This window comes from Actinomadura sp. NPDC000600, from assembly GCF_040492135.1.
GTDB lineage: Bacteria > Actinomycetota > Actinomycetes > Streptosporangiales > Streptosporangiaceae > Spirillospora.
Genome location: NZ_JBEUPD010000002.1, coordinates 1 through 54,753, shown reverse-complemented (window position 1 = coordinate 54,753; position 54,753 = coordinate 1). Strand labels below are relative to the sequence as shown.

The following is a 54,753-nucleotide window of genomic DNA, read 5'->3' as shown; positions in this document are numbered from 1 at the left end:
GACCATCCCCAAGGTCGCCATGGCGCCGCTGCTGCTGATGTGGTTCGGCATCGGGATGACGTCCAAGGTCCTGACGATCGCGCTGATCGCCTACTTCCCGCTGCTCGTCAACTCCATCCTCGGACTGCGCTCGGCCGAGCCCGAGCAGATCGAGATGCTGAGGTCGTTCGGCGCGAGCGAGTTCCAGATAATGCGCCGGCTGCGGCTTCCCTCGGCGCTGCCGCACATCTTCGCGGGACTCGACGTGGCGGTGATCCTCTCCGTCACGGGCGCCGTCGTCGCCGAGTTCGTCGGCGCCACCGCGGGCCTCGGCTACACGATCCAGGCCACCAACTTCAACATGGACGTGGCCCGGACGTTCGCCGTGGTGGTGATGCTGTCGGTCATCGGCATGAGCCTGCACGCGGTCGTCGTCACGGCCAACCGGTGGCTGGTGTTCTGGGCGCCGTCCAGGAAGGACCACGCACGTGATCTCTGACCCCCCGGAGCTGTTCGCGGCGGACCGCGGCGTCCCGCTCGGAAGCTGGATCAAGATGACCGGTTCGGAGAGCGTCGAGATCGCCGCCTACGCCGGCTTCGACTTCGTCGTGATCGACCTTGAGCACTCCATGCTGAGCATGTCCGACGCGTACCGGCACATCGTCGTCGCGGCGGGCCACGGGCTGGTCCCGCTCGTCCGCATCCCCTCGCACGACCACGGCATCGTGCAGCGGGTGCTGGACGCCGGCGCAGGCGGCGTCCTCGTCCCCCATGTCGACACGGTCGAGCAGGCCGAGGCGGTCGTGCGCATGGTCAGGTTCCCGGGCGACGGCACGCGCGGCTCCGGCGGGACGAGCCGCGCCGGGGGCTGGGGGCTCCGCCCCCGTCAGGACTACCTGCGCTTCGGCAACGAAAAGGCCCTGTGCGTGCCGCAACTGGAGAGCGAGGAGGCCCTGCGCAACGCGCCCGGCATCCTCGCCGTCGAGGGCGTGGACGCCGTCCTCATCGGCGCGGCCGACCTCGCCCTGTCGATGGGGGTAGGGGCCGGCGACCCCCGGCACACCGACCTGGTGCGATCCGGCCTGAACGCGGCCCGTGCCGCGGGCCGACCGTGCGGGACGGCAGTGGGAAGCGCGACCGCGGCCGCCGAGGCGATCACGCAGGGCTTCGGCTTCGTGGTGGCCGGAAACGACACCACCCTCCTGGCCAGGGCGGCCACGACCCTCGTCCAAGAGGTCCGAGGACTACCCGCCTGAGCAAGACGGCGGAATTCGAGTTCCCCGCCCTGACCCGCTTCGTACGACCCGGAAGGCCGGAACCGATCACGGTTCCGGCCTTCTGACGGCAACCACCTCAGCGGGGCACTTCTCCCATCCGATTCCGGTGCGCCGCGCGTCCGGCCCTTACGGTCGGGACGTGACTCGTGAAAGCGGGCAGCCCCTCGTTCTGCTTAACGCTTCTTCGCCTATGGCCGAGGGTTGCCGTCCTGGGGTTAAATAGCCGTAGTATCCAATAGGCTTGATCAAGTTGCGCCAAGCGAAGGGTTTCCTTTGAAGGGGTCATGGCCTTGGGGCGTTGGTATTGGTCCCCTCGTCGTTGTGCTCTTTCTCGGCCTGGCCTTCCTGTTCGTGCTCACGACGCAGCGACGCTTCCGACGAGCGCGTCGGCAGATGGAGCAAGGGCCCTCGGCGCAGCGGACCGAGGTCTTCACGGCGACCGCTCCGCCGCACCAGTCGCCGGCGCCGACCATGGCAACGGGCGGGTCCGGCGCCGCCACCTTGTCGGCGGGGCGGTTCACGCCGCTGGAAGAACTCGGCCGCGGCGGCATGGGCGTGGTCTGGCGGGCCAGGGACGGCGTGCTGGGACGGCAGGTGGCGATCAAGCAGCTGCTCCCGCCGTCCGGGGGCTCTCCCACCGCCCAGGAGACCATGCGGGCTCGCATGCTGCGCGAGGCCAGGGCCGCCGCGCAGCTCGCGCACCGGAACGCGGTGACCGTCCATGACGTCCTCCTGGACCAGGGTTCGGTTCTCATCGTGATGGAGCTGGTCAAGGCCGTGTCGCTCGACAAGACGGTGGAGGCGGAGGGGCCGCTGCCTCCCGGACGGGTCGCCGCGATGGGTCTTGAAATGCTCGATGTGCTGGCGGAAGCACATGAACTCGGAATCATCCATCGCGACATCAAGCCCGCGAACGTCCTTGTCCAGAAGGACGGATCGATAAAGCTCGCCGATTTCGGGATCGCGCGGTTCGAAGGTGATCCGACGCTTACCGAGGCGGGCGCCGTCATCGGCACCCCGTCCTACATGGCCCCGGAGCAGATCCGGGGGCTCGAGAGTTCACCTGCCACCGATTTGTGGGGGCTCGGTGTCACGCTCTTCTACGCCGTCGAAGGACGGCCCGCTTTTGGTAGGCCGAGCCCGACAGCGGCAATGGCCGCCGTCCTGACCGAGCCGCCGCTCACTCCGCAGCGTGCGGGGTCTCCGCTGGGGCCGCTTCTGATGAGTCTGCTCGCGAAGGATCCCGCCGACAGGCCCGCAGCAACGCAACTACGGTCCGAGTTGTCGCAGCTCACGCGCATCTGACGCGTCGTTGCTCCAGCAACGGTGGCGATGAGCCGTCGGCCCGCAGGTCACGAGCAGGTTTATGGGAGTGGGGCGTAGAGGGAGTTGACGGCGGGTTGGCCGGTGTAGTTGGGGCCGGCTTGGTCGTCGGCTCCCAGGTACCGGTACGGGAGGCGTACCTGTCCGTTTCCTCGGCGGGAGATCCGGTGGCGGGCTGAGTCGTAGGCGAAGCCCTGTGCGCGCAGTTCGGCGGTGAGCCGGCGGCCGGCGGGTGCTCCGTCCGCGCGGCGGATCGAGCGGGCGTCGAAGTTGGCGGCGAAGAGTCCGTCGCCGGTGAGCCAGGACGCGACGCGGCTCAGGGCGTCGAGCTTGTCGCCCACGTAGTGCAGGCCGTGCACGCACGTGATCAGGTCGAAGCGGCCGCCCGGGACCCACTCGGTCACCGACCCGCTGATCAGGCGCACCATCGCGGGCAGGGGGCCCGGGACGAAGTGGTCCACGAGGTCGAGCCCGATGATCTCCACCTGTCCAGCCGGGCCGCGGTCGGTCAGGAGCCTGGCGGCCTCGACCGGTGCCCGTCCGCTGCCGCAGCAGAGGTCCAGCCACCGGACGGGCGTCGACGCCCTGGCGCGGGCGCTCATCTCGGCCATGACGTCGATGCCTAGTTCTCTGCCATAGCCGTTGGAACCGCTGAGCGACCGTTCGCGGTTCATCGTGCAGTTCGCCACGACCGACGATCTCGCCAGCGCGGAGTCATCGAGCAGCCGCGTCACACCGGCATTGTGGCCCATTTCCGCACGAAGAGCGGCATGACGCCGGTCGTGGTCGGGCGCGCGCGTTCCGGCTGGGCCGTTCAGGCTCATGGCCATGCTCGTTCGGCGCGGCGCCATCGCTGCGGGGTGACGCCGTAGCGGTTTCGGAAGCGGCGGACGAGGTAGGTGGCGTCCCGCAGGCCGGTCCGGGCGGCCACGGCGTCGAGCGGCAGGTCGGTCTCGCGCAGCATGCGCCTGACTTCGATCATGCGCCGTTCGGTGATCCATTCCAGGAGCGGGCGGCCCGTGCGCCTGCGGAGCACGGTCGTGAGGTGGCCGGGCGTGTAGCCGAGCGCGCGGGCGACGTCCGCGGCGGAGACCGGTTCGCGGAACGTCGCCTCGATCTCGGCGAAGACCTGCTCGACGAGCGGGTCCGGCGGGGCCGGGGCGGCGGGAGCAAGTCGCGCGGCCGCGACCAGGAGCCGGGTGAGCGTGGCGGCGATGGCCTCACGGGCACCGAGACGGCCCGGGTCGGCGAGTTCCCCGGCCAGGTCCGCCAGCAGCGCCGGCCAGATCGCCCGGTCGGCTTCGGGGACCCGGCCCTGGCCCGCGCCTGGGACGAACAGTGCGAGGAGGGGGTGGTGCGTCCACGCCAGCGGGGAGACCGAGGCCAGGGCGGGGACGGCGTCCGGGGTGAACGCGACCGTCCACGCGCGGCTGCCGGCGAGTTCGGTGATGCTCGTGACGCCGATGACCTGCCCCGGCGACAGGGCGTGGACCTCGCCGGCGCGAAGCGGCCTTTCGGCGCCGTCGATGACGACCGAGCCCACGCCGTCCTCGATGTAGACCAGGACGAGGAAGTCGTGGGCGTGCCGGTGGTCCGGCGGCAGATCGGCGTGGGCGGTCCCGGTGTCGAAGCGGGTCACCGAGACGGGAGGCAGGCCGGGACGCTGCTGGTAGCGGTAGACGGGCGTGCCGTCGAGCCGCACCGTGCGCAGCCGCGACGGGAAGCCCAGCGAGGCACCGTCCGAAGAATGTCCCACGATGCCCAACGTATGTCCTGCTCGGAGACCGCGGAATGTCCAAGACTCGAAGGTGACGGCACCGGGTCTGGCGCGGGCTCGCCGCGGGCAGACCTCTACCGAACGCACAAGGGGCACCCATGGACGTACGCATCCTCGACAAGCGGACCCCCGAGGAGCGGGACCGCCCGTTCCTGCCGGGCGCGGGCAAGACCTGGCTCCTACCGTTCTATGACGTCTTCTCCAGGGTGGCGGGCGTCCGCGCGCTGCACGAGCGCGCGGCCGGCCTCGCCGGCGTCGCGCCCGGCCAGGCGGTGGCCGACGTCGGCTGCGGCACCGGCAACCTGTCGTTCGCCGTGCTCGCGGCCCAGCCGGCCGCGCGGGTGACCGGCCTCGACCCCGACGGAGACGCCCTGCGCAGGGCCGCGCGGAAGGCGCGCCGCCGCGGCGTCGATCTCACCATCGTGCAGGGATACGCCGACCGGATCCCCGCGGAGGACGCGTCGCTCGATCATGTGGTCTCGGCACTGGCCCTGCACCACCTCGATGACGACGGCCGGACGGCGTTCGCGCGTGAGGCGCTGCGTGCCCTTCGTCCGGGAGCAAGGGTCACCATCGCCGACTTCGGCGGCCCCTCGTCCGAGGGTGAGCACGCCGGCCACTCCGCGCACGGCCACGGTCCCCGCCTGGGCCACGTCCTTCGGCACCTGCCCGGCCTCAAGCGTTCCCGGACGGCGCACAGCCCGGTCGTGTCCCGCGACCGTGGCAACGGCGTCGTCGCGCTGCTCGCCGAGGCCGGGTTCGACGACGCCCGGGAGGTCGCGCACGCCGACCTGAGGTTCGGCCGGGTCACCTTCGTGCAGGCGACCCGCCCCTTGGACTGAGAACCTGACGGCAGGGCGGGTTCCGGAACGGTCAGGAATCGAGAAGCGCCGGCCGTGGAGCCGCGCCTAGCGTGACCGGCATGACTTCCATCGACTACGTCACCCTTGAGGTGGCCGACCCCACCGCCGCCAAGTCCTTCTACACCGAAGCCCTCGGACTGGACTCGCAGGTCCGCCTGCAAGCATCGGAGCCGCCGTCCACCGGGTTCCGCGGGTTCACGCTGTCGCTCACCGTGTCCCAGCCGGGCAACGTCGACCTGCTCATCCAGGCCGCCCTGGACGCCGGCGGCTCGGTGCTGAAGCCGGTCGCGAAGTCGCTCTGGGGCTACGGCGGAACCGTCCAGGCCCCGGACGGTTCGATCTGGAAGGTCGCGACGTCCAAGAAGAAGGACAAGGCCCCGGCCACCCGGGAGTTCGACGCCACGGTGCTGCTGCTGGGAGTCGAGGACGTGGCCGCGAGCAAGCGGTTCTACCTCGACCGCGGCCTCACCGTGGGGAAGAGCTTCGGCAGCAAGTACGTCGAGTTCGACTCCGGGTCGAGCCCCATCAAGCTGGCGCTCTACAAGCGCCGTGCCCTCGCCAAGGACGCCGGCGTCCCCGAAGAGGGCACGGGCTCGCACCGCATCGTGATCGGCGGTGACGCCGGCTCCTTCACCGACCCGGACGGGTTCGTGTGGGAGACCCCGTCGCCCTGAGCCGAAGAAGGCCGCGCCCGTCGCGGCCCAGGTACGCGCCGACATCGACGGAAGGAATCCCCCATGTGCTACCCAGGATGGGCGAGCGCGCAGATCGAGGCGCAGCGCCTCAGCGACCTGGCGCGGCTCCGCCGCGTTCGGGACCGGATCGACCGGGAGTACGCGCAACCGCTGGACGTCGAGGCGCTCGCGCGCGGCGTCCACATGTCTGCCGGGCACCTCAGCCGCCAGTTCCGCCGCGCGTACGGCGAGTCGCCGTACTCCTACCTGATGACGCGGCGCATCGAGCGCGCGATGGCGCTGCTGCGTCGCGGCGACCTCAGCGTGACCGACGTGTGCTTCGCGGTCGGCTGCTCGTCCCTGGGCACCTTCAGCACCCGCTTCACCGAGCTGGTCGGTGTGCCGCCCAGCGTCTACCGGCGGCAGGCGGCGAACGGGGCGGAGGGGATGCCGGCGTGCGTCGCGAAAGGGGTGACGCGACCGGTCAGGAATCGAGAAGCGCGGGTCGCGGAGCCGCAACTAGCGTGATCGGCATGGACATCACCGTTCACGCGAGCTTCCTTCCGCACGACGACCCGGAGGCCTCGCTGGCCTTCTACCGCGACGATCTGGACTTCGAGGTCCGCAACGACGTCGGCAAGGGCAAGATGCGCTGGATCACCGTCGGGCCGAAGGGCCAGCCCGACACGTCCATCCTGCTGGCGCCGCCGGCCGTCGGCCCCGAGTTCACCGACGAGGAGCGGCGCCTCATCGCCGAGATGATGGCCAAGGGCACCTACGGCTTTATCCTGCTGGCCACCGGGAATCTCGACGCCGCCTTCGAGAAGGTGCAGGCCGGCGGAGCCGAGGTCGTCCAGGAGCCGACCGATCAGCCGTACGGGATCCGCGACTGCGCCTTCCGCGACCCCGCGGGCAACCTGGTCCGCATCCAGCAGCGGCCCTGAGCCGTCCGGCGCACCACGTCCGTCTGCGGCGAGCAGGCCGTCCCGGTCGAGCGGCCGACGGGCCTCCGCGCGGCGGCGCGGGCGCCCGTCAAAACACCCCGGGGCCTCATGGCCCGGGGCGTTTCGACGACGCCGGAACCCCGCTGGTCCCGCGGGCTCCACGCCTGGCGCTCTGTCGGCCGGGCTAGGCTCCCACGGCCGTGAGCCCGCGCTCGTAGTCGCCGAGCCACCGCTTGATGCTGTCGCCGACGGCGAGCATGTCGAGGCGGTAGTGCTCGACCAGCACGCTGCCCTGGGCCATCAGGTCGCGGTGCGCCTGATCGTCGAGCAGCTCGAATACCTGGGTCACCTCTCCCTTGATGATGACGAAGCCGCTTTCGATCTCGGAGTCGCCGCTGCCGAGCATGAAGGGCTCGAAGTAGGTGAGCTTCCCGTCCTTGACGAGGCCGCTGTAGTGCTCGACGGACTTCTGGAAGAGGGCCATCGCGTCCTTCTCGCGTCCCTGCCGCGGCGCGCCCCACCTGATCAGAATCCCGGTTTCCATGAACGTCTCCCCCCCGGTTCGCTCGCTTTGGCCGCGTGGAGCCGGTTGCCCCGCGACCACGTCTCCTTCCACCAGAACACACCCCCGGGCCCGGCGGGCTAGGGCCGAAGGTCCCCCGTCCGCGCCCCCTCACGGAGCCCGCTCACCGCCCGCGGGCGGACGGCTTCGGGTTCGGGCTCAGGGCGCTTCGGCGCTGAGGGTGCGTGCCACGGAGCGGCGGGCCGCCATGCGCGCGGGCAGGGCGGTGAGCGCCGCCGTGGCCAGGAGCGACACGAGCGCCGCGGCGCACAGCCACCAGGCGGGCGGCGCGCTCAGCTCACCGGCCGCGAGGACGCCCAAGGGGATGCCGATGACGGTGCCGGGCAGGGTCGGCAGGAGTTGCGCGGTGGACAGTCCGGCCGTGACCTGCCCGGGGGTGGCGCCGAGGGCGCGCGCGACGGCCATGGTGCGGCGGGTCTCCAGCGCGGTGGTCCAGGCGATCGTGATGATGTTCACCGCGGCGAGCACGGCCAGCGCGACGGTGACGGCGAGCAGTGCGTGGCGTCCTTGCTCGACCTTCACGTTGCCCAGCTTGGAGGATCCCAGGCCGTAGTCGTAGACGGGCTGGGCGTAGAGCATCAGCATGCCCGTCGCACCGATCATCGTGATCGCGATGCTCCAGGCGTGCAGGACGGCGCGGCCGGGACGGCGGGCGATCAGGCGCAGTCCCAGCAGCAGCGGGGTCGGCAGCAGCGCCGACACCCTGTTCAGCCGGGCCCGGCGCTCGGGCCGGCGGGCGGTGCCGGCGAGCGCGGTGACGGTCTCCGTGCGCAGAGCCCGCACGGTCGGGGCGAGAGTGGTCAGGACCGCCACGGCCAGGGCGACGACGGTCGTGAGCAGGACGGTGTCGGCGCTCGGGCCGGCGGCGGCGGTGAGCAGGCTCCCCGAGGGGTTGACGACGGCGGGCGCGGCCAGCCGGGCGATCACCAGGCCCAGCGCGTCCGCGAGCAGGGCCAGCGTCAGGTACTCGGCGAACAGGACGGCGGCGACCAGGCCGGGAGTGGCGCCGACGGCCTTGAGCAGCCCGACGCGGCGGGTCTGCTCGGCGGCACGTCCTGCGGCCAGCGTGGCCACGCCGGCGATCGCCAGGAGGCTGAGCAGCCAGCTGCCGACGACCAGGACCGGCTGGCTGTCCTTGAGCAGGACCCCGTCCTGCTCGGCCATGAACTGCCAGGTGAAGAAGTTGGTCGGGTACTCGTCGCTGTAGGGGCGGCGGGAGACCACGAACTCCCGGGCGGCGGCGGGGTCCCGCAGCTTCAGGTAGAGCAGGGAGGTCACCGGGAGGTCGGCGGCCGCCAGCACCCGGGCGTCGGTCCGGCTCACCCAGACCAGGCCGTTGGCGTCGCTCGGCCCGCCGCCCGGCCCGTTCATCGCCGCCCACGGGTAGACGGTGTGCGCCGAGGTCACGGCGATCCCGGCGACGGGAAGCGAGCGGCCGGCGACCGTGACGCGGTCGCCGACCCGGACGCCCAGTGCGGCCGCGAAGCCGCGCTCGACCACGACGCCTCCCGGGCGGACCCAGCCGCCCGAGGTCACCAGCGGGCGATCGATCGGGCCCGGGGCCGCGTCGGCGCCCTGCGCCACCGCGCGCGACGTCAGGCCGTGCGCCGTCAGCGCCGTGTAGTACTGGCGGTACGGCCCGCTGTGGCCGGCGACCCCGGGAGCACGCTCCAGCGCCGCCATGGCCGAAGCCGCGGTCCGCCCGGTGCCAGGGGTGAGCGCTACGACGTCCGGTCCGGCCGTGGCCGCGCGGGTCTGGCGGAAGAGCGTGTCGGTCGCCTGTCCCAGTGACAGCCCCAGGGCCAGCGTGGCGGTGGCGGCGGTGATCGAGACGAGGAGCATCGCGGCCTGGACGGGATGCCGGCGTACGTCGGCCGTCACGAGGCGGAACACCAGCACCATCCGGCCCATCGCGCTCAGCCCCCAGCCCGGTTCAGGTCGTCGAGTCCCCCGCCGCCGCGCCCTGCCGACTCGGGAGGCGCCACCGCTAACGGTTAGCCATAGATTGTCGCGATCTTCCGAGATCGTCAATCGGGACCGTCGCACTCGCCCGCGACCGCGCGGACGGAAGCCCTCATGGCACCGGCGCCGATTCCAATTAGTTCGTTGACGAATAATTCGTCAGTGAATTACCTTGATGCCATGCCAGAACCCCTGACCCCCCGCGAGGTCTTTCTGAAGCTCGTGCACGGCGTGTGCGAGGAGCGCTGGGAAGAGGTGCTCGACCTCTACGCCGAGCAGACGCACGTGGAGCACCCGTTCCACCCACTCGAGGCGCCCCCGCTGCGGTCCCGCGAGGAGCTGCGCGAGCACTTCGGCTTCAACGCCCCGCCCGGTGCCCACACGGGGCACACACTGCGCCGCCGGCCGACCGGCATCACCGTCCACGAGACCGCGGATCCCGAGGTCATCGTGGCCGAGTTCCAGTACGAGGGGACCGTGGTGGAGACCGGCGAGCCGTTCGCGTTCCCGGGGGTCTTCGTCCTGCGGGTCCGCGACGGGAAGATCGTCGAGTCCCGCGACTACCTCGACCACCTGCGCTCCGCCCGGGCCCGCGGCCAGCTCGGCGAGGTCCTCGACGCCGTCCGGCAGCACCACACGCCTGACAGCTGAGGCCCTGCCCGGCACCGTCCTGGACGCGCGCGGTCACCACCCACGCCCCGGCGGTGGAGCGGTGCGCGCTCGCCAACTGGCCTGACGGGCGCGACCTCCTGCGGCCCCTGCTCAGGCGCGGCTATGAGGAGAGGGCGCCGTGCACGATCGAGTGCGCGATGCTCCGTACGAATTCCGCGCTCACGTACTCGGGGGGCGCGGTGACGAGGGTGAACAGCGCGCCGCCGTACAGCGCGATCAGAGTGGGGATCTTCTCGGTCGGGATGGCGAGGTCGAGCTCGGCATGATGGCCGGCGGTGAAGCGCACCGACGCGTCCTGCAACCCCGCGAGGGCCGCGGCCAGGGCCGGCCGCCGTGTCGCCTCCAGCTGGAGTTCGAAGATCGCGAGATAGCGGGTGCGGTGCGCGGTGGCCGCCGCGAGCAGTGACTCCGTCAGCAGCTCGGTGATTCCGGCGCCGCTCGCCCTTTCGGGGCGGGCGGCGTCGTCCATGTCGGCGTGGTGCAGCTCGACGACGCGTTCCGCGGTGGCCACGAGGAGCGCTTCGCGGCTGGGGAAGTAGTTCGAGGCCGTTCCCTGGGGCACCCCGGCGGCCTTCTCGACCGCGCGATGGGTCACGCCATGCGCACCGGACGCCGCGAGCAGGTCGATGGCGGCATCGGTGAGGTCTCGGCGCCGTCCGGGGTTGGTCCGCGGCACCCCGTCATCGTATGGCAGTCTTCGTACTAGTACGATCGTAGTGGTAAGGAGCGAGTCCGTGCGCGTAGTCGTGGTGGGAGCCGGTCTGGGCGGCGTCTCGGCCGCCGTCGGCCTGTGTCGGGCCGGGCACGAGGTGGTGCTGTACGAGCGCGGCGCCGAACTCCGGGAGGCGGGCACCGGCGTCGTGATCATGCCGAACGGCGTCCGCGCGCTCGACGCGCTGGGGCTGGGCGACGCCGTCCGCTCCGGCCGCGGCGAGGAGACGCCCGCCGCCACCGGCGGGCTGCGGGACTGGCGGGGGCGGCCGCTGCTGGTCACGGACGCGGGAGAGGCCCGGCGGACGGTCGGAGCCCCGGCCGTCGTGGGCCGCACGGAACTGCACCAGGCGCTGCGGGCCCCGCTGCCACCCGAGTCCGTGCGCACGGGGACCGCGATCGAGCGGCTGGACCCCGCCGAGAGCGGCGTCGCGGTGATCAGCGGCGGCGAGCGGGTGGACGCGGCGGACGCGGTGATCGTGGCCGACGGCATCGGCAGCACGCTGCGCGTCCGGCTCTTCCCCGGCCACCCCGGCCTGCGGCGGGTCGGCCGCCTGGACCTGCGCGGAACGCTGCCCGCACCCGCCGGCCTCGACGTCACCGACCTCCTGGCCGGCATCCTCGTCGACCGGCGCACCGGGTCGATGTTCGGCCTGTTCCCGCTGAGGGACGGCGGCCTGTACTGGTTCACCGACTCCGCATTGCACGGAACCCCGCCCGCCCCAGACGAGGCACGCCGGCAGATGCTGTCCCTGATGGCCGACTGGCATCCGGCGGTCCCGGCCCTGATCGAGGCCACCCCGCCCGCCGACGTCTACGTCGACGCGATCGCCTGCCTCGCCAGACCGCTCCCCACCTACGCCCTCGGCCGGATCGCCCTCCTCGGCGACGCCGCGCACGCCATGACCCCCGACCTCGGTCAGGGCGCCAGCCAGGCCTTCGAGGACGCCGCCGCGATCACCCGCCATCTGGAGGACGCCGGACCGTCGCAGGTCGCCGAGCGCCTGCGCCGCTACGACGCCGAACGCCGCCCCCGCGCCAACCGCCTCATGGCGCAAGCGTCCCGGCAGTCGTGGCTGACCTCGAGGACCGGCGCCACCGCCTGGCTCCGGGACGCCGCCCTCCGCGCGATCCCCGACCGCCTCGCCACCCGCCAACTGGCCGCCCTCTGGCAGGCCTGACGCGAACGCCGTCTCCGCGTCATGCCGCCGGGTCCCGTCTTGCGAGGACGAGGGCGGCAACGGCGGCGGCCAAGCCGATCGTGACGAGTTGGGCGATGGTTCCGGTGGCGAGGTGGGTGGTGCCGGACGGGTCGAACAGGTGCGTCCAGGCCTGCCAGTAGTGCACGGGGAGGACGACCGTCACGGCGTGGAGCGCGGATTGGCCGTCGAGGATGGTCGCCATGACGACGAAGGCGATGGCGGTACCGAGGGCTTCGGCGCCGCGGGGCAGGAGCAGGCCGAGCGCGAGGGCGATCGCGGCGATGCTCAGCATGCAGAGGACGGTGTAGCCGCCGGCGGCCAGGACGCGGGCGATGGCGTCGCCGGTGGTGAGGGCGGGCGCGTCGATGATGTGGAAGGGATGCCAGCCGAAGAGCGCGAGGCCGCTCAGCAGGCCGGCCACCAGCACGCACGCGGTGGCGGCCACGGTGACGATCGCGACGGCGGCGAGCTTTCCGGCGAGCAGCCGTGAGCGGGTGACCGGGGCGACGTAGAGGTAGCGCAGTGTCCCCCAGTCTCGGTCGGCGGATCCGATGGCCGTGGCCAGAAGCGCGACCACGATGGGAAGCAGCAGGGGGGCGATGAACTGGAGGCTCGCCATGGCGTGGTTGAGGGCGGAGTAAGGGGCCGCGCCGAACAGGCCGCCCTGGGTGCCGTTGCGGTGCCCGGCATGGGACGCGGTCGCGAGCGCGGCCATGACGGGGACGGCGGCCAGGCAGGCGAGCGCCACGAGGGTGCGGACGCGGAGCAGTTGGCTGGTCAGTTCAACGCGCAGCATGCCCGTCGCCTCCTTGGGTGATGGTGAGGAACGCCTCTTCCAGGGACCGGCTCGCCCGGTGCACGCCGGCGACGCCGATACCGGCCGTGACCAGGGCGTGGACGAGATCGCGTGAGGGGACCCCAGGGGCGGCGACGGTGACTTCGCCGCCCTGGGCCGTGACGGTGGCGACGCCCGCCATCTCGCCGAGGACGGCGGCCGCCCGCTCGCCGTCGTCGACCTGGACGAGATAGGCGCCGGTATCGTCCAGCAGGTCGGCGAGGGGCCCGGCGGTGACCAGGCGGCCGCGGTCCATGACGACGACGTGGGTCGCCAGTTGCTGCACCTCGGCAAGCTGGTGGCTGGAGAGCAGCACCGCCGCTCCCCGTCCGGCCAGTGCCCGCAGGTGTTCGCGCAGAGCCCGCACCTCGGCGGGGTCCAGCCCGTTGGCGGGCTCGTCGAGGATCAGCACGTCGGGCGCCCGCATGAGCGCCTGCGCCAGCATCAGCCGCTGCTTCATCCCCATCGAGTAGCCCTTGGCCCTGCGGTCGATCGCCGGGCCGAGTCCGGCGAGGTCGAGCGCGGCGTCCAGCGCGGGCGGCGGCCAGGCGCGCCGGGTCGCCGACCACAGCAGCTTCAGGTTGGCGAGGCCGGACAGGTGGGGCACGAACGCCGGGCCGTCGATGAGCACGCCGACGCGTCGGAGCACCGCGGCGCCGAGGCGAACCGGCCGCCCGAGGATCGTCGCGCCGCCGGCGTCCGGGGCGGACAGGCCGACCAGCATCCGCATCACGGAGGTCTTCCCCGCGCCGTTCGGGCCGAGCAGGCCGCAGATCTGGCCGGCCTCCACGGTGAGGCCGAGGCCGCTGACGGCCTGCGTGCGCCCGTACCGTTTGGACAGTCCACGGGCGCAGATCATCGGTGTCGCGGGGGTGGCGGAGGTTCTCATCACGGGCCTTCCAGGTCGGGGACGCGCCGGTCGCCTAGTACGCAGCACGTAGTACGCCACGAGTAGTACGCGGAACATAATACGTAATGCGTAGCATCGTGGCGCGTACTACGATCGGAGCCATGCACGGCAACGACGCGCAGATGCTGGTGCTCACCGTCCTCGCGAACGGTCCGCTGCACGGTTACGCGATCAACACGGCGATCGAGCGGCTCACCGGCCGTCGGCTCGGCCCGGGCAGCCTCTACGGCGCGCTGACCCGGCTGGAGGCGAAGAACCTCATCGAGCCGCTGCCCGAGGAAGGCCGGCAGCGCACGCTCCGCCTGACCCCCGAAGGCCGGACCACGCTGGAGCAGGAGTTGCGGGCGATGGCGCACATCGCCGCGGTCGGCCTGCGCGACCTCGGGGTGGGGACGGCATGAGGCTCGCGCCGCTGCTGCTCAGCCTGTATCCCCGTCCCGTCCGCGCGCGCTGGGGCCCCGATCTGGAGGCCGAGATCCGGGAGGCCCGCTGGCGAAGCCTGCCCGACACCCTGGCCGGCATCGCCGGCCTGTGGCTGCACCCGGTCGTCTGGCCGGGCGCGTCGCCGCGCCGGCGCAGGCTGCGGATGACGACCATGGCCGTGGCGGTCGCCCTCGCCTGCTGGTTCGCCTCGCTGGCCACCGCCGAACTGGGTGGACGGTCCGCGCAGGCCGCGGGGCACTCCCCGCTGATGTCAGCCGGGATGGCCCTGCTCCTCGCGGGCCTGGCACTCCTCGCCCCGTTCCCCGTCTTCCGCGCGCTCACGGCCACGTGCCGGATCGCCGTGTCCCGCCTCGCGGTACCGGCAGCGCTCGGGGCGGGCGCCGTCATCGCCGTCCGCGCCGGGGCCGCGAGCGAGCCGCACATCGTGCGGGCCGTCGTGCTCTCCTGCTGGTGGACGGCCCTGGCCCTGGGCGCCGTCCAGTCCTGCCGGACGATCGCCGCCGCCGGGCCGCACGTCGTCCCGCCGAGTGCCGGTCGTCTTCGCCTGGGCACGGCGTTCCTGACCGCGGGCGCGACGGCCAACGCCACCGCCCTTCTGGGCTTCTCACTGAACGACGGTCCCGACCCGGCGGCGACCGCGACCGGCCTCGGACTGCTCGGCCTGCTGACCACCCTCGTCCTGGTCCTCCGCGACACCCACCACCTGCCCACCCCCAAGTGACCACTCTTGGCCGTATGCACCAAGCGGGCCCGTTTTCCCCACACGCCGCAGCAGAGGCTGGAGTTCGGGGCGATCGGCGGGGCGGGTGGTACGGTGACGCCGTGACCAGTTGATCTTGCCCGGCCTGCTGCTGTCGGGCGGTGGCGGGAGTAGGCCATGCGGACCAAGGGCCGGGGAGCGCCTGACGCGGAGTCGCCCTGGGACGAGATCGTCCCGATGCTCTGGATGGGCGGGCACTACTACCGGGATCCGGCCGGTGTCCGGACGCCGGCCGTGGTCGGTCGCGAGTTCGATCTCGTGATCAGTCTGTACGTGCGCGAAGGGCACGGTCCGGACGCCGGGGTCGAGCACCGCCGTGTCGAGGTTCCGGACGGGCCGCTGACCGCCGAGCAGATCGAGGCGGTCTGCCGTGCGGCGGAGTCGGTCGCGGAGTCGGTCCGGCAAGGAAGGCGCGTGCTGGTCCGCTGCCATTCCGGCTACAACCGTTCCGGCCTTGTCATCGCCCATGCCCTCACGCTTCTGGGCCACAGCACCGACGATGCCGTCTTCCTGCTTCGGTATCGGCGGTCGAAATGGGCGCTGAACAACTCCCTGTTCGTGGACTACCTGAACACCGGACTCGACGTGGCGCGGCTGCTCACAGGCCTCGGCTCGACGTGAGGGCGGGCTGAGGCGCCGCATCGCTCGCAAGCGGGTTTCCTTCGACGGCGGGCGATGATTTCGGGCGGTGGCGGAGGTCCGCACTCGGGCAGGACACGCAGACCAGACCTCACACCAGGATGGCCGACATGACCGAGGTAACGCCGGAGACGGGCAAGCCGACACGCGCGGAGCTGTGGGGGCTCGTTCATGAGGAGCGGGCGGCGCTGGCGGCCGACCTCGCCGATCTGCCCGAGGCACGGTGGGCGACACCGTCGCTGTGCGACGGGTTGTCGGTCCGCGAGGTCCTCGCGCACCTCACCGCGGGGGCGAGCCTGGGGCCGGTGCGATGGATGGCGGGGGTGATCCGCTGCCGCTTCGACTTCGACAAGCAGGTGGCGATGCGGCTGAACGAGCAGTTGGGGGCGTCCGCCGCCGAGACCCTTGAGAGGTTCGGACGCGCCGTCACCAGCACCACCAAGCCGCCGCTGCCGGTCATGGCGATGCTCGGGGAGACGATCGTGCACGGCGAGGACATCCGGCGACCGCTCGGCATCCGCCGGGAGCACCCGATCACGGTGCTCACCCCGCTGGCCGAGTACTACGCCGACTCCGACCAGGTCGTCCTGGCCAAGGGCCGGATCGAGGGGCTGCGGCTCGCCGCGACCGACGGGCCCTTCACCGCCGGCTCCGGGTCCCCGGTGTCCGGCTCCACGCTGGCGCTGATCATGGCGATGACCGGACGCGCGGACTACTGCGACGAGCTCAGCGGGGACGGGGTGGCGACCCTGCGCGAACGCGGCGCCAAGGCGTGAGGGCCTCGGACGGGGCGGGGACGTAGGGTTGGGGGGTGTTTTCGGAGCGAGGGCCGTCCTTGTGGGAGCTCGCGGTTCAGGCGTTGTCGTCGGTGGAGCGCGGATATGACCTGCTCGCTCCCAAGTTCGACCACACGCCCTTCCGCACGCCCGACCACGTCCTGGACGCCACCGCCGACGCCCTGCGGCCGTTCGGTCCGTTCGGTCAGGGGCTGGACGTGTGCTGCGGAACCGGCGCGGGCATGCGGGTCCTCGGGCCCCTGTGCGATGGGCGGGTCACCGGGGTCGACTTCAGCTCGGGGATGCTCGAGCAGGCGCGGCGAGCACATCCGGATGCCGGGTGGGTGCGGGCCGACGTCCGCGACCTGCCCTTCCGGGAGGCCTTCGACCTCGCGGTCACCTTCGGGGCGCTCGGGCACGTGCTCCCGAGCGAGCGGCCGGCGCTCTTCGGCGGGGTGTACCGCGCCCTGCGGCCCGGTGGGCTGTTCGCCTTCCCTGTCGGTGCGCCGCCGCCCATCGCGTCCCTCCAGTATTGGGCGCTGCTCGGGTTCGACGTGGTCATGCGTGTCCGGAACGCCGTCTGGCGTCCCCCGTTCGTCATGTACTACCGGACGTGTCCGTTGCACGCGCTCCGCAGCGACCTGGCGGCCGCCGGGTTCACCGTGACGACCGTCCCCCTGACGGCCTTGGGCACGCGCGAGGACGGCACTCCGCGGGGGCGGCTCGTCCTGGCACGCAAACCCGGCGGCTGAAACCCCACTCAGACGGGGTGGGACGGCAGATCCCTGTGGTGGCGGAGAGGGCCCGTCAGGAGGATCAGGCCCGTGAGGGCCAGGCCGCCCGTGCTGATCCACATGGCGGGGCGGACGCCCAAGGCGGTGCCCAGGGCGCCGCCCAGGAGGGCGCCGAGCGGGATGGTGCCGTAGCTGACCAGTTGCATGGTCACCGTGATCCGGCCGAGCAGGGCGCGCGGGCTGTAGGTCTGGCGGAAGCTGCCCTTGATGACGTTGCCCGCCGCGACTCCAGCCGCGATGACGAACCCGCCGGCGACGGTCAGCAGCAGTCCGGCTCCCGGTGCGGTGAGGGGGATCAGCAGGCCGAACGGCGCCGCGCCGATCTCGGCGGCGAGCAGGGTGCGCGCCGAACCGAAGCGCCGGGACGGGACGGGGGCCGCGGCGGCGCCGGCGACGGCGCCCAGGCTCGCCGCGGCGGCGAGGGCCCCCACCATGCCCGGGGTGACGCCCACCTCGCGGACCAGGAACACGACCAGGATCGACTGGTATCCGAACAGGCAGACGTTGCTGGCGGCCGAGAACAGCGTCAGCACCCGGAGGTAGGGATCGCCGGCCACGAACCGGAGGCCCTCGGCGATCTCCTCGCGCAGCGACCCGCGCCGCACGCGGGCGGGGCGGGGCTCGCGGGTCCGGACGGCCAGGAGGCACAGGGTCGAGACGAGGTAGCTCGCCGCGTCGATGAGCAGCGCGTTCACCGCGCCCGCGAGCTGGGTGACCAGGCCTGCCACGCCAGGGCCGCCCACCTGGGCGGCGGCCTCGGTCGCCTGCACCTTGGCGTTGCCCTCGGCCAGTTCGTCACGCTCCAGCAGGGACGGCAGGTAGACCTGGTAGGCCGTCTGGAAGAACACGCCCGTGCACCCGGCGCCCAGTGCGACGGCCGACAGCTGGGCGATCGTCAGCCGGTCGAGCCAGGCGGCCACCGGGACGCTGAGGAAGAGCAGCAGGGCCGTCACGTCGCACGCCAGCATCACCGGCCGGCGGGGAAGGCGGTCCACCCAGGCGCCCGCCGGGAGGCCGATGAGCAGCCAGGGCAGCCAGGCCGCGGCCGAGAGCAGCGCCACCTGGAAGGTGCCCGCGTCGAGGACGGCGACCGCGACCAGCGGAAGCGCCACGCCGGTGACGCTGCTGCCCAGCTTGCCGGTGGCCTGGCCGGTCCAGAGCAGCCGGAAGTCGCGGCGCCGGCGCAGGCCGCCGGGCGCCGGGGCGAGGACGGTCACGGCTCCGCCGGGACCCCGTGGGCGAACAGGAAGACCGGCTCGCGGTCCTGCCCGTCGTCGGGGACGTCCCGCCGCTCCCACCGGTCGAGCACGGCGAGGATCTCCTGCTCGAGCTCGCCCAGCTCGGCGGGGGTCAGGTGCAGCCACTTGTCGACGGAGAAGGCCGCGCCGTTCCACGCCGCCCGCTGCTCCCGGACGGCGTGCCAGGCGCGGACCAGGCCGATCTGGCGGTCGAGGCCGAGCGAGACCGCCGCGTCGGCCACCGCCTGACGGGACGGGTCGTCGTCGAAGTCGCCCGTCACCCAGCGGAGCTCGGGCGCGGCGAGCCGCCACCAGCGTTCGCGGCGGTCCCGGGCGAGTTCCGGCGCCTCCGCGATCAGGCCCGCGGCGGCGAGCACCTTCACGTGGTGGCTGATGTTGGCCACGGCCTGGTCGGTCCGGTCGGCGAGGACGCTCGCTGTGGACGGCCCGTAGACCTTGAGCACGTCCATGAGGCGCCGGCGGAGCGGATGCGACATCGCGGCCAGCACCCGGGAGTCGGTCACCTTGGGCACGTCGTCCGAATCGATCACGCGCTCATCCTCACATGCACAAAGCATCTTGCACAACAACTCTTGCACAATGACCACTGCACGAATTGGGCCGGTGGTGGCCTCGCCGATGGTGAGCGGAGGAGGCGGACAGGGGAAAACTGTCAGCAGATGGTCGGATTTGGGGGATGTTATGCCGGTTCGCGTGGGCGGAATCGAGTTGTTCGCGGGTCCGACGTCGCTGGGCGGGCCCGACGATCTCGACGCGGTGGTCCGGGAGTTCATCGGCGGGGCGCGGCACACGCTGCGCATAGCGGTCCAGGAGCTGGACTCCCGGGGGATCGCGGAGGCGGTCCTGACGGCTCGGGCGGCCGGGGTGCGGGTGCAGATCATCCTGGAGGGGGACTACCTGCGGGAGGAGCGGCCCCTCGCGGACCCGTGGGCGGCGGCGGGGCCCAACGAGGAGAACCGGCTCATCTACGCGGCGCTGCTGCGGGCGGGGGTCGACCTCGTCACCGACCTGAACCCGGCGATCTTCCACCAGAAGTTCATCGTGCGGGACGAGGGGGAGTCGACGGCGGCGGTGCTGACCGGGTCGGCGAACTTCACGCTCACCGATACCGGCACCAACCCTGCGGGGGCCGGCAGCGGAGGCAAGGCGGGCAACAACCTCAACCACGTGGTGGTGCTGCGGGGGCAGCGGGCCTCCTCCCTCTACCTGGAGGAGTTCCTGCGGATGCGGTCGGGGACGTTCGGGGCCCTGCACGAGCGGGCCGAGGCGCGTCCGGCGGAGTTCCGGCTGGGCGGGGTCCGCGTGAAGCCGCTGTTCGCACCCCGGCACGGGCCCGAGATGGAGATCATGAAGCAGATGCTCAAGGCGTCGGCGAGCGTGGACTTCGCGATGTTCACCTTCGCCCGCTCGTCCGGCATCGACGACACCATGATCCGGCTCGCCCCGTCGCTGCGGATCCGCGGGGTTCTGGACCACGGGCAGGGCGTCCAGGCGTGGGCCGCGACCGAGCCGCTGAAGGCCGCCGGGGTGAAGCTGTTCGCGAACAGGCCGGGCACCGGGGTGCGGAAGGTGCACCACAAGCTGATGGTCGTGGACGAGCGGCTGGTGATCGCCGGAAGCTTCAACTACACCGCGCCCGCGACGACGCTGAACGACGAGAACATCGTCGTCCTGGGCGACCTGGAGGAGACCCGCGAGGACGCCGAGGCGGGTCAGCGGGCCATCGCCGGCTACGCGCTCAGGGAGATCGAGCGCATCGTCGCCGAGCTCGCGCAGCCCGCGTAGGCGGCTTGGTCATCCACGGGCACGCCCATCCCACGTTTGCCTCAAGGGGCGTTCAAATGCCTCGGCGACCCGGTTCCCCATGATCCGACAAAGGGGACTTCACAGCATGAACTCGCAGCTCGATCAGGAGGTCCCATGACGACGAGAATGACCCACGGGGGTCGGGCGACCCCGAGCCGCCAGGACTACCAGATCTCCGGATGGCTCGCCTTCGCGGGGATCCTCTCCCTCGTGGTGGGCGCCTTCAACGTCATCGACGGGGTGGTGGCCCTGTTCAAGGACGACTACTACGTCGCGAACTCCGGCCAGATCCTGGTGTTCGACTTCACCGCGTGGGGGGTGTTCTGGCTCACTCTCGGCGCCCTGCAGATCATCATCGGTTTCGGGGTCCTGGCCGGGCAGATGTGGGCGCGGGTGATCGGCATCGTCTTCGCCTTCCTCGCCGCCCTCGGGCACCTGGCGTTCCTGGCCGCGTTCCCGATCTGGTCGGTGCTGACCATCGCGCTGTGCGTCCTGATGATGTACGCGCTCATCGCCCCCGCCCCCGGCGCGAGAGCGGACTGACGCCCCGGCGGGGCGCCGGGGGCGGAATACGAGGTCATCGAGTCCGCGGCCCGGCCGCACATACCCGGGTCGCGCACGGGCGGTGACGCCGGGTGGCACCGGCGCCGACCCCGCGGCCGTGGAGGCAGATGAGAACCGCGCTGGCGGACCGGCTGGGGGGCCGCGGCAAGGCTCACGTCGTCGTGCTGATGGCCTGCGTCATGGCGCTGAACGCGGCGGACGCCGGGGTGATCGGGGCGATCGTCCACGAACTGCGGCAGTCCCTGCACGTCACCAACACGCAGGTCGGGGTGCTGACGGCCGCGCCGGCGGCGGTCGGCGCGGTCGCGACGGTGCCGGTGGGGCAGCTCACCGACCGGGTGCGGCGGGTGCCGCTGCTGGCGGGAAGCGTGGTGCTGTGGAGCCTCGCGATGGTCGTCGGCGGGCTGGCGGACTCGTTCGAGTCGCTGCTGGCGTCGCGGGTGGCGCTGGGCGCCGTGACGGCGACGGCGGGGCCCACAGTGGCGTCGCTGATCGGGGACCTGTTCCCGCCGGAGGAACGGGCCGCGACGTACGGGCGCGTCCTCGCCGGCGAGCTGGTCGGGGTCGGGTTCGGGCTCCTCGCCGGCGGCAACATCGCCGCGTTCCTGAGCTGGCGGGTGGCGTTCTGGTTCGTCGCGGCGCTGGGGTTCGTCCTCGCCGCGCTGCTGTGGTGGATGCTGGCCGAGCCGGAGCGCGGCGCGCAGGCGCCCTCCGGCGGACGCGGCGGAGAGGAGCTCGCGCAGCGGCAGGTGCAGGCGGCCGGCGTGGAGCCGGACCCGAGGAACGTCCTCACCACCGACCCCGAGCGCCTGACGCTGCTCCAGGCGGCCCGGCACGTGCTCACCATCCGGACGAACGTGATCATCATCCTGGCGTCCGCGGCCGGCTACTTCTTCTTCTCCGGGCTGCGCACGTTCGGGATGGTGTTCGTGCTGGACCGGTACGCGGTCGGGCGGGGCGGCCTGTCGGCGTTCCTGCTGGCCCTCGGCGTGGCCGCGTTCGCCGGGGTGCTCGTCGGCGGACGGCTGTCCGACCGGCTCCTGCGCGGCGGCGCGCTGAACGCACGGGTCGACGTGCCGACCGTGGCGTTCGCCGTGGCGGCGCTGCTCTTCCTGCCCGGCCTGCTCACCGAGCAGGCACTGATCGCGCTGCCGCTGTTCGCGCTCGGCGCCGCCGCGCTGGCCGCGGCCAACCCCCCGCTGGACGCGGTGCGGCTGGACGTCGTCCACTTCCGGCTGTGGGGGCGCGCGGAGGCCATCCGGACGATCGTGCGCATGTCCGGGGAGGCGGCGGCACCGGTGCTGTTCGGCTGGCTGTCGGGTGTGCTCGGGGACGGCGGGGAGGCGGCGGTCGGCCTGGACCGGGTGTTCCTGCTGGCGCTGCTGCCGCTGGCGGCCAACGGCCTGCTGCTGCTCTGGGCGCGGAGCGCCTATCCGCGGGACGTGGCGTCTGCGCTGGAGTCCGAACGCCGCTTCGGAGCGGGCCCCTGACCCGGCCTGCCCTGATTCGCCCGCCTCGCCGCTACTCGTCCTCCGGCGGGTTGTTCAGGATGCGGTAGCGGTCGAGGATGCGTTCGAGCTCGCGGCGGTCGCGCTTGGTGGGGCGGCCCGCGCCGCGATCCCGGCGGCCGACCGGGATGAGCGCCTCGCGCGGCGGCGGGGGCGGGCTCTTGTCGATCAGGCACTCCTGGGCGGCGGGCGCGCCGACCCGCTTGCGGACGATCTTCTGCACGACGACGATCCGCTCCCGCCCGTCATGGCGGAGCCGGACGACGTCGCCGGGCTTGACCGCGGTGGACGGCTTGGCGCGCTCGTCGTTCACGCGGACATGCCCCGCCCGGCACGCGGTCGTCGCCATCGAGCGGGTCTTCAGCAGCCGAACGGACCAGATCCACAGATCGACCCGCACGGACCCCTCATCGCCCATGCGTCCATGATGTCACTGTGTCCATGATGTCACTGCGTCCATGATGTCACTTGGGCGCCGGGGCTCGCTGCGTGCTGATCCACGCGTCGGCGCGCTCCCAGTTCTCGTAGAGCCAGCGGACGCGGGCGTCGCGGTCGCCGGGGATGTCCTCGGCGGGGACGCGCCACCAGCGGGCGCGGACGGGGCCGGTCAGCGGGACGCGCCGCCAGATGTCCCCGGCGGTGGCCATGTGGTCGAGCCCGCAGTGCGCGACGAACACCACGTCGGCGGTGGGGGCGGATTCGAGCGCGGCCAGCACGCCGCCGGGGCGCGGCGGCATGACGTTGCGCATCGCGGCGGCGCGGGTCGCCTCCTCGGCACGCTTCATCCGGCTCAGCCGGCGGATCGCGCGGCGGCGGCGCTCCGGCGAGAAGTTGCCGCCCTCGGGGAAGATCAGCAGCGCCTCGCGTCCGCCGAGGCCCTCGGCGAGTCGGCCGACGGCGTCGGCGGCGCCGCCCGGGGTGACGAACACGTTCGGCACCCGGTTGGCGACGATGTCGATGCAGGGGTCCAGCTGGAGCATCGCCTTCATGACCACGCGGGGGCGGCGCCGGTACTCGCTCAGCAGGTGGTGGACGATCAGGAGCGCGTCGCCCGGTCCCGCGTGCCGGCTGAGCACGATCAGGGGGCGGTCGCCGCCGGAGCCGTCCCACGTGCCGTCCACCTCGACGTCCAGGCCGAGCCGCCGCTGCGCCGACGCGTAGAGGGCGCCGACATAGCGGCCGATGATGTCGTAGTTCCGGTCGTCGCGGGCGCGGCCGCGGACCCACAGCCATCCGCACTCCAGGACGGCCGACGTCTCCCGGGTCCCCCACGTGAGGGTGAAGAACAGCAGGCGCAGGGCCCGCTTCCGCTCGCGTCCGGCCAGATACGCCACCGCATAGGCGACCGGGAACAGCACCACGACCAGGAGGGTCAGGAGGAACAGCAGCGGCGTGCACACCAGGCGGCGCACGATTCGGGGTGGCAGCATCTCACGCTCGTTCTTTCAGATACTCCAACGATGCCTGATAGGCGCGTTCGATGTGACCCCGGATTCCGGACGCGTTCCTGTAGCGGACCTGGGTGAGGTCGACTCCGGCCTTCTGCGACCTGGCCCCGGCGGGCATGACGTGGACGGTCAGGCCCTCCGGGAGGGTCGCCATCTCCTCGAAGAACCGGTGCCGGCGCGCGATCTCGAACGCGACGAGGCCGACCTCCCAGGGCCAGCGCGGGGGCGCGAGGTCGCGTTCGATCCGCCCGACGTGCAGGACGTAGATCTCGGTGGCGCCGAGCATGACGGCCCGGCTCACCGGGATGCTGTGGACGAGCCCGCCGTCGTAGTAGTGCCGCTCCCCGATCCGGACGGGCGGCAGCAGCCCCGGCGCGGCCGACGACGCGAGCACCGCCGGGACCAGCGGGCCCTCGGTGAACCAGTGCGCCATCGCGGTCTCGATCCCCGCGGCGACGCACTGGAACGGGATCTCCAGCTCCTCGAACGACGGGACGGGGAGCAGCTCGTCCAGCATGCGGCGCAGCGGCTCGTTCGAGTGCAGGTGGGTACCGGACCGGGCCAGCCGCCACAGCCGGGAGATGAAGGGTGAGCCGAACACCTCGCGGACGGACTCGTCCGACCACAGGCTGGTGAGCCGCTCGACCGCCGCGTCCGGTCCGGCCGCGACGAGCACGCCGTTGAGCGCGCCGATGGACGTCCCGACGACGAGGTCGGGGCGCACGCCGGTCTCCCGCAGCGCCCGGAGCATGCCGACCTCGTGCGCGCCGAGCACGCCTCCGCCCCCGAGGACGAACGCCACCCGCGGCTTCCGTTCCACCCGCTCTCCCTTCGCGCTCCGCCAGTCGGGCGCTGGAAGCAGCCTCACCCGTGGGAAACGGGATAAACGGGCCGGGGAGCACGGTGGCCGTGACCTGCGGGTCCGTGACCCGCACGGCTGCCCGAGGGGGCCGGCCGCCCTGGGGGTGGGGCGGGCGACCGGCCCCCGGCGGGACGTCCGTCAGCCGCGGACGCGGGTCTTCAGGCCGTAGCCGTAGGGGAACAGCGGCCGGTAGTCCCGGTCGCCGACGTTGATCGGCTCCTGGCCCTCGCCGGTGGGCCAGGTCACCGACAGCCTGCCGGTGAACGGGCGCTTGCCGAACAGGACGTCCGCGACGCCGGCGCCCTCGCTGCCCGGCAGCCAGGACATGACGAACGCGTCCGTCTTCGGCAGCTGGTCGGTGACGATCTGCGGGCGTCCGGCGACGTCCAGGACGACGCAGGTCCTGATCGCCGAGCAGACCTTGTCGATCGCGGCCTTGTCCGCGTCGGACAGGTTCAGCGTGTGGCCGTTGCCGACGTCGCCGACGCCCTCCGCGTAGGGCGTCTCGCCGACCACCACGATGCCGACGTCACTGCCGGCGGTGGGCGCCGAGGCGTCCTCGCTGTAGGTGACGTGGGACGAGTTCTGCTTGATGCCGTCCAGGATCGTCGTGCCCGGGATGATGTCGCCGGACGAGCCCTGCCACGTGACCGTCCAGCCGCCGGCCTGGTTGCCGATGTCGTCGGCGTTTGTCCCGGCCACGTAGATCCGCTGGTTCTTCCTCAGCGGCAGCGCGTTCCCGGAGTTCTTCAGCAGGACCTGCGACTTGGCGACGGCCTCGCGAGCGACCGCGCGGTGCTCGGGCGACCCGATCGTCTTGGCGTTGCTCCGGTCGGTGTAGGGGCGCTCGAACAGGCCGAGCTCGAACTTCGCCTTCAGGATCCGGCCGACCGCGTCGTCGATCCGCGCCATCGGCACGCGGCCCGCCTGCACCTCCGCGAGCAGCGTCTGGACGAACTGCGGCGCGCTGTAGGGCTCCATGAACATGTCCATGCCGGCGTTCACGGACGTGCGGACCTGCGTGGCGTAGTCGCCCGGGATCTGGTGGATGGCCTCCCAGTCGCTGATGAGGAAGCCGTCGAACCCGATCTTCTGCTTGAGGACGTCGGTCAGCAGCTCCTTGCTCGCGCTCATCTTGACCGGGTTGCCGACGCCGTCCTCCTTCCAGTCCACGCTGGAGAACGACGGCATGATGCTGCCGACGCCGTACTTCTTGACCGCCACGACGTAGGGGGCGAGGTCGACCGCGGCGAAGTGCTTGCGGTCGGTGACGGTGACGCCCTGGTCGATCGTGTACGTCCCGCTGGTGGACGACCCGAACTTCGTGTCGCCGTCGCCCGCGTAGTGCTTGGCGGACGCCAGGACGTGCCGGTTCGTGGCCAGGTCGCTCTTGCGCCGTCCCTGGAAGCCCTCCAGGCCGGTCTCCATCTGGATGACGAGCCGCGGGTCCTCGCCGAAGCTCTCGTACGCGCGTCCCCACCGCAGGTCGCGGGTGACGCAGACGCAGGGGGCGAATGCCCACTGGGGTCCGGTCGCCCTCGTCTCCATGGCCGTGATCTGCTCCTCCCGGCGGACGAGGCCGGGGTCGCGGGTCGCGCCCATCGCGATGTTGTGCGGGAAGACGGTGGCGCCGACGAGGTTGTTGTGGCCGTGCACCGAGTCGATCCCGTACAGCAGCGGGATCTTCAGGCGGGTGGCGAGCGCCTTGGACTGGTAGGCGTCGACCATGTCCGCCCAGCCCGCGGGGGTGTTGTCGGCGGGCACCGATCCGCCGCCGGACAGCACCGACCCGAGGGCCAGCTTCGTGATCTGGTCGCGGTCGCCGTCGACGGCGCCGCGCTCGGCCTGCGTCATCTGGCCGACCTTCTCCTGCAGCGTCATGCGGCCGAGCAGGTCCTGCACCCGCTGCGCGACGGGGAGCCGCGGGTTCAGGTAGGGGGCCCGCTGGGGCGCCTCGGCCAGCGCGGGCTGCGCCGCCACGGCCGACGGCAGGGCGGCGACGGTCGCGAGCGCGACCAGTGATCGCCCGATCCGGGTGGCGATGACACGTCTGTGGGAGTGTGGCAACTCGTCCCTCCTGGGTCGCTCCGAAGGACGCCGCGCGGCCCGGCGGACCGCGCGCGGCCGGACGCCGGGGTCATGGCTCGCCCGGACGGCCATGACCCCTGCGCCGGCGACGTCATCTGGAACCTCCCCCGGCGCCCGGCCGGCTGTCAATGGATCTTCACAGCACCGGCCGCCGCCTTGTGGAAATCATGGAAGAGGGCTTGACGGGTACTAAATTCACAAGTTGAATCATGGGCCGAACTAAGCCGCTCGCACGGGTGGCCCGCACATCCCCCGCCCACCCGGCCACCGCGTCCCGAGAAGTGGACGCAGGCATCGAGAAGCGGGCGGACGCCCCTGAAGGCTCCGCCACACCACCCCCGCTGACCACACCCGGCCACCGGCGGCCTCGCGGCACGCGCCGGGACGGGCGCCCCGTCGGCCGGCGGGTGAGAATCGGCCGACGGGGCGCGCCGTCATCCGGGGTGGCTCAGGATCGGGTCACGCGGACGGGCTGCCGCCCTCACCTCGCTCCTCCAGGTGGGGGCCGCGCGCGCCGTCGTCACGCGTGACCTCGATGCGCTCCTTGCGGAGCTCGCCGCGCACCGTCTGCTCGTCCTGCACCTGCTCGGTGCGGAGCCGGACGCGCTCGACCGGCACGGTCTCCTTGGTGATGACCGCGCGCTCCTCGTAAAGGATGATCTCCTGGTCGGCCTCGGAGATGGTCACCTTCGGGTCCGGGCCGCCGCCCGTGATGGGCTCCCGGTCGATCCGGATCTCCTCGTGCGAGACCGGGATCGTCTGCTCGACCATCTCGGTCTCGATCCACTTGCGCACCCGGACGCGGCCGGCCTCGTGCCGCTCGGTGCCGATGCGCATCTGCTCCTCGGAGCGGGTGATCTCGGTCATCGGCGCTTCCGCGCCCTCGCGCGCCGACTGGGGCGGCATGGTCCGCCCGGGGGCCCGCTCGCCGGCCGCACCGCGCTTGCCGCGCTCGGGGTGGACGGCCATACCCGCAGGACCCGTCGGCCCTGGGGGGTTCGCACTGCCGGCGGCCTCGGCACGGCCTCCGGTCTCCGCAGCGCCGGTTCCGGCCGTGCCCGCGGTCTCGGCGGCGCCCTTCGGCGGGGCGGTGCCCGCGGGGCGGGTGGTCTCACTCGTCTCGGTGGTGCCGGCCGTGCGCGCGCTCTCGGTCGTCTCGGACGTGCCCGTCTCCCCGCCGGTGCGGCGGCCGGCCGGGGGACGCACGCCGTAGTGCCTGTACAGGTCCACGATCTGCGCATGCGAAAGGTGCTCGTCGGCATCGACGTTCGGCGCGCCCTTGATGGTCTCCTTGTCGTAGGGGACCTGCAGAGTGTCCTGGCCCTTGCGGCCCCCGGACAGCGGGACGAAGCTCTCACGCATTCCGAACCAGCCAGTGTGCACGGTCACCCACTCCGGGGCCCCGGAGTCGTCGTTGAGGTAGACCTGCTTGACCGTGCCGACCTTCGTCCCATGGGTGTCGGTCACGCTCATGCCCATGAGCTCCCGCACCTGTGTCTGCGTCTGCACGTTGAGCACCTCCGCTTCCGTGAACGCTCCCGGACGGCGGGGGGCAGGGGGGAGGCGGTGCCCGCCACTCGGTAGCAGTGTTCTATTTGATCCCGAGTTGCCGCATTACCTGCTGCTTTTCCGGATAGGGTCGCTATAAACGTGTTTGCAGAGTTATGGGGAACGATTTACCAAGTTCTTGCCGCGCACGCCAGCGTCCCTCGCAGCCCGCTTTCTCCGCATATATCCGGAAGCGCCCAATTCCCGAATGACGCCTTTGTCGATATGGTGATCATTTTATCCGATTGCGGTTTTTATCACCCCGCTCCGCGCGAAGACTCCGAGCAACGCTTCCACACATTCGGAGAACCGATATGCGCGACATTTCACGAGCGGTGCGGCGGCCATGGACGGGGCCCGTCGCGGTTGCGGCCGCGGCGTCCGCCGTCCTGGCGTGCACGTCGTTCACGGAGGCCGGGGCCGCGCCGGTCCGGCGCCCGCCCACCTGGTGCAGGCCCGGCGGGATGCTCACGGCCCGCACGATGCCGCAGAAGATCAAGATCGCCGACTGCGACCTGCGCGGCCGGACGGTGCGCGGCGCGAACGGGCTCGCGGCGGTCGTCCCGTCCGACGGGACGTCCCTGGTGGCGCACACGCTGCGCACCGACGGCGGCGCCGAGCTGCGCATCGAGGTGGACGACCGGGCGGGTGAGATCAGCATCGGCACGCACGCCGGGCGGGAGCCGGCGGGCAGGCCCCGCCGGTTCCGGGCGCCGTCGGACGGATGCAAGGACGACGCGTACCGTCCCGAACCCAGCAAGTGGCCGAAGGGCACCGCCGTCCGGTGGAACTACTACGCGGGCGCGGCCAGGCTGCCGAGGAAGCCCATCGCCGACGGCGTCGCCAACATGGCCGGCGCCCGCACCGACTGCACGGGCGCGGGCCGCTTCACGCCGCCGCCCGCCGTGACCGAGCGTTACGCGGGGGAGACCACCCGCCGGCCGAACGTGACGGGCGGCGCCACCTGCGGGACCCGGGACGGGGTCAACACGTTCGGCTGGCTGGCCATGCCGAACGCGGACACCCCCGTCCTCGCGGCGACCTGCGCGTGGTTCAACGGCCCGACGACGGTCGAGACGGACATGGCGGTCCAGGCGCAGGGCAAGCGGTGGTGGACGAGCGGGAGCTGCCCGGCGGGGAACTACTCCGCCGAGGGGGTCGCGACCCATGAGGCGGGCCACGTCTTCGGCCTCGCCCACGTCGAGGGCACCGAGCACGCCGGGCTCGCGATGACGCCGTTCCTCAGGTCCTGCGACGACGGGCCCACCACCCTCGGCAAAGGCGACTACGAGGGGCTGATCGCGCTCTACGGCAGGCGCTGAGCCGAGCGGCGGCGCGCCGGCCCGGCCTCCGGCCGCGGACGAGCGCGCCGCGGAGGTCAGCGCCCGGAGTCGATCTTGCCGACGACGACGAGGCGGTGCCGGTCGGAGCCCTTCGGCGTGCAGGTGATGAGCGTGACGTACTTGCCGTGGGGCTCGCTGGCCCGCTTGAACGGCACCGCTTCCAGGGCCCGCCGGTCCCTCGGGTCGATGACGCGCTTGGCCCGCACCCTGTACACGTAGGACGCGCGGCCCACGCGCAGGACGATCCGGTCACCGCGCCGCATCCTGTCGAGCCGGTTGAACGGGTGCAGCCAGGTCGTGCGGTGGCCGAGCAGGACGGTGTTGCCCTCCTTCCCGGGCAGCGCCGTCCCCGGATAGTGGCCGACGCCGCGCCGCAGCACCGCCGCGCCGACGCCCTGCCTGACGCTCGTCTTCAGCCGCATCCGCCTGATCCGGATCTGCGCGATCACCGCCCCGGCCCGCGGCCGCGCCGCGGCGACCACCGCCGAACCGGCGACCGCCGCACGGCCGGAGCCCGCCACCGGAGCGGCATGCGCCCCGGGGACGCCGAGGACGGGCACAGCGCAGCCCGCGACGAGAGCCGCCGCGCACAAGGCCCTTCGGTCGAGCATGATTCCCTCTCCATCAATCGAGACCGCCCCCGGCATCAGGCCTGTCCCGCCAGCAGGGCCGCGCCGCCATCGCGGTCACGCCGGCACCGCGTCGGGTCGCACCGGGGCATGTCGGCTGCCGGGGCATGTCGGCTGCCGGGGTCGTGTCGGCTGCCGGGTCGTGTCGGCGTGGGAAGGGGCGACACGTCTGCCGCCCCTTCTCCGCCGTTCATCGGCCGCGGGTCGTCACCCAGGCCGACGCGTGCTCAGTGCGTGAGTTGAGAGCCGAGGGCGGCGGGCGCGTCCTGGCCCACGGGCGCCGTCGATCCGGTCTGGCCGGGCTGCGCCTCCCCGCCGGGCAGCTTCACGGCACCCGTGATCTTGTTCAGGAGCCTCTTCAGTGCGGGCAGAGGGGCCGCGCTGCGCTGGTTCGGCGCAGTGCCGGCACCGCGGTGGTTCGGAGCGGCGTCGGCGATGCGCTGGTTCGGGGCGGCGTTCGCCGTGCGGGAGCCATCCGCGCGCAGTGTCGAGGGCAGCTTCTTGTGCTTGCCCGCCGGACGGTGCTTGTGCTTGCACGGCTTCTTCTTCGGAGCGTGGCAGCAGTGCGGGTGCCCCTTGTGCCCGTGCTCCTCGTGTCCGTGCTCCCTCACGATGCCCGCCCCGCCCTTGCACTCCGCCTCCGCGAAGCCGAACAGGGAGAGGGCGTTGCCGCACGCGTTGATCGGCATGCTGATCGGCGCGAACACCTGGTTGCCGTTCAGCAGCCCGAAGTTGCCGGCGGTGGTCATGTTCACGCTGCGGACGTCGCCGTGCCCATGGCCGTGCTCGTGACCGTGCTTGTCGCAGTGCTTGTGCCCGTGCTCGTGGCAGTGCTTGTGCTCGTGGCAGTGCTTGTACCCGTGCTCGTGCCCGTGCTTGTGGCCGTGCTTGTGGTCGCCCTCCTTGATGAACGCGCCGCCCTTGCACTTGGCGCGGGCGATCCCGCCGATCGCGAGGGCGTTGCCGCACACGTTGATCGGCATGCTGATCGGCGCGAACACCTGGTTGCCGTTCAGCAGCCCGAAATTGCCGGTGCTCGTCATGTTGACGCTGCGGACGTCGTGCGAGCCGCCGTGTGCGCCGCCGTACGCGCCCTCGACGGCGATGGCCGGGACCGAGGTGGTGAAGGCGGCTCCGACGGCGAGGGCGCTCGCGGCCACCAGGGCGGCGCGGCCGGTGTTCCTGGACCAGATGCGCATGATGTATTGCTCCTGTCGGTTCGTTGCGAATCGTTGATCGGTGGTGATCGCTGCGCGGCACCGTGCGGGTGGGCGCAGCCCTGGCAGCGGCCATGCGCGGCCGTGCCGTCCGGGAAAGATCTGCGTTGCGGGAAAGATCTGCGTTCCGGGAAAGATCCCGTTCCGGGAGAGATCTGCGTTCTGGAAAGATCCAGGTGAGGGCGGGCGGCGTGCGTCGCGCACGCGGCCGCCGGGAGCCGGCCGTTCACGGCCGGGCGGGGTCCCTAGTCGGGGACGATGGACGGGCCGCCGGGCGCGGCCACGTCGCTCAGCGCCGTGCGGCGGAAGGTCCCCGTGTCCGCGGCGGACGGCGCCGCCGGGTACCGGTTGTTCAGCAGGTCGGCGACCGGGGCGAACTGGTGCCCGCCCGGCGAGCCGCCGCCGCGTGAACCGTCCGGACCGGACGGCAGCGCCGGGTCGGGCGACGGGGAGCGGTGATCGCCCCCGCAGTCGGGGCAGAGGTCGGCGCGCTCTTGCGCCGGCACGCCCGCGGTCTCCGTGAGCGGGACGCGGGCGTACCGGGCGTGCGCCTTCGCGGCGTGCGCCGCCTTGTCCCGCGCCTGCTCGGCATCGGGCTGGGCAGCCTCGGGCCCCGGCTGCGCTTCGGGCGCCTGCTGGGCGTCGGACGGGAGACCGCCGTGCAGAAGGGGCTGCCGCTCCGTCGCCGGGTGGACGATGCCCGCGAGGACGGGATGGCCCTGAAGAAGACCGCCCACCTGCGGTGCACCCGCCTCGTCGACCACGTTCACCACATGGCGTACGGCCCGGTCCTTACCGTCGAGCACGTCCTGCTGCCGCGCCCGGAGGTACCGGACGGGGTGGCCGCCGATCTCCCCCACACCGCCGGAGACGGCGCCGGGAACGGCACCACGGACGGCGCCGGAGACGGCACCGATCGGACTCTCGACCTTCCGGACCCGCCCGGGAGTGACGCCCGGGGTGCTATGACCCGTGGCGCCATGACCCGGAGCGTCGGGGCCGGCGGCGGGTCGATCGGTCTGCTCGGCACGCTCGGCGGCGAACGCGGAATGGGTCAGCGCGGAGAGCACGAGCCAGCCGGCGAACGCGAAGCCCGCGATGGCCGCCAGCCGCGCCAGAAAGGGAAGGAGGGCGTGCCGCGGCCGACCCTGCGGGCGATTGACCCCGCGGTGGATCGGCACTGAATGCACAGCCGTTTCCCCTCGTCGCCGCGACCTGTTAAGGCCTGTTTTCTGGGCCCGGTCGTCCCGGACGGCATGAACGTAGCACCGCGATGGAGGCGATCAAGGAGCCATTGCTTCGGCTTCCGCCGTGTCTCCCCATCATTTACCCTGACATTGATCCGCCTTTTGTCGCGGCCGGTTTCCGGGGCCCTGTCGTTCGTTTTGCCAGGCTCTTTCTTTTTGTGGGGACGCAGGCGCTCACCTCGGGGATCCGGTGCCCTGGCGGCACCGCCAGGCCCCGCCCGCTCGCCGGACGTCCGGGAGAAGCATGGTGGACGGTATCCGTGCGCTACATTCAGTGAACGGACGGTCACTCCCGCACCATCCCCACCGAGGAGCCTGCGATGATCGATCCCTCGTCCGCGATGGCGCGCCTGCTGCCCGCGCGGTCCCACCGCCCCCGCCGCGAGACCCGCCGGTTCGTCACCCGCGCCGACGCCGACCTCATCCTGCTCTCCGGCGTTTCCACCGGTCAGAGCGCGCCGCCGAGGCGCGGCCGGTCGGGCGCGTGGACGCTGTACTCGCGCCTGGAGTGGTCCGTGGCCGTCGCCAAGGCCGAGCGCGCCCGCCGCCGGGCGCGCCCGCCGTGGACGTAGGGCGCCCGGCCGTTTCCGGAAGACCGAAAGCCGGCGGGCGCCCTGGGCGCGCCCGCCGGCCGGAGGAGGATTCTTCTACCGCTGGGAGGCGCCCGGCTCCAGCAGCCCGGTCGGCCGGCCCACCGGGACGCGCACGCGCGGCGTCCGCCGGACGATGTGGTGCGCGATCCGCCGCGCGGCGAAGTCGGCGCCGTGCACGAACCGCATGACCGGCCCGAAGGTGTACGCGGCGGCGAGGCCGGCGAAGAAGAGCCCGGGCGTCGAGGCCTCGAAGTCGCGGCTGAGCACCGGCGCGCCGAGCCGGGTCGCGATGCGGCCGCGCAGCTCCGGCGAGAGCAGGGCGAGCCGCTCCAGGTCGGGGACGAACCCGGTGGCGGCGATGACGTGCTCCACCTCCGTGACGAGGCGGCGCCCGTCGTGGTCGGTCGTGGTGAGGGCGATGCCGTCGTCCTGCTCCACGGCCTTGGCGAGGCGGCGGCCGGTCGAGACGCGGATCCGCTCGTCCAGCCGGTCGCGCAGCCACCAGGCGCCCGCCGGCGGGAGCGTCTCGCGGACGATCCGCTGCCGGGTCCGCTCCGGCAGGTACCGGACGAGCCCCGGCCGCTCGGCCCACACCCACGTCCGGTAGCCGGTGCCGAGCCCGGACCTCGGGCCCTCCAGCAGCCTGGAGCGCAGCGGCCGGTTCTCCTCGGGGACGGTGTTCCAGTCCAGGACGCGCCGCCGGGCGATCAGGTGCGGCCGCGCTCCCGCGTCGGCCAGCAGCACCGCCGTCTCCAGCGCGGACTGACCGGCGCCGACGACCGCGACCTCCTTGCCCGCGAACAGGCCGAGGTCGCTGTGGGCGCTGCTGTGCGAGACGAGCCAGGACGGCATCCCCGCCAGCTGGTCGGGGAGGTGCGCGAACGGCCCGACGCCGACGGCCACGACCACCGCGCGCGCCGCGATCGTCTCGCCCGACGAGAGCGTGACGCGGTAGCCGCCCGCCCCCCGCTGCTCGACGTTCACGACCTGCGCGTCCTCGGTGCCCGAGACGGCCTCGGCGGCGAACCAGCGCCCGTACTCCACGAACGTCTCCAGCGGGATCGGGTGCCCGACCCGCCAGCCCGGATGGCGGTCGGTGAACCGCATGCCCGCCTGCGGCGCCCCGAGGCTGGATGCGGCCGGCTCGGACTTGAGGTACATGCCGAGCGGCATGTTCTCGTCCCAGAACCGCATCGGCTCACCGATGACCCGGACGTCCAGCCCGATGTTCTGCAGGTAGGCGGCGGTCGACAGGCCGTAGGGCCCGGCGCCCGCGATGACGACGTCGCTGGCCGAGTCGCTCATGTTCCATTCCCCCCGTGTGTTCGTGTGTTACCTGGTGCGGAGCCGCTCGACCGCGCGGAGCGCGCTGCGCCGTCCCATGGCGAGGAAGGGCGGCAGGTCGTCACCGGCGAACCAGGCGAACTCGTCGGCCTCCCGCAGCGGCCGGAGGGCCTCCCGCAACGACCAGAGCCGCCCCCGCGCCCTGCTCCCGAAAGACGCCTCCGCCCCGGCATGCGACTGCGCTCCAAAACCAGGCGGCGCTTCAAAGCTCACCGCTGTCCCAGAATTCGCCGCAGCTCCAGGACTCTCCGACGCTCCGGGACTCGGTGGTATTCGAAGACTCGTTGGCGCCTCTGTGCTTGCCGGTGTTTCAAAGCTCGCCGGTGTTACGTGACCCGCTGGTTCTCCGGGGCTCGGCGGCGTGCCGGGGCTTGCCAGAGATACACGCCCCGCCTGTCCTCCGGGGCTCGACGAGACTCCGGGGCTCGACGGCGTTCCAAGGCTCGCCGGCGTTGCAGGGCTCGCCGGTGTTGCAGGGCTTGCCGGTGTTGCAGCGCTTGCCGGTGTTGCAAGGCCCGCTGGCGCTTCAGGGCTCGGCGGCACCCCAAGGCTCGGCGGGGGTTCCGGGCGTGGGCGGCGGGTCGAGTGGGCGAGGTAGTGGTTTTCGACTAGCAGGTTGCGGCCGTGGGCGGGGCGCGGAGGCGGGATGGGGCGGCCTGACTTGTGCAGGTGCATGGCGCGGGCGAGGTCGAGGCCGTCCAGGTCGGTGAAGAGACGGAACTGCGCCCCGATCCGGGGGTTGAAGTCCAGCAGGTGGTACTCGCCGGTGCGCGCGTCGAGCCGGAAGTCGAGGTCGACGAGGCCGCGGCAGCCGAGCAGCCGGACGATCCGGACCGCGAGGCGTTCGAGGTCGGGGCTCTCCACCCACTCCCCCGCGACCGTGTGACCGGCCTGCGGAGGGTGTGCGAGGTGCTTGCGCCCGGCCCCGCCGAACAGGCAGTCGCCGTTCTCGTCGAAGTAGCCCTGGAAGAACCAGTCTCCGCCGGCGGGCGGGATGCGCCGCTGCAGGATCAGCGGGCCCGCTCCGCCGCTCGCGCCACCGTTCGGGCCCCCGGCCGCGGCGCCGTCCGCATACCTGTTCGGGGTGCGGTCGCGGGTGGCGGCGAAAAGGCGGTGCAGTTCGCCGAGGGTGGGCACCAGCGTGGTGCTGCGCATGCCGGGGCGCAGCCGCCACGGGCGCGCCCACTTGGCGATCAGCGGCAGCCCGAACGCGGCGGCGGCCTCGTCGACGTCGGCGGCCGACTCCGGCATCAGGCTCGGCGGGCACGGGACGCCGTGCCGCCGGCACGCCTCCAGCAGCCGCGCCTTGTCGGCGACGCCGCGGGGCGCGGCGGGATCCTGGCGGGGGAAGACGAAGTGGGCGTCCAGCCCGTCCGCGTGCTCGGCGGTGAAGATCGCCCCCGCGTCGTCCATGGGGACGAGCAGCGCGGGGCGGCCGATCCGCTCGCCGATGGCCCGCAGGTGGGCCAGCAGATCGTCCGGCCGCTCGACGGGCGGCCCCCAGGGGTGCCCCCGGAACAGGTAGCGGGAGCGGGACGACGGGTTGGCGCGCCCCTCCAGGACGGCGTGCACGGGGACGCCGCCCCGGCCGAGGCTGCGGATCACCGCGAGCGTCCCGTGGTGGAAGAGGTTGCGGTCGGTGCGCAGCAGCAGAACGGGAAGGCCAGGGTCGAGGCGCACGGTGGCGAGGCGCGCGGTGTCGGGGCGGCCGGTACGGGGCCGGGCCGTCCGCAGCGCGGTGCCGAAGAACATTAGCTCAGCCCCATTCCCTCTTATCGCAGCGCACGGCATCCTTTCCGTAAATTTTCGCGCGTTCCGCCCGACCGGCTTTTTCGCGGCGGGCTTCCGAGGGAATACGATACGCATGCGAGCAGCGGATATCCATTCAGCGGGACGGCCGTTCGAGCCCCGGCGGAAAAGGTCGCCGTTCTGGTGTCCACTCCCTCCTATTCTGGCCGCATCCGTGGTTTTGTTCGCGCTCATGGTGTCGGCGCTGTCGACATGGCAGCAGCCGCGGGCGGTTCACCGATGGGCGGCCCATGTGCCGCTCGGCGCGTTTCTCGGTTCGGGCCCGGAGGGGGTCGACAGGGTTGCCCGCTTCGAGCGCTGGCTCGGCTCGACCGTGACGGTCGGGCGCACGTACCTGCCGGGCCACCAGTGGGAGGACATCGAGGGACCGCAGCGGATCCTGGAGCCGTGGGCGCACTGGAAGGCCGCCGACCAGCGCCGCATGCTGGTCGTCAACGTCCCGATGATGGCCCCGAACGAGGGGTGGCTCCCGGCGGAGGCGCTGGCCGGCCTGCTGCGCGGCGGCGCGGCGGGCACGTTCGACCACCACTACCGGACGCTCGCCGAGCGGCTCGTCTCCCTGCACGCGGGAGACTCGGTCATCGTCCTCGGCTGGGAGATGAACGGCGATTCGTACTCCGGGCGGTGCGCCCCGGATCCGTCCGCGTGGAAGGAGTACTGGAGGAGGATCGTCGGCGCCATGCGCGCGGTTCCCGGCGCGCGCTTCCGCTTCGATTTCGCGCCGGCGCGGGGGCGGGACGCGATCCCGTGGACGGACTGCTATCCGGGGGACGACGTCGTCGACATCATCGGATCGGACAGTTACGACCAACCCCAAGGAAAGTCGTTCCAGGATTACGTGAACGAGCCGTACGGGCTGCGCCGGCAGGCGGAGTTCGCGGCCGCGCACGGGAAGCGGATCTCATTCCCGGAATGGGGCCTCTTTCGCAATTCTGACAACCCCGCCTTCATTCGGGGAATGCACGACTGGATCATGTCGCACGACGTCGTCTACCAGACGATCACGGACTACTGCCCGCACGGGGTCTGGTCGTGCGGCGGCAACCCGCGCTCCTCCGCCGCCTACCGGGAGCTGTTCGGCGGCGTGACCGCCCCGCCGCCCTCGGGCAACGGGCCGTTCACCCCCACTCCGGCCACCTCCGCCCCAGCCGCCTCGGCCGCTCCGAGTTCGGCACCGTCCGCGCCTCCGGTGCCCTCGCCCGAAGCGCCCCCCATCAAGCCGGCCGTCGAACCCTCCGCCAAACCGTCCGCCAAACCGTCCGCCAAACCGCCGGCCAAGCCGTCCGCCAAGCCGCCGTCCAAGCCTTCGGTCAAGCCGCCCTCCAGGCCGTCCGCCAAGCCGGCGAAGCCGCGCAGACCGCCGTGGAAGGGGCCGCCCGCCACCGCGCGCGCGTCCACCAGGGCCGCGTCCACCAGGGCCTCCGCCGGGGTCTCCCCGAGCCCGGCCACGTCGCGGGTGACGGCCGCGAGGAGGGCCACCGTCCGGCCGATGTCGTAGGCGGCGGACGCGGCGGCCGCCGCGCGCCCCTCCCGCTCGGCGATCCCGGGTGACAGCAGCCGCCCGGCCATCTCTTCGGCGAGCGCGGCGGGGTCGTCCGCGGGCACCAGCGCGCCCAGCCCCGGGCGGACGACCTCGGTGATGCCCGGGATGTCCGACCCGACGAGGGGGCGCCCGGTGGCGATCGCCTCCAGCGCGGTCAGCGGCAGGCCCTCCCACCGGGACGGCAGGACGACGAGGTCGGACGCCGAGAGCCAGTCGCGCGGGTCCTCCACGGCCGGGACGAACCGGACCCCGGCCACGCGCTCGCGGCGCAGCCGCTCCAGGTCCTCGCCGTCCCCGACGATGGCGAGCCGGGCGGCCGGGCAGCGCGCGGTGACGCCGGGCCACGCCGCGACCAGGACGTCCTGCCCCTTCTGCCGGGTCAGCCGCCCGATGCAGACCGCGAGCGGCGCGGCGGGCGGCAGGCCGAGCCGGATGCGGGCGGCGAGGCGGGCGGCGCCGTCGGCGGGCCTGAACCGGCGCCGGTCGACGCCGTTGCGGACGAGCCGGTACGGGCCGCGCACGCCCGCCCGCATCCCCTCGCGCAGCTCGCCGATCCCGACGCAGACCAGGGCGTCGCTCCACCGCGCGCCGAGGCGCTCCCACAGGCGGCTGAGTGCGTCCTGCCGCCCGGTGGCGGCGAGCCACGACCAGCCGTGCGGCTGGAAGATCGTCGGCGTGCCGAGGGGGCGCCGCAGCAGCCGGCCGGCGAGGCCCGCCTTCGAGGAGTGCAGGTGGACGACGTCCGGCGCGAAGCCCTTCACCAGGCGGCGCAGGCTGAGCGCCTCCAGGATCGTGCGGGGTCCCGGGGCGCGCCCGGCGTTCCAGCTGAGCCAGGGCACCCCCGCCGCCATGCACCGCTCGGGCAGGTCGCCGCCCGGCGGGCAGGCGACCGCTACCTCCCAGCCACGCCGGCGCTGGTCGCCCGCCGCCTGCCCGACGTAGACGGCGACCCCGCCCGCGTTCGGCTGGCTGACGTGCAGGATCCGCAGCGGGCCAGTGTCCCGCGGGTCAGTGTCCCGCGGGTCAGTGTCCCGCGGGTCAGTGTCCCGCGGGTCAGTGTCCCGCGGGTCAGTGTCCCGCGGGTCAGTCATGGAGGAGCCAGGGCGAGCCCTCGGCCCGGCCGCGGGTCCCGGCGCGGCCGGAGGCACCGGCGAGGCCGCGCGCTCCCAGCCCCCCGCGCCGCCGCTCCGCCAGGTGCGCGCGCGTCCGGGCGAGGCCGGCGTAGGCGGCGGCCGGGGCGGACCGCCCGAGGATGATCCGCTCGTTCCGGACGGGCGTCGGCCGCCATTTCAGCTTGTACGGTTCGTCCCCGCGCAGGAGGCTGACGCCCTGCCGCCGCCGGTCGCGGGCGAGGGCGAGGTTCTCGCGCAGCATCATCAGGGAGACGTCCACGCAGGACCGCAGGTCCGGGAGCGCCCCGTACAGGTAGGCGCCGACATGGCGATGGCCGATCAGGACGAGGTCGCTGGCGACCAGCCGGCCGTCCCACCGGTACTGCACGACGGCGGCGCGCCCGTCGCGGACCATCCCGGCGGCGGCCTCGGCGAGGTGGCGGCGGAACCGCTCGCGGGTGTGCTCGGGGTTGATCGGGCGGCCCCGCCACTGCCGGGCGTGCAGGTCGAGCAGCGCGTGGACGGCGTCCGGGACCTGGTCCGCGGGGACGTGCTCGGCCGTGATGCCGCGAACGTCGATCTTGCGGAGCTTCGCGCGCATCTTCCCGGCGGTGCGGCCCGGGAGCCCGTCCAGGACGGCGTCGATGCCGCCGCCGACGCCCCCGCCGGCGCTCCCGCCGCCGCCCCCGCCGGTGCCGGCCGTCGACAGTTCGAGGCAGACCGAGGACGGCGTCCGCCACGCCCGGCGCGGCCACTGCGCCGCGACCAGGTGCGCCGCCGAGCCGGGGCGGACCTCCCGCAGGTCGAGCGCGCACCATCCGCGCTCGTCCAGCAGGGCCCGGACGAGGTGCCGGACGGCGCCGTCCGCGTGGACGGGGTCGAGGAGGAAGTCGGTGAAGTCGCTCTGGTCCGCGGCGATCGGGACGAGCACCGGGAACCCGTGCCGGGCATCCGCCGCCAGCGGCGCCGCCGCGACGAGCCGGCCGCGGTGCCGGACCGTGACGAGGCGGAGCCGCCCGCGCGTCCCGTACCAGCCCCACCACGCCTTGATCCACTCGTGGGTCTGGAAGGGCGTCGCGGACGGGCTCCGGTCGTAGAGGTCGCGCAGGTCGTCCGCCAGCGCGACGAGGGCCTGCTCGTGGCGGTGAACCTCGGCCGACCACTCGGTGGAGGCGCTCCAGGACGAGGCGGCGAGCCGGGAGGGTGCGGTCACGGTCACGGTCCCACCTCCACACGGCCGGCGGGGACGGGGTCGGGGAGGGCGGCGGTGGTGGTGGCGCGGCCCTTCTCCCTGCGGCCGGGGCGTCCGCGCCGCCCGCTCATGACGGCGGCGGTGAGCCCGGCGAGCAGGACCCCCGACGCGGTGCCGACGGCGACGCCGAGCGGCAGGTTCGGCGACGACGGTTCGACGGGCGGCTCGGCGAGCGTCATCAGCGCGACGCGGACGCCGGTGTCGGTGCGGTGGGACGTCCCGTACCGGACGAGCGCGTCGGCCGCGGCGTTGGCGAACGCGGCGGCCTCGCGGGCCGTCCCGCCGACGCCCGCGAGCTTGATCAGCGGCGTGTCCGGCGAGGTGGACGCCTGGATGTGCGCGCGGGTGGACCCGCCCGCGTCCGGCAGCGGGAGCGAGGAGTAGGCGAGGGTCTCCGGGAGCGGCGCGAGCCGCCCGAACGCCTGCGCGAAGCTGACCGCGGCCGGGCCGGACTGGCCCTCCCCGTCGTCCACGACCATGACGAACGCCGTCGCGGTGTAGGTCGTGGGCGCGAACACGGCGTAGCCCAGCCCGCCGAGCAACCCGGCGAGCACGAAGGCGACGGGCAGGCCGAAGCGCCGCGCCGCCGCGGCGATCCGCCCGCGCAGCCGCCGCGTGGCCGGGGTGGACCGGCCCGCCCGCCTGGTCGGCCTCGGCGGCCTCCTCCTGGCGTCACGTCGCTGCATCTTGAGCCCTTTCTCGTGTCGGTGCGGCCCCGCGGTCCAACCGCTCGGGGCGGTAGAGCCGGGCGAGCTCGGCGGCCTGCTCGGCGATGGCGTAGCGGGCGACGGCCGGCGGCACCCGCGTACGGTCGCGGGGTGCGCGCAGGACGCGCCCGAGTTCGGCGCTCCAGATCCCGGGGTCGGAGGGGAGGCGGCGGGCGTCGGGGGCGTCGGCGGGCGGGAGGGCGTCGATGGCCGGGCACGCGGTGTAGCGGACGGGCAGCCCGGCGGCCAGCCCCTCCAGGACGCCGAGCCCGAACGTCTCCTGGACGGACGGCGCGGCGAGCACGTCCATGGCGGCGAGGGCGCCCGCGACGTCCGCGGTCGCCCCGGCGAAGACGACGCGCTCGGCGATGCCGAGGTCGCGCGCCGACCGGGCGAGCTCCTCCCGCAGCGGGCCCGCGCCGACCAGCAGCAGCCGGACGCCGTCCGATCCCGCGCCGTCCATCCGAGCGCCGTCCATCCGAGCGCCGTTCAACCTCGCGACGGCCTCGATCAGCAGGTCGAACCGCTTGCCCGGGACGAGCCGCCCGACGCCGCCGACGACGGGCTCGTCCGGGCCGATCCCGAAGCGGCGGCGCACCGCGGCGCGCCGGGCGGGGTCGAACGCGAACGCGGCGGCGTCGACGCCGTTCGGGATCACGACGATCCGGCCGGGCCGCACGCCCCAGGCGCACAGCCGGGCGGCCACGGCGGGCGACACCGCGACGGTCGCGGAGCCCAGCCGCTCGGTCGCCCGGTACAGGGCCCGGACGCCGCGCGTGGTGGCCCGCCCTTCGATGCGGCCGTCGCCGAGCGAGTGCTCGGTGGCGATGATGCGGGGCGTCCCGGCCATGCTCATCCCGGCCAGGCGCGCGGCGATCCTGCCGTAGACGCACGCCCGGTAGAGATGGGTGTGGACGACGTCGTACCGTCCCCGGCGGATCAGCCGGACCAGCCGCGGCAGCGCCCCGAGGTCCCGGTTGCCGCGCATCCCGATCTCGTGGACGGGCACGCCCGAGCGGCGGATCTCCGCTCCGACGGCCCCCGCCCGGGTGAGGGTCGCGACCTCGCAGGACACCGGCAGGTGGCGCAGCAGCATCGCGAGCTGGCGTTCCGCGCCGCCGTACTCCAGCCCGGTGATGACGTGCAGGACCCGGGTCACACGCGGCCCCTCCGCCGCAGCTCGTGGAGGACGAGCTTGGCGCGCAGCCGCAGCGGGCCGTCCTGGTCGCCGACGTAGGTGCGCGGCAGCGCATGCCGTCCCGGCTCCTCGGGCCGGATGTTGCACGCGTAGTCGTACCCGGCGGCGCGCACGGCCTCGACCTCGCGGGCGGTGGCGTGCCCGTACGGGTAGGCGAAGCCGGTGACCGGGGCCTCGACGAGGTCCTCCAGGACGGCGCGGCTCTCCTCCAGCTCCTCGCGCAGCTCGGTGCCGTCCGCTTCGGGAAGCGAGACGTGGTGGCGGCCATGCGAGGCGATCTCCATGCCGACGCCCGCCACGGCACGGATCTGCTCGGCCGTCATGAGCGGCTTGCGCGGACCGTCGTCCCACGCGTTGTAGGTGCCGATCCGCCCGGTCACGACGAACACCGTCGCGCCGAACCCGTACCGCACCAGCGCCGGGACGGCACGGGTCGCGAAGTCGGCGTACCCGTCGTCGAAGGTGAGCCCGACCAGGCCGCGCGACCGGCCGGCGGCGTGCGCCTCCAGCAGCTCGCGCATGGAGACGCCGCGCAGGCCGTGCGCCCGCAGCCACGCCATCTGCCGCCCGAACCGCGCCGGCGACACCGTCACCAGGTGCGGGTCCTCATCGAAGTGGTCGACCGAGTGGTACATCAGCACCGGCGGAGCGTGCCGGACGGTCTGTCCCGTCCGCGCCGGCCTCGGCGGACGCCCCGGCCCGGCCGGACTCGGCGGCTCCGTCAGGCTCGCCGGCCCGGGCAGAACCCCCGGCTCGGGCATGCTCCCCGATTCCGTCAGGCTTCCCGTTTCCGGCAGGCTCTCCGGCTCCGTCAAGCTTCCCGGCCCCGTGAGAGAAGTCGGTTCTGTCGGCTTGCTCACTGCTCTCCCCCGATTCGATGCGACCGCGCCGAAGGCGCGCACCAAGCGCACCAAGCGGCCCTGAAGCGATCCACGCCCCTGAAGCGATCCGCGCCCGTGAACCGATCCGCAGCCCCGAACCGGCCCGCGCCCTCCAACCGATGCGTGCCCTTGAGGCGATGCGTGCCCTTGAGGCGATCCGCGACTGTGAAGCGATCCATGGGGCGACGAGGCCGGGGACCGCCAGGACGGCGAAGGCGGCGAAGGCGGCGGCCACCGCGAGTCCGCCTGCCGCCAGGTCGGCGATCGGCGGCGCGTCCACGGTCGCGGCGGCGAGCAGGCCCGCCGCGCAGGCCGCCGCGGCGGCGAGCGCGAGCCCGGCCACGTCGGCGGCGATCCGGCGCAGCGGGATCGGCGCGACCCCGCGCCGCAGCCCGGCGAGGAGCAGGACGGCGGCGAGGGTGATCCCGGTGGCGTTCGCGGCGGCCAGCGCGAGGGTGCCGGCGGACGCGGCGAACGCGGCGCCGATCGCCGCCGTGACGGCCAGCCCCGCGCCGAGCACGGCCGCCGGGCTCCAGGTCGGCCGCCTGCGCGCGAAGAACGCGCGGGCGGCGAGGCCGACCGCCGTCTGCCCCCACAGGCCGAGCGCGTACACGCGCAGGATGGCCGCGGTGCTCGCGGTGTCCGCGGACGTGAACTCACCGCGCTCGAACAGCACCCGGATGACGGCCGGCGCGAGCGCCACGAGGAACGCGGTCGCGGCCAGCACCATCGCGCTCGCGACGGCCAGGTCCTGGCGGATGCGGCGGGCGACCTGCGCGGTGTCCCCGTCCGCCGACGCGCGGGCGAGCCTCGGGAACGTCACCGTCACGATCAGCAGCGACAGCACCATCGGCACCTGCGCGACCTTCTGCGCGTAGTTGAGGTGCGAGATCGACCCGGCGGCGAGCCCGGCCCCGAGGAAGCGCTCCACGAACACCTGCGACTGCCGCGTCACCGTGTAGACGACGATCGGGGCGATGGCCGCGAGTCCGAGCCGCACGTCCACGCTCCCGGACGGCACCGCGGCCTGTCCCCCGGGCGCCTCCCGCAAACAGCGGACGAACGCCGGGGCCTGCACCGCGACCATCAGGACGCTGCCGCAGGCGACGCCGATCGCCGCGCTGGTGATGCCGACGGCGCCGGACAGGCCCGCGATCAGCGCGAGGATGCCGGTGTTGTAGGCGAGGTAGATGGCGGCGGGCGGCCCGAACCTGTGGTGGGCGCGCAGCGTCGCGCTCATGAAGCCCGCGAGGCCGAACGTCACGACGGTGACCGCGGTCAGCCGGACGCACCGGACGGCGGGCCCCTGCTCGGCCAGCCCGGGCGCGAGGACGTCCACCACGGCGGGCGCCGCGACGGCGAGCGCGCCGGTGACCACCGACAGGCCGAGCACCATGCGGGGCAGCGTCGTGCCGACGAGGGGGCGCAGGCCGTCCCCTCGGGCGAGCAGCCGCGTGACGACCGGGACCATGAGCAGCGCCATGGCGTCCTCGATCAGCAGCGGCGAGACGGTCTCGGGGATCGTCCAGGCGACGAGGAACGCGTCGGTGCTGCCGCTGGCGCCGAACAGATCCGCCATCACGAGGTCGCGCAGGAACCCGAGGCCCGTCCCGGCCGCGATGAGCACCCCCGACACCGCCGCGGCCCGCCCCACGGAACCCGCAGCGGACTGCCCGCCGGCACCAGCGGGCCGCTCGGATCCAGGGCCGCCCTCACCGCGTCCGGTCATGGAGCCTCCCGCCGGAGAGGTCGACCGTTCCGAGCGCGTAGGCCGCGGTGAAGCCGAGGATGACGCCGACGAGGGCGCATGTCGGTCCGCCGAGGTCCGCGTAGAGGAAGTTGACCAGCAGGAAGGCCATGAGCGCGACGCTCGCGAGCCAGAACGGGTCGCGGACGTCGCGGCGCGTCCACAGCCCGGCGACGATCATGGCGAGCAGCACGGCGAACCCGGCGAGCCCCACCACGCCCTGCTCGGACAGGAACAGCAGGTACTCGTTGTGCGGCGACAGGAGCGGCTGCCGGACGTACCCGTTGACGGGGTCGTCGGTCTCGCTGCCGGACGACAGCTCGATCGTGGCGTAGGTGTCGCGGTAGGCCGGGAAGTTCTTCACGCCGACGCCGGTGACCGGGTGGTCCTCCCAGATCCGGACGGCCGCCGCCCACAGGTTGTAGCGGTCGTCCACGGACTGGTCCGGGTCGCTGACCGAGCCGACCGTCGACTTGGCGCGCTCGACGACGGCCTGCGAACCGCCGCCCCCCGCCCCGAGCAGGACGAGCATCAGGGCCCCGCAGCAGGTCAGCACCTTGACGGCCGTCCACCGGTCGAAGAGCACCAGGACCAGGACGGCGGCGGCGCCGAGCGCGATCCACGTCCCGCGGCTGAGCGCGAACGCCAGCGCGGCGGCCAGCACCGCGATCCCGGCGAGCGCGGACGGCACGGCCGCGGGACCGTGCCGGGGCGCCGTCAGCGCGAACGCGGTGAGCACCAGGAACGCGAACCCGACGACGATCGACATGGCCATCACGTCGAGCGCGCCGAACGTGCCGACCGCGCGGATGTTCTGGCCGCCCATCGACGCGCCGTTCCCCGTGAGCGTCTGCCAGATCCCGTACACCGCCTCCACGAGGCCGAGGCCGAGCACCGACCAGCAGACGACGCCGAGGTCGCGCCGGTCGCGGACCAGCACGACCACGGCGAGCGGCACCAGCACGAAGACCTGGAGGTCGCGGACGAACCCGACGAGGCTCGTGCCGATGTCGGCCGAGTGCACGGTGCTGATCCCGAGCGCCGCGATCAGCGGCCCGACCGCCAGCGCCGCCCGGCCGGGCAGGCGCGCCCGGCCCGTGGCCAGCATCCCGGCAGCGACGAGCACGAGCACGGCGCCGGCGACGTCCCCGAGCGTGACCTGCGCGCCGGCGCCGAACGGCTGCGCGCCGGGCGGGATCCCGACGCAGGCCACGGTCGCCGCGATCAGCAGGCTCGGGCGCCTCGGCAGCCGCCTCGCGAGGAGCAGCGCGGCGGCGGGCGGAGCACCGGCGGTCCACACCGCGCCGGCGGTTCGCGGACCGCCTGCCGTCTGCGCACCAACCGCACCCTGTGCAGCCTCCGCGGCCTGTCCGGCACCCGCGCCCCGGCCGGCACCCGCAGCCTGCTCGGCATCCGCGCCCTGCTCGGCACCCGCGGCCTGCTCGACACCCGCCGTCCGCTCGCCACCTACCGCCTGCTCGGCACCCGCGGCCTGCTCGGCACCTGCCGTCCGCTCGCCACCTGCGGTCTGCGCGGCGCCTTCGGTTCGGGCCGTCATGCGGGGTCCCGGAAGAGGACCGTCCGGGCCGTCAGCAACAGGATCCGCAGATCGCCGGTGAACGACCAGTGGTCGATGTAGTGATTGTCGAGCCTCGCCCGCAGCTCGATGGACGTGTCGCCCCGGAACCCGTGGATCTGGGCCCAGCCCGTCATCCCGGCCGGGACGCGGTGCCGCAGCATATAGCCGGGGCAGGTGCGGGAGAACTGCTCCACGAAGTGCGGCCGCTCCGGGCGCGGCCCCACGAGGCTCATCTCGCCGCGGAGGACGTTCCACAGCTGCGGCAGCTCGTCCAGCGACGTGTCGCGCAGGAACCGGCCGACGCGTCCCACCCGCTCGTCGTCCTTGACGGTCCAGCGGGTGTCGGCCTCCTTCTCGTCCGCGGGCTTCAGCGTCCGGAACTTCAGCAGGACGAACTCCTCGCCGCCGAGCCCGATCCGCCGCTGCCGGAACAGCACCCCGGGGCCGCCCTCGATCCGGACGGCGACCGCGCACGCCGCGAGCACCGGCAGCGCGAGCACCAGGGCGAGGGACGCCACGACGACGTCCAGCATCCGCTTGGCGCAGCGGGCGAACGGGGTGCGCAGGCCCCACTCGACCCGCGCGCACGGCAGCCCGGCGAGGTACTCGCGCCGCGCCGGCACCACCGGGACGACGTCCGACGGCGGCTGGACGAGCAGCGTCTCGCACGGCAGGGCGAACGACATGCGCAGAACCGCGTCCAGCCGGTCGGGCGGCACGTCCTCGGCGACGACGACCAGCGTCTCGACGCCGTGCTCCTCGACGAGCGACGGGAGGTCGGTGTCCGCCCCGAGGACGGGCACCGCGCCCGGGGGGTCGCCCGGAGTGTCGTCCGGCTCTCCCGCGGACACCTGCCCCGCCACCGCGAGCCCGAGGTCACCGCGTTCGCGCAGGACGTCGAGCACGTGGGCGGCGGTTCCGCCCGTCCCGACGACCAGGGCCGGACGGGCCCTGGAGCGGCGGCCCCGGTAGCCGCGGACCGCCGAGTTGACGAATCCCCGCGCGCCGAGTTGGACCGTTCCGCACAGGGCCGCCGTCCACAGCCAGGCCGGGCCGTCCGAGCGCAGCAGCGCGGCGATCCCGCAGACGAGCAGCGTGCGGAACAGGAGCGGGGGCGCGTCGGTGAGCAGGGACGGCGCGCGGCGCGCCCGGTACAGCCCGCCCGCGCCGTTGAGCACGACGACCGCCGCGGCGGCCAGGCCCGGCAGGGGGCCGCCCCCGGTGAGGAACACGGCGGCGGCCATCGTCCAGCCGTCCAGCACGGCGAGGCACACCGGGCACAGCCAGGCCGGCAGCCGCGTCCCGCGCGCGGCGACCGGGCGGGCGCCCGCCGAAACGGGTTCCGGAGGGGCCGCGCCGGAGTCGACGGAGAAACTCAGCCCCTGGGCTCTCATCGCGGTCCCCTTCATGGACAAGACACCTTGCGGGGCCGTCGCAGGCGGCCAGTGATCAGCATCGCACCTGGTCAGAGCACAAATCGCCGCTTTTAACCGGGGCCGCCGCAGTCTTGGAGAGAAGATCAACGGGCTGGACGGAGAAGATCGACTCGACCTCCGCTCGGCCCCCGCGGCGGCGATGGCCCGAGAAAGATCATGCGAAGTGGCCACCGGATGCGAACCTTCGCGGGACCATGGACGTCTACAAGTGAGTCGGACGCCGAAACCGGCCGTCCGCGCCCTTCTAGGGGCGGGACGGGAATAAACGGCCGTTCCGGGATCTTGTTGCCGTCCCGCATCGCGCGGGATCCGGCGGGCTGTTGAGGGAGAACGGTGCGAGGTAAGGCGTTGGTCATGGCGCTCGTCCTGGGCCTGGCGACCGCGTGCGGCGGGAGCAGCGGCGGTGGCGGCGAGGGCGGCGGCGGAACGACCACGAAGGGCGACGACGGCGCGCCCCAGGTGACGATCACTCCGGCGGACGGCAGCGGCAAGGCCCGCCCCGACCAGGGCGTGACGGTGACCGCGGCGGGCGGCAAGCTCGGCGACGTCTCCGTGAAGCTGAAGGGGGCCGACGTCCCCGGCGCCCTCTCCGCCGACAAGACCAAGTGGCGCTCCACGTGGACCTTGCAGCCGGGCGCCAGCTACCAGGTCTCGGCGACGGCGACGTCCGACAAGGGCAAGTCCACCACCGCGAAGAGCGTGTTCCGCACGACCCGCGCGACCGCCCTGACCCGCGTCAACAACGTCGTGCCGAGCCAGAACGAGACGGTCGGCACCGGGATGCCGGTCTTCGTCCAGTTCAACAAGGCCGTCCCGGAGAAGGCAAAGCCCGCCATCGAGCGCGCCATCGAGATCTCCTCGACCACTCCCACCGAGGGCGCGTGGCGCTGGCTGAGCGCGGGCGAGTCCTTCAACGGCCTGCCCTCCGTCGTCTTCCGCCCGAAGCACCCGTGGAAGCCGCACCAGACCGTCACGGTCAAGGTCCACTACGCGGGCCTGAAGATCGGCGCCAACGTCTTCGGCGACCGCGACGTCACCCAGACCTTCAAGGTCGGCGACTCCCACGTCATCAACATCAACGCCAAGACGCACCGCCTCGTCGTGAAGAAGAACGGCCGCGTCGTCCGCAACTGGGGCGTCAGCCTCGGCAGCGGCGGCGACGTCCAGCGCGACGGCGTCGACCACCTGCTCACCACCAGCGGCGTCCACCTGACCATGGACCACGTCCGCCTGGAGCGCATGCGCCCGCCCGGCAAGAAGAAGGGCGACCCCGGCTGGTACGACGAGAAGGTTCCGTGGGCGACCCGCATCTCCAACAGCGGCGAGTACATCCACCAGAACATGGACGACCCGTCCTGCCTCGGTAACCGCAACTGCAGCCACGGCTGCGTCCGCTCCCCCGCGAACGACGCGCAGTGGTTCTTCCACTGGTCCTACCGGGGCGACCTCGTCACCATCACCGGCACCAAGCGCAGCCTCCAGTGGACGAACGGCTGGGGCTACTGGCAGCTCCCCTTCTCCCAGTGGGCCAGCGGCAGCGCCCTCGGCAAGCCCATCACCACGACCCAGGCCTGAGCACGTCCCGAGCCTGACCACGTCCCGAACCTGACCACGTCCCGAGCCTGACCACGTCCCGAACCTGACCACGTCCCACGCCCCACCTCCCGCGGCCACTACTCTTCGTGACCAACAGGTCGCGGGGGGGGTGCCCGGGTGGCAGCGAAGATCATCCTTCATATCGGCGTGCAGAAGTCGGGCACGACGTTCCTGCAGCATGTGCTGCAAGCCAACGCCGAGGCGCTCGCCAGCGAGGGCGTCCGCTACCCCGTCAGCCTTGACTGGGCCCGGGGGCGGCGGACGGTCGCCAACCACGAATGGGCGAGCTACGGACTGCTGGGCACGGAGTTCCCCTGGGTGTCGCGGGACCGCGCGTCCGAGGAGACCCTCTCCTGGCAGACCCTGCTGGACGGCGTGCGGTCGACGCCCGGCACGGTGCTGCTGTCGGCCGAGGCGCTCTCCGTCATCCGCAAGCCCGCGATCCACCGCCTCTTGGACGCGCTCGCCGTCGAAGACGTCGAGGTGGTGGTCACGGCCCGAGGCCTGGGCCGGTCGCTGCCCTCCCTCTGGCAACAGCACATCCGCAACGGCCGGACGGTGAGTTTCGGCACCTACCTGGCCGGTCTGGCAGCCCAACGTGAGAAGAGCCGGGACCAAATCGAGACGGACCCGTCCGCGCACCTATGGCGGGCGTTCGGCCTTGGCGGCCTCGCCCGACGCTGGTCGGACGCGGGAGCCGCCCGCGTCCGCGTCGTCACCACCCCCGGCACACCCCCGCGCCTTCTGTGGCAGCGTTTCGCGGAGGCGATCGGCCTCCCCGCCTTCGCCGAGTCCGCCGGCCTGCCCGCCGAGCGGGCCCACACCGGCCTGACCGCACCGGAGACGCAGGTGCTCTCGGCACTCAACGCGGCCATCCGGCAGACCACCTGGAGCGGCCAGAACGCCGACTGGGTTCGGAAGATCATCATCGGCCGCTTCCAGGCCCGCGCCGAACGCGGCGGCAAGGTCGTCACCCCACCCGAATGGCGGACCCGCCTCGCGCAGTGGAGCGAGGAAGACCTCGCCGCCCTCCGGGACTCTCCCGCGCACATCGTCGGTGACCTGGACGAGCTGCGCTACGACCCGTCCTCGGAAACAACACGCCCGCCGACCCCAGAGGAAACCGCCCGGGCCGGCGCGGAAGCAGCGATCGCCCTGGCGGAGGCCGCCCTCCAGGAAACCCTGGTCCAACGCAACATCCGCCGCCTACGCCACCGCCTCACCACGTAGCCGGCGCGCGGTTCCCCGTAGGGGCACACCACTGGTGGGTTCGTGGTCGCCGACCGCCCTACTCCGTTCCGGGCTTGAAGCCGGTGCCCTTGATCGGGCAGGCCACGCCGTCGGCCGGGGTCTCGCACGGGGACGCTGTTGCGGATCGGCCACCAGGGCTCTCCAGCACTGGCGGGGACATTACGGGCGATCACCTGACTTCGCGCTTCGGAGCAAGCCCTGCGCGTCCGGCCGACGGGCAGCGCCACCGCCCGGTTCTCGATCCACATGCGTCCCGGTCATCGTGTTGATCAGGACCCATGGATGCCGGGATCGCCGGCGTTGCGCGCCCGGTGGGTCTGCTCACGCTCGGCTTCGGTGCCGACGGGGTCGTCCACGACCAAGGGCGTACCGTCGGCGGGAATCTGGGTGTGGTGGTCGGTGGTGTAGAAGCGGACCTCGTGCCCGTCGGGGTCCTGCGTGCCGGGCAGGATCCAGCCGATGGTGGCGAAGTGGACCCCGGCGTGCTTCTCGCCGAGCGCGGCGAGCCGAGCGGCCAGGTCCTCGAGCTCGGCCCTGCCCGGCACCCCGATCGCGAAGTAGTCGAAGCCGCTCGCCCGCCGGGCGAGCTCAGGATCGAGGACCAGTCCGAACATCGGCCCGCCGACCGGGTGAGCCATGGTGATCCCGGTCGTCCGGCCGCCCTTGGTGAACTCGATCAACGTCACGTAGCCGAGCCGGGACGCGTACCACGAGCGCGAACGCTCGATGTCACCGACCGGTAGCTTCACGTGGTGCACCCCGTCCAGAGCAGGGGCGTCGTTGGTGTCCATGGAGATCTTCCCCCGGCATTGCAGTGATACTGCATCAATGCAGTTAGACTGCATCCGATGAATGATCCTGTCAAGGGACTCCGCGCCGCCAGGGTGGCCGAGACCGAACAGCGCATCCTCCAAGCCGCGCGGGCACTGTTCGTCCGCGACGGCTACCGCGGGACGACCCTGACCGCGGTCGCGGAACGCGCCAAGGTCGGACACCGGACTGTCTACGTCCGATTCGGCACGAAGGCGGCGCTGCTGCGACACGTCGTCGATGTGGCCGTGGCGGGGGACACCGCGGAACAAGCGGTCGCCGAAAGGGACTGGTACCAGGCGGCCCTCACTGGCCGGACTCTCGCAGACCGGATCGAGGCGCTGGTCGAAGGAACCGCCGCCCTGATGGAACGCGCGGCTGATCTGTTCGAGGCGGTGCTGCAGGCTCAGGCCACGGAGCCCGAACTGGCGGAAGCCTTCCAGGCCGGCCGCGCCGCCACCCGCGAGCTGCTGCACCAGTTCGTCCGAAGCGCCCGCACCGACGGCCTGCTCACCGAGACGGCAGACCCGGCGTGGCAGGAAGAGACGGTGGCCTTGGCAGGGCAAGCGGAAACCTACCTGCTACTGCGACGCACCACGGGATGGACGCACGAGCAATACCGCGCCTGGCTGCACCGCACCCTGGCACAGGTGCTGACCGCGCCTCCATGATGATCCCGAGGCCACTCCGCCCCCAGCGATACGAAGGAACGCACGGTGGACTTCCGGGATAGCAGGGCGGCAACCTCAGCCGGCCGGCAGGTCGACTCCCGCGAGCGCGGCCACGGCACCCTGGACGAGCTGCGCTACGACCCGTCCTCGGAAACAACACGCCCGCCGACCCCAGAGGAAACCGCCCGGGCCGGCGCGGAAGCAGCGATCGCCCTGGCGGAGGCCGCCCTCCAGGAAACCCTGGTCCAACGCAACATCCGCCGCCTACGCCACCGCCTCACCACGTAGCCGCCTCACCACGTAGCCGCCTCACCACGTAGCCGCCTCACCACGTAGCCGCCTCACCACGTAGCCGCCTCACCACGTAGCCGCCTCACCACGTAGCCGCCTCACCACGTGGCCGGAAACAACCGCCCCTTCAGCACCGAGTCGACCCGTTCCCCGGCGGCCTTGGCGTCCCCGCACGGAAAGAGAACCCGCCCCCGCCGGACGTCCTGGTAGACCCACGTTCCACCAACGACCCGCGCCCGCACGACCACGCCCACGTCTTCGGCGACCCCACTGGCGTACACCCAGAGCAGCGGCGTAGGGAACTCGCGCCCGTACAACTTCACGCACCGCCACCCCCGCACCCCGACCGCGAGCGCAAGCAGATCCAGATACCGGACGGCTTTCCGCCGCCCCCGCCACCGCCTCAGCACGGGACCCTCGCCCACACCCACTTGCCGGTCTCGCCCTCGGCCACCCCGCACGCCGCCGCCAGCGCCTGGACGAGCGGCAACCCCCACCCGCCCGTCCCGTCGTCGTACCCGTCCTCCAGCGCCCGAGCGTCCGCCCCGAAATCCTCAGGCCCCATCACCGGCCGCGTCACTGGCCGCTCCGCAGACGAGTCCCAGACGGCCACCAGAACGCCCCCCGCCTCACGCGCGCACCTGACCCGGATCTCCCGCTCCCCCGCAGCCCGCACGGCGTTGGTGACAAGCTCCGCGACGATCAACAGAACGCTGTCAGCGACCCCCTCCAAGCCCCATTCCACAAGCCGCATCCCGACCACCGTCCGCACCATCCCCGGCACCGTCCGATCAGCCAGACAAGAAATGTCCACCTCGCCCGCATCCACGGCTTCTACCGCCATTTCCGCCACCCTCCTTCCGCGATATTCCGAGGACAACGGTGCGATCGCCAAGTTATTTTGGCCACACTTTCAATTACACCGAATACAAAAGATCTTCAGGAGCGCCCGAGATGGAGAGCCACGACGCGCTCGACCCACGGTCGTCCCTTTGGGACCTCGTAGCCGTTCAGCTGCGACTTCTTCGCCTGAACCACGGCTGGACATGCCAGCAGGTGGGAGACGTGGCGAACGCCTCCCGGTCACATGTTTCAAATTGGGAGGCCGGCCGCAGACGTCCCAACCAAGCCAACCTCGCGCCGCTGGACGAGGCATGGGACACGGCAGGCCTCCTCACCTCCCTCGCCGAACATGCCAAGGACGGCCACGACCGCCCACGCGTAGGCGCCTTCTTGGAGTATGAGCGCGCCGCTACGTCCATCAAGGCCTACACGTCCGACGTCGTATTCGGTCTGCTCCAGAGCGAGGGCTATGCTCGCGCACTGTTCCAGAGGGGCGGCGTGGTGGAGGACGTCGAAAGAGCCGTCACTGATCGCTTGGAGCGACAACAACGCCTTTACAAGGCGAACCCGCCTCATCTGTGGGTGGTACTCGCCCAGCCTGTCCTGTGGTGGCAGGTCGGCAGCCCGGACGTGATGGCCGAACAACTCGCCCACCTGCTCCGTATGGCGGAACTCGACCACGTCAGCCTGCGAGTTCTCCCCGTCTCAGCAGGATGGCCAGGTGTGAGCGGTTCGCTCAGCCTCATGGCCACACGAGACGCAGAAGTCGCGTACTTAGAGTCTGGACGCATGGGACGTCTGGTCGATCGCCAGCCGGAAATAAGGGAGTTCGGCGTAAGCTATGACAAGATCGGAGCGCTTGCGCTCCCCGAGGATCAGTCAGCAACGCTGATCAAGCACATGTTGGGGTTGATTCAGTGATCACATGGCGCAAATCCACTCACAGCGATGAGACCGGTGGCCAGTGCGTAGAACTCGCCGCGCTCCCCCACGCGATCGCCATCCGCGACAGCAAAGCCCCAAAGAGCGGCTACCTCGCCCTCACCCCTCACGCGTTCGCCGACCTCCTCGCCCGCGCCAAACAAGACGAACTGCCGCACTGACCCGCGCGCCCGCGGCTCGTGTCAGAGTGAAGCAACTCGCCGCTCGGAGCGTTGCCGCTGTCCGTCGAGGATCCCGTGCCATCAACGCCAAGACACTGGACTCACTGATGAACGTTACGTGGCGCAGGGTCACGTCCAGCGGAGTGGTGTATGAGTTGGCCTCCGCGTGATCCTGTTTCTGCAGGTTAAGCGGTGAGTTCCTGGTTGTCGATCTTGGGGTCGGGTGTGGTTCCGTCGATGACGCGCAGGCGGGCTTTGGCGAGGAATTCCAGGCCCATGTAGCGGCGGGCCTCGGTCCACTCATCGGTCTGCTCCATCAGCACGGCGCCGACGAGGCGGACGA

At 72.7% G+C, this 54,753-nt stretch carries 56 protein-coding genes and 2 pseudogenes (1 of these 58 only partly in view); 26 read left to right on the top strand and 32 right to left on the bottom strand.

All coding sequences use genetic code 11. From position 1 onward, the window contains the following. The 3 genes from ABWI07_RS03080 to ABWI07_RS03070 form a co-directional block, all read left to right on the top strand. Positions 1–478 carry the 3' portion of an ABC transporter permease gene (locus ABWI07_RS03080; protein WP_353817538.1) on the top strand. 404 nt of this gene lie to the left of the window's left edge, so the window shows 478 of its 882 coding nt (coding positions 405–882); its start codon lies off the left edge, out of view; the stop codon is at positions 476–478. Beyond that, positions 468–1,235 (top strand): HpcH/HpaI aldolase family protein, encoded by a 768-nt coding sequence (locus tag ABWI07_RS03075; RefSeq protein ID WP_200841959.1) that lies wholly within the window; start codon positions 468–470, stop codon positions 1,233–1,235. Before ABWI07_RS03080 ends, ABWI07_RS03075 begins: the two co-directional genes overlap by 11 nt. Before the next feature lie 342 nt (positions 1,236–1,577). Further along, positions 1,578–2,561 (top strand): serine/threonine-protein kinase, encoded by a 984-nt coding sequence (locus ABWI07_RS03070; protein ID WP_353817537.1) that lies wholly within the window; start codon positions 1,578–1,580, stop codon positions 2,559–2,561. A gap of 59 nt (positions 2,562–2,620) precedes the next feature. On the opposite strand, the gene ABWI07_RS03065 is transcribed toward ABWI07_RS03070, so the two are convergent. Together ABWI07_RS03065 and ABWI07_RS03060 are read right to left on the bottom strand one after the other, a co-directional pair. Beyond that, a complete protein-coding gene (locus tag ABWI07_RS03065; RefSeq protein ID WP_353817536.1) occupies positions 2,621–3,313 on the bottom strand; it encodes a class I SAM-dependent methyltransferase in 693 nt (230 codons plus the stop codon). Between the two features lie 86 nt (positions 3,314–3,399). After that, positions 3,400–4,335 carry a helix-turn-helix domain-containing protein gene (locus tag ABWI07_RS03060; protein ID WP_353817535.1) on the bottom strand — a complete coding sequence of 312 codons (936 nt, stop codon included), beginning with the start codon at positions 4,333–4,335 and terminating at the stop codon, positions 3,400–3,402. A 119-nt stretch (positions 4,336–4,454) separates the two neighbouring features. Here ABWI07_RS03060 and ABWI07_RS03055 point away from each other — a divergent pair, with 119 nt between their 5' ends. The 4 genes from ABWI07_RS03055 (at position 4,455) to ABWI07_RS03040 (ending at position 6,837) form a co-directional block, all read left to right on the top strand. After that, entirely contained in the window at positions 4,455–5,198 is a 744-nt protein-coding gene (locus tag ABWI07_RS03055) for a class I SAM-dependent methyltransferase (RefSeq protein WP_353817534.1), read from the top strand. 80 nt (positions 5,199–5,278) lie between these two features. After that, positions 5,279–5,893: a VOC family protein gene (locus ABWI07_RS03050; protein ID WP_149260223.1), complete on the top strand. Its 615-nt coding sequence runs from the start codon at positions 5,279–5,281 to the stop codon at positions 5,891–5,893. 63 nt (positions 5,894–5,956) lie between these two features. Then, entirely contained in the window at positions 5,957–6,421 is a 465-nt protein-coding gene (locus ABWI07_RS03045) for a helix-turn-helix transcriptional regulator (protein WP_149260224.1), read from the top strand. A gap of 5 nt (positions 6,422–6,426) precedes the next feature. Next, positions 6,427–6,837 carry a VOC family protein gene (locus tag ABWI07_RS03040; protein ID WP_149260225.1) on the top strand — a complete coding sequence of 137 codons (411 nt, stop codon included), beginning with the start codon at positions 6,427–6,429 and terminating at the stop codon, positions 6,835–6,837. Between the two features lie 184 nt (positions 6,838–7,021). Here ABWI07_RS03040 and ABWI07_RS03035 read toward each other — a convergent pair whose 3' ends face one another. Further along, positions 7,022–7,381 (bottom strand): hypothetical protein, encoded by a 360-nt coding sequence (locus ABWI07_RS03035; RefSeq protein WP_149260226.1) that lies wholly within the window; start codon positions 7,379–7,381, stop codon positions 7,022–7,024. Between the two features lie 177 nt (positions 7,382–7,558). Continuing rightward, a complete protein-coding gene (locus ABWI07_RS03030; RefSeq protein ID WP_149260227.1) occupies positions 7,559–9,331 on the bottom strand; it encodes an ABC transporter permease in 1,773 nt (590 codons plus the stop codon). Between the two features lie 231 nt (positions 9,332–9,562). On the opposite strand from ABWI07_RS03030, the gene ABWI07_RS03025 reads away from it, so the two are divergent. Next, on the top strand, positions 9,563–10,033 hold the full coding sequence (locus ABWI07_RS03025; protein ID WP_149260228.1) for a nuclear transport factor 2 family protein: 471 nt from the start codon (positions 9,563–9,565) through the stop codon (positions 10,031–10,033). A 121-nt stretch (positions 10,034–10,154) separates the two neighbouring features. Here the strand turns inward: ABWI07_RS03025 and ABWI07_RS03020 are convergent, their stop codons facing one another. Continuing rightward, positions 10,155–10,730 (bottom strand): TetR/AcrR family transcriptional regulator, encoded by a 576-nt coding sequence (locus tag ABWI07_RS03020; RefSeq protein ID WP_149260229.1) that lies wholly within the window; start codon positions 10,728–10,730, stop codon positions 10,155–10,157. Between the two features lie 58 nt (positions 10,731–10,788). Between ABWI07_RS03020 and ABWI07_RS03015 the strand changes: the two genes are divergently transcribed. After that, positions 10,789–11,946, top strand: a complete 1,158-nt coding sequence (locus ABWI07_RS03015) for an FAD-dependent monooxygenase (RefSeq protein WP_353817533.1) — start codon at positions 10,789–10,791, stop codon at positions 11,944–11,946. Between the two features lie 19 nt (positions 11,947–11,965). Here ABWI07_RS03015 and ABWI07_RS03010 read toward each other — a convergent pair whose 3' ends face one another. Beyond that, a complete protein-coding gene (locus ABWI07_RS03010; protein WP_353817532.1) occupies positions 11,966–12,763 on the bottom strand; it encodes a DUF2705 family protein in 798 nt (265 codons plus the stop codon). Beyond that, positions 12,750–13,691 (bottom strand): ABC transporter ATP-binding protein, encoded by a 942-nt coding sequence (locus tag ABWI07_RS03005; protein WP_353817531.1) that lies wholly within the window; start codon positions 13,689–13,691, stop codon positions 12,750–12,752. Before ABWI07_RS03005 ends, ABWI07_RS03010 begins: the two co-directional genes overlap by 14 nt. Positions 13,692–13,813: 122 nt before the next feature. Between ABWI07_RS03005 and ABWI07_RS03000 the strand changes: the two genes are divergently transcribed. The 5 genes from ABWI07_RS03000 to ABWI07_RS02980 all read left to right on the top strand — a co-directional run bounded on the left by ABWI07_RS03000 (position 13,814) and on the right by ABWI07_RS02980 (position 17,083). Further along, positions 13,814–14,113, top strand: a complete 300-nt coding sequence (locus tag ABWI07_RS03000; protein WP_149260233.1) for a PadR family transcriptional regulator — start codon at positions 13,814–13,816, stop codon at positions 14,111–14,113. Beyond that, positions 14,110–14,877 carry a hypothetical protein gene (locus ABWI07_RS02995; protein ID WP_353817530.1) on the top strand — a complete coding sequence of 256 codons (768 nt, stop codon included), beginning with the start codon at positions 14,110–14,112 and terminating at the stop codon, positions 14,875–14,877. The genes ABWI07_RS03000 and ABWI07_RS02995 overlap by 4 nt, the downstream gene beginning before the upstream one ends. Before the next feature lie 156 nt (positions 14,878–15,033). Further along, positions 15,034–15,537, top strand: a complete 504-nt coding sequence (locus ABWI07_RS02990; RefSeq protein WP_149260235.1) for a protein-tyrosine phosphatase family protein — start codon at positions 15,034–15,036, stop codon at positions 15,535–15,537. A 128-nt stretch (positions 15,538–15,665) separates the two neighbouring features. Further along, on the top strand, positions 15,666–16,331 hold the full coding sequence (locus ABWI07_RS02985; protein WP_353817529.1) for a maleylpyruvate isomerase family mycothiol-dependent enzyme: 666 nt from the start codon (positions 15,666–15,668) through the stop codon (positions 16,329–16,331). A gap of 35 nt (positions 16,332–16,366) precedes the next feature. Beyond that, complete coding sequence (locus ABWI07_RS02980; RefSeq protein WP_353817528.1) at positions 16,367–17,083, top strand: class I SAM-dependent methyltransferase; 717 nt, start codon at positions 16,367–16,369, stop codon at positions 17,081–17,083. 8 nt (positions 17,084–17,091) lie between these two features. On the opposite strand, the gene ABWI07_RS02975 is transcribed toward ABWI07_RS02980, so the two are convergent. Continuing rightward, positions 17,092–18,342, bottom strand: a complete 1,251-nt coding sequence (locus ABWI07_RS02975) for an MFS transporter (protein ID WP_353817527.1) — start codon at positions 18,340–18,342, stop codon at positions 17,092–17,094. Then, positions 18,339–18,914 (bottom strand): ArsR/SmtB family transcription factor, encoded by a 576-nt coding sequence (locus ABWI07_RS02970; protein ID WP_200841963.1) that lies wholly within the window; start codon positions 18,912–18,914, stop codon positions 18,339–18,341. The genes ABWI07_RS02975 and ABWI07_RS02970 overlap by 4 nt, the downstream gene beginning before the upstream one ends. A 163-nt stretch (positions 18,915–19,077) precedes the next feature. Between ABWI07_RS02970 and ABWI07_RS02965 the strand changes: the two genes are divergently transcribed. The 3 genes from ABWI07_RS02965 to ABWI07_RS02955 all read left to right on the top strand — a co-directional run bounded on the left by ABWI07_RS02965 (position 19,078) and on the right by ABWI07_RS02955 (position 22,244). Then, a complete protein-coding gene (locus ABWI07_RS02965) occupies positions 19,078–20,169 on the top strand; it encodes a phospholipase D-like domain-containing protein (protein ID WP_160160949.1) in 1,092 nt (363 codons plus the stop codon). Positions 20,170–20,304: 135 nt separating this feature from the next. Next, a complete protein-coding gene (locus tag ABWI07_RS02960) occupies positions 20,305–20,733 on the top strand; it encodes a DUF7144 family membrane protein (RefSeq protein ID WP_149260240.1) in 429 nt (142 codons plus the stop codon). A 128-nt stretch (positions 20,734–20,861) separates the two neighbouring features. Further along, positions 20,862–22,244, top strand: a complete 1,383-nt coding sequence (locus ABWI07_RS02955; RefSeq protein WP_149260241.1) for an MFS transporter — start codon at positions 20,862–20,864, stop codon at positions 22,242–22,244. Between the two features lie 31 nt (positions 22,245–22,275). Here ABWI07_RS02955 and ABWI07_RS02950 read toward each other — a convergent pair whose 3' ends face one another. From ABWI07_RS02950 to ABWI07_RS02930, 5 genes are all read right to left on the bottom strand, one after another. Then, complete coding sequence (locus ABWI07_RS02950) at positions 22,276–22,680, bottom strand: RNA-binding S4 domain-containing protein (RefSeq protein WP_149260242.1); 405 nt, start codon at positions 22,678–22,680, stop codon at positions 22,276–22,278. A 46-nt stretch (positions 22,681–22,726) separates the two neighbouring features. Then, on the bottom strand, positions 22,727–23,692 hold the full coding sequence (locus tag ABWI07_RS02945; protein WP_149260243.1) for a 1-acyl-sn-glycerol-3-phosphate acyltransferase: 966 nt from the start codon (positions 23,690–23,692) through the stop codon (positions 22,727–22,729). Between the two features lies 1 nt (position 23,693). Then, a complete protein-coding gene (locus ABWI07_RS02940) occupies positions 23,694–24,530 on the bottom strand; it encodes a patatin-like phospholipase family protein (RefSeq protein WP_353817526.1) in 837 nt (278 codons plus the stop codon). Positions 24,531–24,710: 180 nt separating this feature from the next. Continuing rightward, entirely contained in the window at positions 24,711–26,639 is a 1,929-nt protein-coding gene (locus ABWI07_RS02935; protein ID WP_235036906.1) for a glycoside hydrolase family 3 protein, read from the bottom strand. A 480-nt stretch (positions 26,640–27,119) separates the two neighbouring features. Then, on the bottom strand, positions 27,120–28,169 hold the full coding sequence (locus tag ABWI07_RS02930) for a DUF2382 domain-containing protein (protein ID WP_149260245.1): 1,050 nt from the start codon (positions 28,167–28,169) through the stop codon (positions 27,120–27,122). A gap of 353 nt (positions 28,170–28,522) precedes the next feature. On the opposite strand from ABWI07_RS02930, the gene ABWI07_RS02925 reads away from it, so the two are divergent. Further along, positions 28,523–29,530, top strand: coding sequence for a matrixin family metalloprotease (locus tag ABWI07_RS02925; RefSeq protein WP_353817525.1), 1,008 nt, complete (start codon positions 28,523–28,525; stop codon positions 29,528–29,530). A 56-nt stretch (positions 29,531–29,586) separates the two neighbouring features. Here the strand turns inward: ABWI07_RS02925 and ABWI07_RS02920 are convergent, their stop codons facing one another. The 3 genes from ABWI07_RS02920 to ABWI07_RS02910 form a co-directional block, all read right to left on the bottom strand. Beyond that, positions 29,587–30,162, bottom strand: a complete 576-nt coding sequence (locus ABWI07_RS02920; RefSeq protein ID WP_149260247.1) for a class E sortase — start codon at positions 30,160–30,162, stop codon at positions 29,587–29,589. Between the two features lie 245 nt (positions 30,163–30,407). Further along, complete coding sequence (locus tag ABWI07_RS02915) at positions 30,408–31,379, bottom strand: chaplin family protein (RefSeq protein ID WP_353817524.1); 972 nt, start codon at positions 31,377–31,379, stop codon at positions 30,408–30,410. 263 nt (positions 31,380–31,642) lie between these two features. Continuing rightward, positions 31,643–32,587 carry a hypothetical protein gene (locus ABWI07_RS02910; protein WP_353817523.1) on the bottom strand — a complete coding sequence of 315 codons (945 nt, stop codon included), beginning with the start codon at positions 32,585–32,587 and terminating at the stop codon, positions 31,643–31,645. Positions 32,588–32,964: 377 nt separating this feature from the next. On the opposite strand from ABWI07_RS02910, the gene ABWI07_RS02905 reads away from it, so the two are divergent. After that, complete coding sequence (locus tag ABWI07_RS02905; RefSeq protein ID WP_149260249.1) at positions 32,965–33,216, top strand: hypothetical protein; 252 nt, start codon at positions 32,965–32,967, stop codon at positions 33,214–33,216. A 75-nt stretch (positions 33,217–33,291) separates the two neighbouring features. On the opposite strand, the gene ABWI07_RS02900 is transcribed toward ABWI07_RS02905, so the two are convergent. The 3 genes from ABWI07_RS02900 to ABWI07_RS02890 all read right to left on the bottom strand — a co-directional run bounded on the left by ABWI07_RS02900 (position 33,292) and on the right by ABWI07_RS02890 (position 37,071). Continuing rightward, a complete protein-coding gene (locus ABWI07_RS02900) occupies positions 33,292–34,542 on the bottom strand; it encodes an NAD(P)-binding domain-containing protein (RefSeq protein ID WP_353817522.1) in 1,251 nt (416 codons plus the stop codon). A 27-nt stretch (positions 34,543–34,569) separates the two neighbouring features. Further along, a complete protein-coding gene (locus tag ABWI07_RS02895) occupies positions 34,570–36,333 on the bottom strand; it encodes a hypothetical protein (RefSeq protein WP_353817521.1) in 1,764 nt (587 codons plus the stop codon). 585 nt (positions 36,334–36,918) lie between these two features. Then, a complete protein-coding gene (locus tag ABWI07_RS02890; RefSeq protein WP_200842022.1) occupies positions 36,919–37,071 on the bottom strand; it encodes a hypothetical protein in 153 nt (50 codons plus the stop codon). Here ABWI07_RS02890 and ABWI07_RS02885 point away from each other — a divergent pair. Beyond that, positions 37,070–37,168, top strand: a pseudogene (locus ABWI07_RS02885) (hypothetical protein); the annotation flags it as partial. The gene ABWI07_RS02890 and the pseudogene ABWI07_RS02885 overlap by 2 nt on opposite strands. Positions 37,169–37,452: 284 nt before the next feature. Here the strand turns inward: ABWI07_RS02885 and ABWI07_RS02880 are convergent. The 8 genes from ABWI07_RS02880 to ABWI07_RS02845 are packed head-to-tail and all read right to left on the bottom strand — an operon-like array spanning position 37,453 to position 47,803. Next, positions 37,453–39,024 carry a glycosyltransferase gene (locus ABWI07_RS02880; protein ID WP_353817520.1) on the bottom strand — a complete coding sequence of 524 codons (1,572 nt, stop codon included), beginning with the start codon at positions 39,022–39,024 and terminating at the stop codon, positions 37,453–37,455. Then, the gene (locus ABWI07_RS02875) at positions 39,017–40,264 is read right to left on the bottom strand and encodes a GNAT family N-acetyltransferase (protein ID WP_353817519.1); all 1,248 of its coding nucleotides are present in this window, start codon (positions 40,262–40,264) and stop codon (positions 39,017–39,019) included. Before ABWI07_RS02875 ends, ABWI07_RS02880 begins: the two co-directional genes overlap by 8 nt. Continuing rightward, the gene (locus tag ABWI07_RS02870) at positions 40,261–40,983 is read right to left on the bottom strand and encodes a hypothetical protein (protein WP_149260253.1); all 723 of its coding nucleotides are present in this window, start codon (positions 40,981–40,983) and stop codon (positions 40,261–40,263) included. Before ABWI07_RS02870 ends, ABWI07_RS02875 begins: the two co-directional genes overlap by 4 nt. After that, positions 40,970–42,163 carry a glycosyltransferase gene (locus ABWI07_RS02865; protein ID WP_353817518.1) on the bottom strand — a complete coding sequence of 398 codons (1,194 nt, stop codon included), beginning with the start codon at positions 42,161–42,163 and terminating at the stop codon, positions 40,970–40,972. Before ABWI07_RS02865 ends, ABWI07_RS02870 begins: the two co-directional genes overlap by 14 nt. Continuing rightward, complete coding sequence (locus tag ABWI07_RS02860) at positions 42,160–42,837, bottom strand: polysaccharide deacetylase family protein (RefSeq protein ID WP_353817766.1); 678 nt, start codon at positions 42,835–42,837, stop codon at positions 42,160–42,162. Before ABWI07_RS02860 ends, ABWI07_RS02865 begins: the two co-directional genes overlap by 4 nt. After that, positions 42,809–44,812, bottom strand: coding sequence for a lipid II flippase MurJ (locus tag ABWI07_RS02855; protein ID WP_353817517.1), 2,004 nt, complete (start codon positions 44,810–44,812; stop codon positions 42,809–42,811). The genes ABWI07_RS02860 and ABWI07_RS02855 overlap by 29 nt, the downstream gene beginning before the upstream one ends. Beyond that, a complete protein-coding gene (locus ABWI07_RS02850; protein WP_353817516.1) occupies positions 44,796–46,388 on the bottom strand; it encodes an O-antigen ligase family protein in 1,593 nt (530 codons plus the stop codon). Before ABWI07_RS02850 ends, ABWI07_RS02855 begins: the two co-directional genes overlap by 17 nt. Continuing rightward, positions 46,385–47,803: a sugar transferase gene (locus ABWI07_RS02845; protein WP_353817515.1), complete on the bottom strand. Its 1,419-nt coding sequence runs from the start codon at positions 47,801–47,803 to the stop codon at positions 46,385–46,387. Before ABWI07_RS02845 ends, ABWI07_RS02850 begins: the two co-directional genes overlap by 4 nt. Before the next feature lie 396 nt (positions 47,804–48,199). On the opposite strand from ABWI07_RS02845, the gene ABWI07_RS02840 reads away from it, so the two are divergent. After that, positions 48,200–49,420, top strand: a complete 1,221-nt coding sequence (locus ABWI07_RS02840; protein WP_353817514.1) for a L,D-transpeptidase — start codon at positions 48,200–48,202, stop codon at positions 49,418–49,420. Between the two features lie 138 nt (positions 49,421–49,558). Continuing rightward, on the top strand, positions 49,559–50,671 hold the full coding sequence (locus ABWI07_RS02835) for a hypothetical protein (RefSeq protein ID WP_353817513.1): 1,113 nt from the start codon (positions 49,559–49,561) through the stop codon (positions 50,669–50,671). A 290-nt stretch (positions 50,672–50,961) separates the two neighbouring features. On the opposite strand, the gene ABWI07_RS02830 is transcribed toward ABWI07_RS02835, so the two are convergent. Then, positions 50,962–51,483 (bottom strand): VOC family protein, encoded by a 522-nt coding sequence (locus tag ABWI07_RS02830; RefSeq protein ID WP_353817512.1) that lies wholly within the window; start codon positions 51,481–51,483, stop codon positions 50,962–50,964. Between the two features lie 57 nt (positions 51,484–51,540). Between ABWI07_RS02830 and ABWI07_RS02825 the strand changes: the two genes are divergently transcribed. Further along, positions 51,541–52,173, top strand: a complete 633-nt coding sequence (locus ABWI07_RS02825) for a TetR/AcrR family transcriptional regulator (RefSeq protein ID WP_353817511.1) — start codon at positions 51,541–51,543, stop codon at positions 52,171–52,173. Between the two features lie 45 nt (positions 52,174–52,218). Next, positions 52,219–52,461 (top strand): hypothetical protein, encoded by a 243-nt coding sequence (locus tag ABWI07_RS02820; protein WP_353817510.1) that lies wholly within the window; start codon positions 52,219–52,221, stop codon positions 52,459–52,461. A gap of 101 nt (positions 52,462–52,562) precedes the next feature. Here ABWI07_RS02820 and ABWI07_RS02815 read toward each other — a convergent pair whose 3' ends face one another. Both ABWI07_RS02815 and ABWI07_RS02810 read right to left on the bottom strand, forming a co-directional pair. Then, on the bottom strand, positions 52,563–52,787 hold the full coding sequence (locus ABWI07_RS02815) for a hypothetical protein (RefSeq protein ID WP_149260258.1): 225 nt from the start codon (positions 52,785–52,787) through the stop codon (positions 52,563–52,565). A gap of 80 nt (positions 52,788–52,867) precedes the next feature. Beyond that, complete coding sequence (locus tag ABWI07_RS02810) at positions 52,868–53,308, bottom strand: ATP-binding protein (RefSeq protein WP_353817509.1); 441 nt, start codon at positions 53,306–53,308, stop codon at positions 52,868–52,870. Between the two features lie 110 nt (positions 53,309–53,418). Between ABWI07_RS02810 and ABWI07_RS02805 the strand changes: the two genes are divergently transcribed. Then, positions 53,419–54,228 (top strand): helix-turn-helix domain-containing protein, encoded by an 810-nt coding sequence (locus ABWI07_RS02805; protein WP_149260260.1) that lies wholly within the window; start codon positions 53,419–53,421, stop codon positions 54,226–54,228. Next, positions 54,225–54,410, top strand: coding sequence for a DUF397 domain-containing protein (locus tag ABWI07_RS02800; RefSeq protein WP_149260261.1), 186 nt, complete (start codon positions 54,225–54,227; stop codon positions 54,408–54,410). Before ABWI07_RS02805 ends, ABWI07_RS02800 begins: the two co-directional genes overlap by 4 nt. 185 nt (positions 54,411–54,595) lie before the next feature. On the opposite strand, the pseudogene ABWI07_RS02795 reads toward ABWI07_RS02800, so the two are convergent. Beyond that, positions 54,596–54,753: pseudogene (locus ABWI07_RS02795) on the bottom strand (IS256 family transposase); the annotation flags it as partial.

What these genes read in the sequence shown, in the direction of transcription:
- ABWI07_RS02890 (WP_200842022.1), bottom strand. Translation starts at nt 37,071, where the DNA reads ATGGCGCCGACGATCCTCCTCCAGTACTCCTTCCACGCGGACGGATCC.
- ABWI07_RS02920 (WP_149260247.1), bottom strand. Translation starts at nt 30,162, where the DNA reads ATGCTCGACCGAAGGGCCTTGTGCGCGGCGGCTCTCGTCGCGGGCTGC.
- ABWI07_RS03040 (WP_149260225.1), top strand. Translation starts at nt 6,427, where the DNA reads ATGGACATCACCGTTCACGCGAGCTTCCTTCCGCACGACGACCCGGAG.
- ABWI07_RS03035 (WP_149260226.1), bottom strand. Translation starts at nt 7,381, where the DNA reads ATGGAAACCGGGATTCTGATCAGGTGGGGCGCGCCGCGGCAGGGACGC.
- ABWI07_RS02995 (WP_353817530.1), top strand. Translation starts at nt 14,110, where the DNA reads ATGAGGCTCGCGCCGCTGCTGCTCAGCCTGTATCCCCGTCCCGTCCGC.
- ABWI07_RS03010 (WP_353817532.1), bottom strand. Translation starts at nt 12,763, where the DNA reads ATGCTGCGCGTTGAACTGACCAGCCAACTGCTCCGCGTCCGCACCCTC.
- ABWI07_RS02880 (WP_353817520.1), bottom strand. Translation starts at nt 39,024, where the DNA reads ATGACTGACCCGCGGGACACTGACCCGCGGGACACTGACCCGCGGGAC.
- ABWI07_RS02805 (WP_149260260.1), top strand. Translation starts at nt 53,419, where the DNA reads ATGGAGAGCCACGACGCGCTCGACCCACGGTCGTCCCTTTGGGACCTC.
- ABWI07_RS03045 (WP_149260224.1), top strand. Translation starts at nt 5,957, where the DNA reads ATGTGCTACCCAGGATGGGCGAGCGCGCAGATCGAGGCGCAGCGCCTC.
- ABWI07_RS02925 (WP_353817525.1), top strand. Translation starts at nt 28,523, where the DNA reads ATGCGCGACATTTCACGAGCGGTGCGGCGGCCATGGACGGGGCCCGTC.
- ABWI07_RS02955 (WP_149260241.1), top strand. Translation starts at nt 20,862, where the DNA reads ATGAGAACCGCGCTGGCGGACCGGCTGGGGGGCCGCGGCAAGGCTCAC.
- ABWI07_RS02900 (WP_353817522.1), bottom strand. Translation starts at nt 34,542, where the DNA reads ATGAGCGACTCGGCCAGCGACGTCGTCATCGCGGGCGCCGGGCCCTAC.
- ABWI07_RS03000 (WP_149260233.1), top strand. Translation starts at nt 13,814, where the DNA reads ATGCACGGCAACGACGCGCAGATGCTGGTGCTCACCGTCCTCGCGAAC.
- ABWI07_RS02960 (WP_149260240.1), top strand. Translation starts at nt 20,305, where the DNA reads ATGACGACGAGAATGACCCACGGGGGTCGGGCGACCCCGAGCCGCCAG.
- ABWI07_RS02985 (WP_353817529.1), top strand. Translation starts at nt 15,666, where the DNA reads ATGACCGAGGTAACGCCGGAGACGGGCAAGCCGACACGCGCGGAGCTG.
- ABWI07_RS02860 (WP_353817766.1), bottom strand. Translation starts at nt 42,837, where the DNA reads ATGTACCACTCGGTCGACCACTTCGATGAGGACCCGCACCTGGTGACG.
- ABWI07_RS02870 (WP_149260253.1), bottom strand. Translation starts at nt 40,983, where the DNA reads ATGCAGCGACGTGACGCCAGGAGGAGGCCGCCGAGGCCGACCAGGCGG.
- ABWI07_RS02845 (WP_353817515.1), bottom strand. Translation starts at nt 47,803, where the DNA reads ATGAGAGCCCAGGGGCTGAGTTTCTCCGTCGACTCCGGCGCGGCCCCT.
- ABWI07_RS02950 (WP_149260242.1), bottom strand. Translation starts at nt 22,680, where the DNA reads ATGGGCGATGAGGGGTCCGTGCGGGTCGATCTGTGGATCTGGTCCGTT.
- ABWI07_RS02945 (WP_149260243.1), bottom strand. Translation starts at nt 23,692, where the DNA reads ATGCTGCCACCCCGAATCGTGCGCCGCCTGGTGTGCACGCCGCTGCTG.
- ABWI07_RS02915 (WP_353817524.1), bottom strand. Translation starts at nt 31,379, where the DNA reads ATGCGCATCTGGTCCAGGAACACCGGCCGCGCCGCCCTGGTGGCCGCG.
- ABWI07_RS03050 (WP_149260223.1), top strand. Translation starts at nt 5,279, where the DNA reads ATGACTTCCATCGACTACGTCACCCTTGAGGTGGCCGACCCCACCGCC.
- ABWI07_RS02855 (WP_353817517.1), bottom strand. Translation starts at nt 44,812, where the DNA reads ATGACCGGACGCGGTGAGGGCGGCCCTGGATCCGAGCGGCCCGCTGGT.
- ABWI07_RS02810 (WP_353817509.1), bottom strand. Translation starts at nt 53,308, where the DNA reads ATGGCGGTAGAAGCCGTGGATGCGGGCGAGGTGGACATTTCTTGTCTG.
- ABWI07_RS02850 (WP_353817516.1), bottom strand. Translation starts at nt 46,388, where the DNA reads ATGACGGCCCGAACCGAAGGCGCCGCGCAGACCGCAGGTGGCGAGCGG.
- ABWI07_RS02830 (WP_353817512.1), bottom strand. Translation starts at nt 51,483, where the DNA reads ATGGACACCAACGACGCCCCTGCTCTGGACGGGGTGCACCACGTGAAG.
- ABWI07_RS02895 (WP_353817521.1), bottom strand. Translation starts at nt 36,333, where the DNA reads ATGTTCTTCGGCACCGCGCTGCGGACGGCCCGGCCCCGTACCGGCCGC.
- ABWI07_RS02825 (WP_353817511.1), top strand. Translation starts at nt 51,541, where the DNA reads ATGAATGATCCTGTCAAGGGACTCCGCGCCGCCAGGGTGGCCGAGACC.
- ABWI07_RS03030 (WP_149260227.1), bottom strand. Translation starts at nt 9,331, where the DNA reads ATGGGCCGGATGGTGCTGGTGTTCCGCCTCGTGACGGCCGACGTACGC.
- ABWI07_RS03025 (WP_149260228.1), top strand. Translation starts at nt 9,563, where the DNA reads ATGCCAGAACCCCTGACCCCCCGCGAGGTCTTTCTGAAGCTCGTGCAC.
- ABWI07_RS02840 (WP_353817514.1), top strand. Translation starts at nt 48,200, where the DNA reads ATGGCGCTCGTCCTGGGCCTGGCGACCGCGTGCGGCGGGAGCAGCGGC.
- ABWI07_RS02990 (WP_149260235.1), top strand. Translation starts at nt 15,034, where the DNA reads ATGCGGACCAAGGGCCGGGGAGCGCCTGACGCGGAGTCGCCCTGGGAC.
- ABWI07_RS02905 (WP_149260249.1), top strand. Translation starts at nt 32,965, where the DNA reads ATGATCGATCCCTCGTCCGCGATGGCGCGCCTGCTGCCCGCGCGGTCC.
- ABWI07_RS03055 (WP_353817534.1), top strand. Translation starts at nt 4,455, where the DNA reads ATGGACGTACGCATCCTCGACAAGCGGACCCCCGAGGAGCGGGACCGC.
- ABWI07_RS03005 (WP_353817531.1), bottom strand. Translation starts at nt 13,691, where the DNA reads ATGAGAACCTCCGCCACCCCCGCGACACCGATGATCTGCGCCCGTGGA.